Source organism: Caproiciproducens sp. (genome assembly GCF_053840905.1).
On sequence record NZ_JBNLXQ010000002.1, the window covers coordinates 215,871 to 273,541 of the forward strand.

49 protein-coding genes and 1 tRNA gene (2 of these 50 cut by a window edge) are annotated in these 57,671 nt (G+C 54.3%); 24 read left to right on the plus strand and 26 right to left on the minus strand.

All coding sequences use genetic code 11. The features are described 5' to 3' along the window. Positions 1-348 carry the 5' end (the start) of an ABC transporter permease gene (locus tag ACQGQ5_RS02780; RefSeq protein WP_444659612.1) on the minus strand. Its footprint begins 570 nt before the window's first position, so the window shows 348 of its 918 coding nt (coding positions 1-348); the start codon lies at positions 346-348; its stop codon lies off the left edge, out of view. Positions 349-961: 613 nt separating this feature from the next. Between ACQGQ5_RS02780 and ACQGQ5_RS02785 the strand changes: the two genes are divergently transcribed. Both ACQGQ5_RS02785 and ACQGQ5_RS02790 read left to right on the plus strand, forming a co-directional pair. Further along, positions 962-1,339 carry an ArsR/SmtB family transcription factor gene (locus tag ACQGQ5_RS02785; RefSeq protein WP_455735145.1) on the plus strand — a complete coding sequence of 126 codons (378 nt, stop codon included), beginning with the start codon at positions 962-964 and terminating at the stop codon, positions 1,337-1,339. Beyond that, positions 1,332-3,353: a heavy metal translocating P-type ATPase gene (locus ACQGQ5_RS02790; protein ID WP_455735064.1), complete on the plus strand. Its 2,022-nt coding sequence runs from the start codon at positions 1,332-1,334 to the stop codon at positions 3,351-3,353. The genes ACQGQ5_RS02785 and ACQGQ5_RS02790 overlap by 8 nt, the downstream gene beginning before the upstream one ends. 78 nt (positions 3,354-3,431) lie before the next feature. On the opposite strand, the gene ptsP is transcribed toward ACQGQ5_RS02790, so the two are convergent. The 12 genes from ptsP to ACQGQ5_RS02850 all read right to left on the minus strand — a co-directional run bounded on the left by ptsP (position 3,432) and on the right by ACQGQ5_RS02850 (position 18,650). Next, positions 3,432-5,060, minus strand: a complete 1,629-nt coding sequence (gene ptsP / locus ACQGQ5_RS02795; protein ID WP_455735065.1) for a phosphoenolpyruvate--protein phosphotransferase — start codon at positions 5,058-5,060, stop codon at positions 3,432-3,434. 13 nt (positions 5,061-5,073) lie between these two features. Continuing rightward, positions 5,074-5,331: an HPr family phosphocarrier protein gene (locus ACQGQ5_RS02800; RefSeq protein WP_455735146.1), complete on the minus strand. Its 258-nt coding sequence runs from the start codon at positions 5,329-5,331 to the stop codon at positions 5,074-5,076. A gap of 117 nt (positions 5,332-5,448) precedes the next feature. Beyond that, positions 5,449-6,642: a DHHW family protein gene (locus ACQGQ5_RS02805; RefSeq protein WP_455735066.1), complete on the minus strand. Its 1,194-nt coding sequence runs from the start codon at positions 6,640-6,642 to the stop codon at positions 5,449-5,451. A 12-nt stretch (positions 6,643-6,654) separates the two neighbouring features. Beyond that, entirely contained in the window at positions 6,655-8,046 is a 1,392-nt protein-coding gene (locus ACQGQ5_RS02810; protein WP_455735067.1) for an MBOAT family O-acyltransferase, read from the minus strand. Between the two features lie 247 nt (positions 8,047-8,293). Further along, positions 8,294-11,371 carry a beta strand repeat-containing protein gene (locus ACQGQ5_RS02815; protein WP_455735068.1) on the minus strand — a complete coding sequence of 1,026 codons (3,078 nt, stop codon included), beginning with the start codon at positions 11,369-11,371 and terminating at the stop codon, positions 8,294-8,296. A gap of 81 nt (positions 11,372-11,452) precedes the next feature. Next, on the minus strand, positions 11,453-11,722 hold the full coding sequence (locus ACQGQ5_RS02820; protein WP_455735069.1) for a hypothetical protein: 270 nt from the start codon (positions 11,720-11,722) through the stop codon (positions 11,453-11,455). A 32-nt stretch (positions 11,723-11,754) separates the two neighbouring features. Next, entirely contained in the window at positions 11,755-12,996 is a 1,242-nt protein-coding gene (locus ACQGQ5_RS02825; protein WP_455735070.1) for an MBL fold metallo-hydrolase, read from the minus strand. 35 nt (positions 12,997-13,031) lie between these two features. After that, a complete protein-coding gene (locus ACQGQ5_RS02830) occupies positions 13,032-14,396 on the minus strand; it encodes a hypothetical protein (RefSeq protein WP_455735071.1) in 1,365 nt (454 codons plus the stop codon). Between the two features lie 92 nt (positions 14,397-14,488). Continuing rightward, on the minus strand, positions 14,489-15,844 hold the full coding sequence (locus ACQGQ5_RS02835; RefSeq protein ID WP_455735072.1) for a hypothetical protein: 1,356 nt from the start codon (positions 15,842-15,844) through the stop codon (positions 14,489-14,491). Positions 15,845-15,989: 145 nt separating this feature from the next. Continuing rightward, a complete protein-coding gene (locus ACQGQ5_RS02840) occupies positions 15,990-16,499 on the minus strand; it encodes a hypothetical protein (RefSeq protein WP_455735073.1) in 510 nt (169 codons plus the stop codon). Then, a complete protein-coding gene (locus ACQGQ5_RS02845) occupies positions 16,496-16,945 on the minus strand; it encodes a type IV pilus modification PilV family protein (protein WP_455735074.1) in 450 nt (149 codons plus the stop codon). The genes ACQGQ5_RS02840 and ACQGQ5_RS02845 overlap by 4 nt, the downstream gene beginning before the upstream one ends. Further along, positions 16,935-18,650: a hypothetical protein gene (locus ACQGQ5_RS02850; protein WP_455735075.1), complete on the minus strand. Its 1,716-nt coding sequence runs from the start codon at positions 18,648-18,650 to the stop codon at positions 16,935-16,937. Before ACQGQ5_RS02850 ends, ACQGQ5_RS02845 begins: the two co-directional genes overlap by 11 nt. 226 nt (positions 18,651-18,876) lie before the next feature. On the opposite strand from ACQGQ5_RS02850, the gene ACQGQ5_RS02855 reads away from it, so the two are divergent. From ACQGQ5_RS02855 to ACQGQ5_RS02885, 7 genes are all read left to right on the plus strand, one after another. Beyond that, positions 18,877-19,290 carry a type II secretion system protein gene (locus ACQGQ5_RS02855; protein ID WP_455735076.1) on the plus strand — a complete coding sequence of 138 codons (414 nt, stop codon included), beginning with the start codon at positions 18,877-18,879 and terminating at the stop codon, positions 19,288-19,290. A gap of 146 nt (positions 19,291-19,436) precedes the next feature. Further along, positions 19,437-21,029 carry a hypothetical protein gene (locus ACQGQ5_RS02860; protein ID WP_455735077.1) on the plus strand — a complete coding sequence of 531 codons (1,593 nt, stop codon included), beginning with the start codon at positions 19,437-19,439 and terminating at the stop codon, positions 21,027-21,029. Next, positions 21,026-21,592 (plus strand): GspMb/PilO family protein, encoded by a 567-nt coding sequence (locus ACQGQ5_RS02865; protein ID WP_455735078.1) that lies wholly within the window; start codon positions 21,026-21,028, stop codon positions 21,590-21,592. Before ACQGQ5_RS02860 ends, ACQGQ5_RS02865 begins: the two co-directional genes overlap by 4 nt. After that, the gene (locus ACQGQ5_RS02870) at positions 21,589-22,365 is read left to right on the plus strand and encodes a prepilin peptidase (RefSeq protein WP_455735079.1); all 777 of its coding nucleotides are present in this window, start codon (positions 21,589-21,591) and stop codon (positions 22,363-22,365) included. The genes ACQGQ5_RS02865 and ACQGQ5_RS02870 overlap by 4 nt, the downstream gene beginning before the upstream one ends. 11 nt (positions 22,366-22,376) lie before the next feature. Beyond that, positions 22,377-24,053, plus strand: a complete 1,677-nt coding sequence (locus tag ACQGQ5_RS02875) for a GspE/PulE family protein (protein WP_455735080.1) — start codon at positions 22,377-22,379, stop codon at positions 24,051-24,053. A gap of 11 nt (positions 24,054-24,064) precedes the next feature. Next, positions 24,065-25,108, plus strand: a complete 1,044-nt coding sequence (locus ACQGQ5_RS02880) for a type IV pilus twitching motility protein PilT (protein ID WP_455735081.1) — start codon at positions 24,065-24,067, stop codon at positions 25,106-25,108. A gap of 17 nt (positions 25,109-25,125) precedes the next feature. Next, positions 25,126-26,370, plus strand: a complete 1,245-nt coding sequence (locus tag ACQGQ5_RS02885) for a type II secretion system F family protein (protein WP_455735082.1) — start codon at positions 25,126-25,128, stop codon at positions 26,368-26,370. A gap of 78 nt (positions 26,371-26,448) precedes the next feature. Here ACQGQ5_RS02885 and ACQGQ5_RS02890 read toward each other — a convergent pair whose 3' ends face one another. Beyond that, a complete protein-coding gene (locus tag ACQGQ5_RS02890; protein WP_455735083.1) occupies positions 26,449-26,631 on the minus strand; it encodes a hypothetical protein in 183 nt (60 codons plus the stop codon). 115 nt (positions 26,632-26,746) lie between these two features. On the opposite strand from ACQGQ5_RS02890, the gene ACQGQ5_RS02895 reads away from it, so the two are divergent. From ACQGQ5_RS02895 to ACQGQ5_RS02915, 5 genes are all read left to right on the plus strand, one after another. Beyond that, entirely contained in the window at positions 26,747-27,247 is a 501-nt protein-coding gene (locus tag ACQGQ5_RS02895) for a tRNA (cytidine(34)-2'-O)-methyltransferase (RefSeq protein WP_455735084.1), read from the plus strand. 130 nt (positions 27,248-27,377) lie between these two features. Beyond that, complete coding sequence (locus tag ACQGQ5_RS02900; RefSeq protein ID WP_455735085.1) at positions 27,378-28,571, plus strand: phosphoglycerate kinase; 1,194 nt, start codon at positions 27,378-27,380, stop codon at positions 28,569-28,571. A 96-nt stretch (positions 28,572-28,667) separates the two neighbouring features. Further along, positions 28,668-29,435: a triose-phosphate isomerase gene (gene tpiA / locus ACQGQ5_RS02905; RefSeq protein WP_455735086.1), complete on the plus strand. Its 768-nt coding sequence runs from the start codon at positions 28,668-28,670 to the stop codon at positions 29,433-29,435. A 29-nt stretch (positions 29,436-29,464) separates the two neighbouring features. Beyond that, complete coding sequence (gene gpmI / locus ACQGQ5_RS02910; RefSeq protein WP_455735087.1) at positions 29,465-30,976, plus strand: 2,3-bisphosphoglycerate-independent phosphoglycerate mutase; 1,512 nt, start codon at positions 29,465-29,467, stop codon at positions 30,974-30,976. 234 nt (positions 30,977-31,210) lie between these two features. After that, entirely contained in the window at positions 31,211-32,830 is a 1,620-nt protein-coding gene (locus tag ACQGQ5_RS02915; RefSeq protein ID WP_455735088.1) for a peptide ABC transporter substrate-binding protein, read from the plus strand. A gap of 309 nt (positions 32,831-33,139) precedes the next feature. Here ACQGQ5_RS02915 and ACQGQ5_RS02920 read toward each other — a convergent pair whose 3' ends face one another. Beyond that, positions 33,140-33,493: a helix-turn-helix domain-containing protein gene (locus ACQGQ5_RS02920; protein WP_455735089.1), complete on the minus strand. Its 354-nt coding sequence runs from the start codon at positions 33,491-33,493 to the stop codon at positions 33,140-33,142. Positions 33,494-33,684: 191 nt separating this feature from the next. Between ACQGQ5_RS02920 and ACQGQ5_RS02925 the strand changes: the two genes are divergently transcribed. The 4 genes from ACQGQ5_RS02925 to ACQGQ5_RS02940 all read left to right on the plus strand — a co-directional run bounded on the left by ACQGQ5_RS02925 (position 33,685) and on the right by ACQGQ5_RS02940 (position 38,160). Beyond that, positions 33,685-33,939, plus strand: a complete 255-nt coding sequence (locus ACQGQ5_RS02925; RefSeq protein ID WP_455735090.1) for a hypothetical protein — start codon at positions 33,685-33,687, stop codon at positions 33,937-33,939. 151 nt (positions 33,940-34,090) lie between these two features. Then, positions 34,091-35,236: an LCP family protein gene (locus tag ACQGQ5_RS02930; protein WP_455735091.1), complete on the plus strand. Its 1,146-nt coding sequence runs from the start codon at positions 34,091-34,093 to the stop codon at positions 35,234-35,236. 201 nt (positions 35,237-35,437) lie between these two features. Then, positions 35,438-37,381, plus strand: a complete 1,944-nt coding sequence (gene metG, locus ACQGQ5_RS02935) for a methionine--tRNA ligase (RefSeq protein ID WP_455735092.1) — start codon at positions 35,438-35,440, stop codon at positions 37,379-37,381. An 8-nt stretch (positions 37,382-37,389) separates the two neighbouring features. Next, complete coding sequence (locus ACQGQ5_RS02940) at positions 37,390-38,160, plus strand: TatD family hydrolase (protein ID WP_455735147.1); 771 nt, start codon at positions 37,390-37,392, stop codon at positions 38,158-38,160. 55 nt (positions 38,161-38,215) lie between these two features. Here the strand turns inward: ACQGQ5_RS02940 and ACQGQ5_RS02945 are convergent, their stop codons facing one another. Next, positions 38,216-38,887, minus strand: a complete 672-nt coding sequence (locus ACQGQ5_RS02945) for a YjgB family protein (RefSeq protein ID WP_455735093.1) — start codon at positions 38,885-38,887, stop codon at positions 38,216-38,218. 412 nt (positions 38,888-39,299) lie between these two features. Here ACQGQ5_RS02945 and ACQGQ5_RS02950 point away from each other — a divergent pair, with 412 nt between their 5' ends. Further along, the gene (locus ACQGQ5_RS02950) at positions 39,300-39,503 is read left to right on the plus strand and encodes a ribbon-helix-helix domain-containing protein (protein ID WP_038323073.1); all 204 of its coding nucleotides are present in this window, start codon (positions 39,300-39,302) and stop codon (positions 39,501-39,503) included. Positions 39,504-39,559: 56 nt separating this feature from the next. Here ACQGQ5_RS02950 and ACQGQ5_RS02955 read toward each other — a convergent pair whose 3' ends face one another. Next, entirely contained in the window at positions 39,560-41,884 is a 2,325-nt protein-coding gene (locus tag ACQGQ5_RS02955) for a SpoIIE family protein phosphatase (RefSeq protein WP_455735094.1), read from the minus strand. A 288-nt stretch (positions 41,885-42,172) separates the two neighbouring features. On the opposite strand from ACQGQ5_RS02955, the gene ACQGQ5_RS02960 reads away from it, so the two are divergent. The 3 genes from ACQGQ5_RS02960 to ACQGQ5_RS02970 all read left to right on the plus strand — a co-directional run bounded on the left by ACQGQ5_RS02960 (position 42,173) and on the right by ACQGQ5_RS02970 (position 46,208). After that, positions 42,173-43,366, plus strand: coding sequence for an aminotransferase-like domain-containing protein (locus ACQGQ5_RS02960; RefSeq protein ID WP_455735095.1), 1,194 nt, complete (start codon positions 42,173-42,175; stop codon positions 43,364-43,366). 17 nt (positions 43,367-43,383) lie between these two features. After that, a complete protein-coding gene (gene trpS / locus ACQGQ5_RS02965) occupies positions 43,384-44,400 on the plus strand; it encodes a tryptophan--tRNA ligase (protein WP_455735096.1) in 1,017 nt (338 codons plus the stop codon). A gap of 275 nt (positions 44,401-44,675) precedes the next feature. Continuing rightward, entirely contained in the window at positions 44,676-46,208 is a 1,533-nt protein-coding gene (locus ACQGQ5_RS02970; RefSeq protein WP_455735097.1) for a lipopolysaccharide biosynthesis protein, read from the plus strand. A 24-nt stretch (positions 46,209-46,232) separates the two neighbouring features. Here ACQGQ5_RS02970 and ACQGQ5_RS02975 read toward each other — a convergent pair whose 3' ends face one another. Further along, complete coding sequence (locus tag ACQGQ5_RS02975) at positions 46,233-46,481, minus strand: helix-turn-helix domain-containing protein (RefSeq protein ID WP_038323065.1); 249 nt, start codon at positions 46,479-46,481, stop codon at positions 46,233-46,235. 128 nt (positions 46,482-46,609) lie between these two features. On the opposite strand from ACQGQ5_RS02975, the gene ACQGQ5_RS02980 reads away from it, so the two are divergent. Further along, complete coding sequence (locus ACQGQ5_RS02980) at positions 46,610-46,870, plus strand: helix-turn-helix domain-containing protein (protein WP_455735098.1); 261 nt, start codon at positions 46,610-46,612, stop codon at positions 46,868-46,870. A 34-nt stretch (positions 46,871-46,904) separates the two neighbouring features. Here ACQGQ5_RS02980 and alr read toward each other — a convergent pair whose 3' ends face one another. The 7 genes from alr to ACQGQ5_RS03015 form a co-directional block, all read right to left on the minus strand. Then, positions 46,905-48,092: an alanine racemase gene (gene alr / locus ACQGQ5_RS02985; protein WP_455735099.1), complete on the minus strand. Its 1,188-nt coding sequence runs from the start codon at positions 48,090-48,092 to the stop codon at positions 46,905-46,907. A gap of 18 nt (positions 48,093-48,110) precedes the next feature. Beyond that, positions 48,111-51,875: a phosphoribosylformylglycinamidine synthase gene (locus ACQGQ5_RS02990; RefSeq protein WP_455735100.1), complete on the minus strand. Its 3,765-nt coding sequence runs from the start codon at positions 51,873-51,875 to the stop codon at positions 48,111-48,113. Positions 51,876-52,048: 173 nt separating this feature from the next. Further along, complete coding sequence (locus tag ACQGQ5_RS02995; protein WP_455735101.1) at positions 52,049-53,275, minus strand: DUF1015 domain-containing protein; 1,227 nt, start codon at positions 53,273-53,275, stop codon at positions 52,049-52,051. 91 nt (positions 53,276-53,366) lie between these two features. Then, positions 53,367-54,212, minus strand: coding sequence for a metal ABC transporter permease (locus ACQGQ5_RS03000; protein ID WP_455735102.1), 846 nt, complete (start codon positions 54,210-54,212; stop codon positions 53,367-53,369). Next, a complete protein-coding gene (locus ACQGQ5_RS03005) occupies positions 54,209-54,952 on the minus strand; it encodes a metal ABC transporter ATP-binding protein (protein WP_455735103.1) in 744 nt (247 codons plus the stop codon). The genes ACQGQ5_RS03000 and ACQGQ5_RS03005 overlap by 4 nt, the downstream gene beginning before the upstream one ends. A 12-nt stretch (positions 54,953-54,964) precedes the next feature. Beyond that, the gene (locus ACQGQ5_RS03010; protein WP_455735104.1) at positions 54,965-55,846 is read right to left on the minus strand and encodes a metal ABC transporter substrate-binding protein; all 882 of its coding nucleotides are present in this window, start codon (positions 55,844-55,846) and stop codon (positions 54,965-54,967) included. A gap of 109 nt (positions 55,847-55,955) precedes the next feature. Next, positions 55,956-56,810: a patatin-like phospholipase family protein gene (locus tag ACQGQ5_RS03015; RefSeq protein WP_455735105.1), complete on the minus strand. Its 855-nt coding sequence runs from the start codon at positions 56,808-56,810 to the stop codon at positions 55,956-55,958. Between the two features lie 149 nt (positions 56,811-56,959). Here ACQGQ5_RS03015 and ACQGQ5_RS03020 point away from each other — a divergent pair. After that, positions 56,960-57,035: transfer RNA gene (locus ACQGQ5_RS03020), tRNA-Val, on the plus strand. A 335-nt stretch (positions 57,036-57,370) separates the two neighbouring features. Here the strand turns inward: ACQGQ5_RS03020 and ACQGQ5_RS03025 are convergent. Next, positions 57,371-57,671: the end of a TetR/AcrR family transcriptional regulator gene (locus ACQGQ5_RS03025; RefSeq protein ID WP_455735106.1), read on the minus strand. It continues 404 nt past the right edge of the window; only the last 301 of its 705 coding nucleotides appear in the window; the start codon falls outside the window, past its right edge; it ends in the stop codon at positions 57,371-57,373.

The window sequence follows — 57,671 nt, forward strand, 5'->3', positions numbered from 1 at the left end:
CCCCATCGTCACACCCAGAATCAGCGCCAGTAAAATCGAAATCCCGGCAAGCCTGGCCGAAACGGGAAACGTCGAAAAAATAATATCGTTGGCGGTCCTGCCCGTCTGTTTGATGGACAGACCGAAATCACCGTGCAGCAGATTGTTCATATAATTCAAGTACTGCACATACTTCGGTTTATCCAGTCCGTATTTTACTGTCAAAGCCTGGGTCGTCGCCGGCGAAACCGCTTTCTCGCTTAAAAACGGGCCTCCGGGTATCATGTTCATCAGCGCAAAGGTGATCACGGAAATCAGAAAAATCGTCAAAAGCGCATAGCCGATACGCTTGATCACATAGTTTGTCACTACAGCCACTCCTTAAAATTCCTGTTTGCACAAGGCAATGTCATATTTCACGCATCAAATAAATATGACCGGGTATCCTAAAAAGGAATACAATACGGAATTATATCACAAATATGCCCTTAATTCAACACAGTCTATTATTTACCTTCATACGCCTGTGTAGGACACACCCTTGTCCGGATGTGTCCTACATACCATATCTTATTTTGTTATTATATCAATTTCTGATTCAGAATACAAGTTAATTATGTGGAATACTCTTAAATATTCTGCTTTTTTGCATATTTTTTCCCCAAATATTCAAAAAAAGAGACCGAGAAACCGGACCGTCCCGTTGCGGCACCGCTTTTGTTCTCCCATAATTTGGAATTCTGTTTTGTACATAGATTTCCCGGGACATAGAAAACCGCGTTTGTAAAAATCGTTTGGAACGCGGGCCGCTGCCCACCGAAGGAAAATAAGACGGCAAAAGTCGGAAATTCCGGAAAATCCGGCGGGTATTTTCAACTATTTTTTATTTTTAAAAATCTATTTTAAAAATCTATTGCATAAATTTTGGAATCGGAATATAATAGAACCAATAAATGAATACATGTTCATATGAACAGGAGTGATTATAGTGGAAGAAATAACCGACTTATGCGAAGAAAAATGCGTCCATCCCAGTCTTGTTGAAAAAACACTCCACAGCATGCCCGATCTGGATATGCTGTTCGCCCTTGCGGAATTGTTCAAAGTCTTTGGCGATACCACCAGAGTCCGCATCATCTGCGCGCTGTTTGAAAACGAGCTGTGTGTCTGCGATATCGCGGAAGTATTGGGCATGGGCCAGTCCGCCATTTCCCATCAGCTCCGCCTTCTGCGCAGCGCCCACCTTGTGCGGGTAAGGCGCGAAGGAAAATCCTCTTTCTATTCCCTTGACGACGACCATGTCCGTCTGCTGTTTGAACAGGGCTTAAACCACGTAAAGGAGGAAAACCCGCATGCATGAATACGAGAATGAACAGCGGGAACCCCTCTGCTCCTGCTGCGCGCACGATCATCACGAGCACCATGAACACGAGGAGTGTTCCGAACAGGAGCACGGCCACGACAGCCACGGCGATCAGCAGGTCCATTCAGCCTCCTGCGGATGCGGATGCAGCCACTGTGCAAGAGAAGAAAACGAAGAAGAGGAAAACCCGGACCGATTGAAAATAGAAATCCTATCCTCTCTGCTGTTCTTTGCGGCGGGCTTTCTTTCGGAACACATTTTCCAGGCTCCGCCGCTGATCCCGGGAATCCTGTTCGGCCTGTCGGTTGTTTTATCCGGCTGGCGCATATTCAGAAGCGGCTGGCGTTCCCTTTTGAAACTCAGGATGGATGAAACCACACTGATGGCGGTTGCGGTGGTCGCGGCTTTCTGCCTGGGGCAGTACCTGGAAGCGGCAATGGTCGCCATTCTGTACCAGCTGGGAGAAATGATTGAAGACAAGGCGATCGATCGTTCCCGCGAAAGTATCGGCAAGCTCGCGGAAATCCGCGCGGATACGGCACGCAGGGTGCGGGACGGAAAGGAAGCGATCGTTCCCGCGCAGGAGGTGCGAGTCGGGGACACCATCGCGGTCTATCCCTTCGAGCGGGTCCCTCTGGACGGCAAAGTCCTTTCGGGGACCTCCACACTGAACGCTTCCGCGCTGACGGGAGAAAGCGTTCCCGTAGACGCCTCCGCCGGTTCCGAGGTCCTGTCGGGTATGATGAACGAACAGGGACCCCTGACGGTTGAAGTAACGCACGATCTTCAGAATTCCGCCGCCTCCCGGATCATTGCCATGGTGGAATCCGCCGCCGCACGGAAGGGCAGTGCGGAAAAGCTGATCACCCGTTTTGCGGAAATCTATACCCCGCTGGTGATGGTGCTGGCCGTCCTGCTGATGGTTCTTCCCCCTCTGCTCGGCCTGGGAGAGTTCCGTGTCTGGCTTTACCGTGCGCTGATCTTTCTGGTAGCCTCCTGCCCGTGCGCACTGGTCATCTCGGTTCCGCTCGGGTTCTACGCCGGGATCGGCGCCGAAAGCAAAAACGGCGTCTTGATCAAAGGCGGCAGGTTTTTAGAAGCCCTTGCACTGGCCGACGCGGTTGTATTCGATAAAACAGGAACCCTGACCAGCGGCGAACTGAAGCTGAGCAAGGTGAACGCTTTGGGCAGCCTGGACGAAGCCGAACTTCTGCGGATCGCGGCCTCCGCCGAGCAGTACAGCTCCCACCCCGCCGCGAAAGCGGTGATAAAAGCCGCCGCCGGAGCGGAGCTTCTGCCCGTCGGGCAGGCTGAAGAGATTCCCGGAAGCGGCGTGATCGCGGTGATGGACGGCAGAAAGGTCATCTGCGGCCGCAGAAATCTTCTGGAAGAGAACGGACTGAATATGGAGAACTTTTCCCCCGCCTCCATTTTTATCGCGGTTGACGGCGTCGTAGAAGGCAGCGCAGAGCTGAGCGACACCGTGAAGCCCGATTCCGCAGAGGGAATCGGGCTGCTGAAAAAAATCGGCCTGAAGCGGATCGTCATGCTGACCGGGGACAACGAAAGCTCCGCGGCCGCGGCCGCGGGGGATTGCGGAATCACGGAGTACCACGCCGGACTGCTTCCGGAAAATAAAGTATCCATTATGGAAAGCATCCGCACAGAGACCGGAAAGACCATCTTCGTCGGCGACGGCATCAACGACGCCCCGGTACTGGCCGCGTCCGACTGCGGGGTCGCCATGGGGCTTGGCACCGACGCGGCGATCGAAGCCTCCGACGTTGTACTTACGCTGGATAAACCGTCCAAACTGGCGCCCGCCATCCGGATCGCGCGCCGCGCGATGGGGGTCATCCGTTTCAATATCGCCTTTGCGCTCGCCTGCAAAGCATTGGTGCTCGTCCTCGCCGCTCTCGGCTACTCCTCCATGTGGATGGCCGTATTCGCGGATGTGGGCGTCTGTATCCTCTCCGTGATCAACGCGACAAGGATCCTGAAATTCCGTTAATCGCTCGCTTTCCCACCGTTAAAATGACAGAACAGCCTTCCGTTCAAGCTGAACGGAAGGCTGTTCTGTTATGTGATCTTATAACTCGACCTGCTGAACCGCCTTGCGCAGCTCGAGCACTGCGGACGGAGTGACAGAAAGCTCGCTGATCCCGATTTTGACGTAGAATTCCGTCAGCGTGGTGTCCGCGGCGGATTCCCCGCAGATACCCACCCAGATGCCGGCGTTCTTCGCGCTCTCCGCCGTCTTCTCAATCATGCGCAGCACTGCGGGATGGCGCGAATCAAACATCTTGGAAATAGTGTGGTTCATGCGGTCGACGGCCAGCGTGTACTGCGTCAGGTCGTTGGTACCGATGCTGAAGAAATCGACCTCCTTCGCAAGCAGATCGCTCAGCATGACCGAAGCGGGCGTTTCGATCATGATCCCCAGCTCAAAATCCGGAGCGAACGCGATCTTCTCCGCGGTCAGATCCTTTTTGACCTTCTCCACAATTTCCTTGATCTGTTTTACCTCGTCAACCGAAATGATCATCGGGAACATAATGGCCAGCTTTCCAAAAGCGGAAGCCCGGATCAGCGCCCTGAGCTGCGTAACGAAAAGCTCCTGGCGATCCAGACAGATACGGATCGCGCGGTAGCCCATCGCGGGGTTTTCCTCGTGCGGGATGTCAAGGTAAGGCACCTGTTTATCCGCGCCCAAATCCAGCGTGCGGATAATCACGCGCTTTCCGCCCATTTTTTCCAGCACCCGTTTGTAGGCCCTGAACTGATCCTCCTCGCTGGGGAAGCTCTTGCTTTCCATATACAGGAATTCACTGCGGAAAAGGCCGATGCCGTCCGCATCGTTTTCCAATACCATGGAGACATCTTCCGGATGGCCGATATTCGCGTTGATTTCAATGACCGTTCCATTCTTTGTAACGGCCTTGGTCCCTTTCAGCAGATTCAACTCACGCTGATAATTTTCAAACTCCTGCTGCTTTTTCCGGTACTCCGCAAGCGTCTGTTCATCCGGGTCGAGGATGACGTCTCCCGCGGCGCCGTCTACAATCACGGAAGCTCCGTTTTCCAGCTCGCCGTATCCGCCCGCAAGCCCGACCACGGCGGGAATTCCCATCGTTCTGGCCAGAATGGCCGAATGGGAGCTTTTGGAGCCTTCGCGCGTGACAAAGGCAAGGACCAGGTCCTTATCCATCTGTACGGTTTCGCTGGGCATCAGGTCGACCGCGCCGACAATCGACCGGTCGGTCAGGCAGTCCAGCCCATTGGCAAGGGACCCGTCAAGGTTGCGGATCAGCCTCTTGGAAATATCGATAACGTCCGACGCGCGGCCGCGCATATACTCGTCGTCCATCTGCGAGAACATCTCGGCAAACTGCCTGCCCGCCTGCCATACGGCGTATTCGGCGTTGACCTTGTCGTTCCGGATCGCATCCTGAATCGCGTTGAAATAGTCCTCGTCCTGAAGCATCATGACATGGATCTGAAAAATCATGGAATTTGCTTCGCCGACGCGCTTGAGCGCTTTCCTGTAGATTTCGTTGAGCGCCTCTACCGCCGCATCTTTGGCAGAGTTAAGCCGGGACAGCTCCGCGGGAACGTCCGTGACGCTCTTTTTTTGAATATGGTCGTCAATATTGACACAAAGGGTCAGTTTTCCAATCGCGTAACCCTTCGACGCGGCAACTCCGTGTATTTTTTTCATCTTACCACCAGCCTTACAGATTTTGTTCACAGAATTCTTTGATTTTCAGGCAGTCCGCCTCTTCATTTTCACCCTCGACCGTGACGGTGATCTCATCGTCCTTCTTTACGCAAAGGCCCATGACGGCAAATAATTTCTTTGCGCTTACCGTTTTGGAATGAAACGCGACGCCGATGTCCGACGAACAGGAAGACGCCAGTTTCACAAGGAGGCCCGCCGGCCTTGCGTGAAGCCCCGCCTCATCCTTTACAATATGCTGGAACGCCCGCACACTAACCAAACCTTTCTTAAAATTTATAGTTTCATATCCCTAATAGTCGGATTTTCTATTTTGCAAATATGATTAAAAACATTGTATCAATTTTTCATGATTTGTCAATCATTGTTTTTACCGCGGACTCAACTTATTCGCCACCAATACGTCAGAAAGCTGCTTAATACTGTAGACCGCGGCCGTATCGGTGATTGCATTTTGTTGAATATAGGCGTAAATATCCTGATTGTAATATCTTGGATCGATAATATGGATTTCCTGAAAATTTGTCGTTAAAAAAGGCACCATGCTGTTTGCGTAGGAGTCCTTAATGATCAGCAGCTTCCTGCCGCTGCTTACCGTGGAGCTCTTTACGACGTCAACACTGTGGTTTCCGCCGAGAAACACGGAGTATTTATCTTTCTTTTCCAGATATTCTTTCCAGTAAAGGCTGTCCCTTTGCTGTTTTCCGGTCTGCTGCGTCAGCACCGCCGTCTTTTTATACAACGGCAAATACAGCACGTCGGGCGCCTGCGTGGTCAAAACCGCTTTGGAATACAGCGTTCCCAGAAAGGAGTCCGAAACCGCTTCAAAATCAAAATCCTCCCGCGGAGTCGGCCGGAGCCCCATGGCCTTTACAAGCGCCGCGTAGCCCTGATAAGCGCCGAAGGTGTTCCAATGGTGATCCGTCTTGTAATAGTAATCGTTCCCCGTCCGGTCGCTGAGCGTATCAAACAGATCGATCACCTTTGTGTTTTCCCCCGCGCCGGCCTGAATGGCATTGAATTCCTCGCGCTGGTCGTGGCTCGGCGCGGAAAAAGGAAGCCTGTCCTGCTGCTCCTGCGCGCCGGAGGGTACGGGCATGAAATAGAACGGGAGGGACGTCTTTTCCGCGAAAAGCCGGATCGCCGCCACATTGCGCGCGAAGGTATCGGTATGGTTCGGCAAAAGCACCTCGTAAAGATGGCCGTCCTTTCCGAAATACACGCCGCCCTCCGCAGGGGTCCGGCTGTAGTCGGAACCCAGATCCCGCTTCCCCATCATCAGCTGGAACCGGGTATTGAGCGCGATCGACTCCTTGCGAAACATAAAATGGTCGCCGACGTAGCTCTCTATGGAATCCATAAAGGAACCGTTCGCAAGGGAAGCCAGCGTCACCTTCGGGGCCGACTCCAGCACCCGGTTTTCGTCCTCTGAAAAGTCTTGCTTCGGCGCAAAGACCAGGTACGCGGCGCCGATCAGGATCACCGCCAGCAGAACCACCGTGACGGCGGCGGCTTCCGGCTCGCATTTTTTCATATTTTCTTTTATATTCCGAAATAATTTCATATTACATCCTCATTAAAAGCGGAAATACAGGAACGGATTATAGGAATTGTCGATCAGGAAGGTCATCGACATCACGAAAAGGCAGAGAAAGCCGAGGGTCCAGACGATTTTCCCCGGCGTTCCGCTTTTGCGGAGCTTTTCCGTCCAGTCAGCGACCAAAGTGGAGCTGCAGAGCGCCGCAACGATCAGCAGGGGCGCGCAGGTGAGCAAAGAATAGACGCCCAGCCTGTCCGCGCCGGGCGCGAACCCAAACATCGCCCCAAGCACGCCGAACGCTTTCCGGATATCGAGATACGAGAAGAACACCCAGCCGACCACCGCGGCCAAAAAGGTGTACAGCCACTGGAAGAACGCCGGAATCCGGTCGAGCCATTTTTGAAGGAACAGCTTTTCACAGATGATCAGGACCGCGTAATAAGCGCCCCACATCGCAAAATTCCAGCTTGCGCCGTGCCAGATGCCGGTGAGCACCCAGACGATCGCAAGGTTGCGGACGTTTTTCAGCGTGGAGCAGCGGTTGCCGCCCAGCGGAATGTAAACATATTCGCGGAACCAGGTTCCCAGCGTGATATGCCAGCGGCGCCAAAATTCAGAAACGCTGCGGGAAATATACGGATACCGGAAGTTTTCGGGAATCTGAAAGCCAAACATCCCGGCAAGGCCGATCGCCATGTCGGAATAACCGGAAAAATCAAGATAGATCTGGAAGGTGAAGGCCAGCGCGCCGAGCCACGCGGTCAGGGTGCTGGGGCTGCCCAAATACTGCACCTTGTCGGCAAGCATCGCGAGGTTGTTGGCCAGCAGCACCTTTTTAAAGAGTCCGACCAGAAACCGTCTGCCGCCGGAAGTAAACTTCTCCAGCGTTTCCTGACGGTTCTGCAGCTGCTCCGCCAAATCCTCATAGCGCACGATCGGCCCGGCGACCAGATGCGGGAAAAACGAAATATACGCGCCGAAATCAACGATATTGCGCTGCGCGGGCGCTTCCCCGCGGTAAATATCGATGGAGTAGGAAAGCGACTCAAACGTATAGAAGGAAATGCCGATCGGCAGGGCGACCGCGGGCAGCGGGACGGAAAGACCGGAAACCGAGTTGAAGGTTTCCACCAGCAGCCCGGAGTATTTGAAAAAGCCGAGCAGGCCCAGATTGACACAAATGCTGACGATCAGAAAAACGCGGGCCTTTCGCTTTTCATCCCGGTATTTGCTGATAAAATACCCGGCGACATAATCAAAGGCCGTGGTAAAGAGCATCAGGAAAACGTAGACGGGTTCCCCCCACGCGTAAAAAACCAGGCTGAAAAGAAACAGGCACAGGTTTTTAAATTTGCGCGGCACCAGAAAATAGACGATCAGAACCGCCGGTAAGAAAACAAAAATAAAAAATAAGCTGCTGAATATCATGTTACCGTTCCCCTGCGTTTTTATAATATCTCTATTTTACGTTATCCCGTCCGTTTTTTCAAGTGACAGTTCAGAAACAATCCTGACAAAGTACCGGAACCCCGCAACCCGGCCCTTACTTTTTTAAAAAGCGGCACAAAGCGGCGGCCTGGGCTTTCGCCCAAACCGCCGCTACGCAAATACAACTATACTTATTTTGTTGAGATAGTAATAATTAGATTAAAAGAGTCTGTGCAATTAAGGTTCCTTAGCCAACAGTAGCAACAAAGGTCTTGACGCCGTTTACATAGACGCCAGTCTTCGCGCCAGCTTTGCCGACAGAAGTGATCTTGTACAGATAATCGTTACCGGTCTTGGAAACGAAAGCTGCGTTGAACACGCCCGGGGTACCGAGAGCAAAGGTCGGTGTCGCAGTGGCAGTAACCTTAATCGTGTAGGCACCCTTCACGGTCATGTCCTTAGTCGTGTCAGTTGTGAAAGCAGGAGCTTTTACAGTAGCGACAAGGAGCTTATTGCCGTTGAGGTAGATACCTGTTGCAGCGCCAACGTTGCCGATCGCGGTGATCTTGTAGTAGTAGTCGTTGCCGTTAACGGAAGCGAGCGCTACGGAGAAGACACCGGCGGTACCGGTTGTGAAGGTCGGAGCAGTTGCGGAAGTGATCTTGAACTGATAGGTGGAACCCTTCGCAACGGAGAAGTCATTGTTCGTGTCGGAAACGGCTGCAGGTACTGCTGTTGCAGTGATCTTGCAGGTAGCCGCGTCATAATCGTCCATCTCATAACCGTCTTCGTCGTACAGGGTTGCTGTCAGGGTCGTGGTGTTCTCAGAAGCAAAGTCAGCGTCAATGCTCACAACGTCAACCTTGGCAGTGTTGCCGGAGGTGGTCAGCGTAAAGACATCGTCGCTGCCGCCGTCGAGTTCCCACTTAATCGTTGCGCCAGCCGGGAGAGCCGTGCCGCCCGGATAAGCAGCAGCAGTAAAGGTCTCGGAATAGCCCTTCGCAATGGAAGAGGAAGTCTTGTTGATCGCAAGTCCGGCGAAAGCCAGAGTCTTGATCTTGAAGGTATCGACATCGTTGCCGGTAGATACGTCGAGCGTAAAGCCAAAGGTATCAAAGTCGTCCGCGTCAACAGTATCGGAATCTGCCTTGAAGACAGTCGTGCCGGGAGCCAGAGTCGTGTCGGAAAGCTTCAGAACTGTGTTGGAAACGCTGCCGGTTACATAAAGCTTGCCGGCCGCAATCTTCATCGCGCCGTCGCCGTCGACGGTGTCAACGGTTACGTTGCTGTCAAAGGTAATCTGAGAGTCGGAACCAACAGAGATAGAATCCAGAGCGATCGTACCGCTGACGGTAACATCGGTGTCTTCGTTTTCTGTGTTGAATTTCGCGTTCTTTGCGTTTGCGGGATTCGTCAGGGTGCCGACGAACTCATCGTCGTCATCGCCGAAGTTAACCGTTACATCACGGTAATCAAAATCGACAGTGCTCAGAGTCAGATCGGTGCCCTTGAAGTAAAAGGTGCCGTCATCGCTGGCCTTGATACCGTTGATGGAAACTTTCGCGTCCTCCGCAAAAGCCTCAATGGAAGAAGCTGTGATTTTGCCAGTGGAAATTGCTTCGTCCTCCTCTGTGGAATCAATCGTAACAGAGTCGTCAGAAGTAATGGTTCCGACCGTACCGGCATTCACAAGAACCACACCGTTACCGGCATCTGCATCGGTTGTATCGATGTTACCGGCTTTACCGCTGCTGATAGTTACATTTCCGGCAGCACCGGAAGTTGTAATGTCGCCAGCTTTACCGCCGTCAACGGTAACATTACCGCTGTCGATATCCACGGTGCCGACCGTTGCGTCGTCGTTAATTCTTAATTCTCCGACATTACCGGAGATCTTCTTGATGGAACCTTCGTCCACCGTTACGCTTGTTGTGCCAGTTGGGAATACAATCTCGGTATCCTTTACATTGGTACCAGTGTGTCCATTGATAACAATTCTACCGGATTCTTTGGAGATCGTATAAGCCGTAGAAGTGTCTGCCACCGGTTTCTGATTTGCAAGTAACTGCGCGGCGTCCACTTTCTTTTCGATCTTGGTCTTTAAAGTGTACTTATCGTCGGAATCCGTAGAAACAGTTTTCTTATCCGTGTCAATCTTTTTCACGGTAATTGTGAGATTCGTTACGGCAGCATCATTGGTCAGATCGCCGGCCTTATCTCTTTTTCCGGAAATCAGAGTAATCGGATCAGCTGAACCAGAAGTACTCTTAAGATCTGCTGTCTCGTCAATTATTACATTGTCCGTGCTGGACAGTTCGAGATAAGCAGCCGCTGAAAGATCAACTTTGTCAGCGCCATCCGCTAAGTTAGTAGCAGAAACAGTTTTAAGCGCTGTAGCGCTTTCGCCAGCTTTTACAGTTGTTGTGACTAAAGCTTTGGAGTCAGTATCAGCATTAATTGCTGTTGCTACAGCTCCAGCTGTTAATGCAGTTGCCTTGCCTTTAACTACAATGTCCTTATCACTTGCAGTAGCTGTGACAGACTCTGCGCTTTCGTCTGCAGTAATTGCAACTGTGATGTCATTTCCTTCTGTGCCGGCAGTTTTAGCTGTTACAGTCAATACATCTTTTGCATCGGTTGCGTCTTTCAAGGTAAGAGAAGCTTTAACAGCCGCTGTCGCTCCTGAAGCGGTCGTAACTGCTACCGGAGTATAAACTGCCGCCGCATTGCCGCTTTTACCTACCGAATAAACATTGATCTGCCGCTTGCTGCCCTGAGTTTGCGCCAAGGTAGCAGGAGCTTTCAACTCTTTGCCGTCACGAGCAGCCAAAGCAGTCGAATCAGCATAGGTTTTGCCAACAATCAGGGAACCCTCGTCCAGAACATAAACCGTGAGGTCTTTTCTCGCCTTTACGGTAACGGTGTCGCCGTCATCGTTGTTGTAGGTGTCTTCATACAGAATGGAAAGGACTTCTTTGCCGGTCTTTGTATCGGACTTTACAGTCAGTTTCGCGTCGCCCGTGTCATCATCAAGAGTCCACTTGACCAGCGTATCGCCGGAAGAGTGGGTGATCGCGGAAATTTCAATACTGCCATCCATTTCCTGATGATCTTTTGTGTCAACCTTCGGATCAGTCAAGCCAAGAAGGCCATCATAATCCTTATCGGTTTTGCCATTCACCAAATAAAGTGTGTCTTCACCGTCTAACTTAACGGTGCCGCTGACGCTCTTGGAAGAAGCGAAAGCGAAGTTTGCCGAAAAGCTGGTTACTACAAGTGCCAAAGCAAGCACAAGAGAAACAACTTTTCCTGTGATTTTTTTCATCCTTTTTGTCCTCCTTAAAATAGTTCGTTTTGCGTATTTGCGTGTGCTATGAGAATTTAACATACATGTTCGCCATGGGTGTTAAGATTTTCTCCCCTGACTCGCAGCAAATTTGCGGTACACTCTGCCAATGATGCGTTTGACATAGCCGCAGCCGCAACTACCGCTCATATGTTTAATTGGATTATAAGATATTTGGTAATCAATGTCAAGTAGATAATGGACATATTTTTGAATAAAATTTGCACAATCCATTAGGATTTTCCAGTATTCAAGCCATCTTTCCCCAAAGAGATGGAAAACATTGGAACAACAGGAAAATGATGTACCGGAATTTTCCAGATTGTTCACAATTTGACTCCTTCCGCCGGGCCGGGGGAGTATCAGTTAATATTTGCCGGTTTGCCGTCGCACAGGCACGAGGGCGCGCGGGCGGGGGAAATCACCGAAATCCCGCACGGCCTGTCTATTTCCGGGTCCCGGCAAGAGGGGCATTTGATCGTCAGCCCCGGGGGGGACAATTCGTAGCAGCAGCTCAGCCGGTTGCAGCAGCAGCCGCTGCTCTGCATCCACGGGCAGCCGGCACAGTCCGTACAGTGGCGGATGGCGGGCAGGTCGACGTATTCGCCCGCTATGGGTTCCTTCCCATGAGTAATCAAAATATGGGAGGCGCTGATTTCCCCGAAAATATGGCTCCACGCGCGGGAAACGCCGTGCTGGGGCGCTTTCAGGATATAGTAGCCGTCGTAAAGCCGGGGGGACACCGCGTCCATGCTTTCGGGCTCCGCCGCGCCGGTCATCAGGATATCGTCGGTGCTGGCCTCGCTTTTGCGCCGGTTGTGGAAGATCACGCCCGACGCGCGGCATTCAAACGCGTACGCGGTCCGCGTGGTCGGCCGGCCGAGGATCTCCGCGATATCCTGCGCGGGGGGCAGCTCCCGCAGCCGCGGGGCGAGCTGCCCGATCCTGCCGTACAGTTCCGCCATACGGTCGATATCTGCCTGTTCCATCGGCGAAACGCGGCAGCAGTCCGCGTACGCGGCGCAAAACCGCTCTTTCAGCCGCAAAAATTCCCGCGCCGCCTCGGGCAGGAACGGCGAGGACAGGCAGACGTTCATATTTTCCACCGCGGAAGAAAACAGGTCTGTAAACGGGAACGCCTGTGCGGCGGGCCACAGCACGTCGTAATCCACTTTGTCAAAGCAAAAGCTGCCGTCCGCCTGTAAAGGGAACAGCCTGTCCGCCCCCGTTTTCGCCGCGAGAACCGGCAAAAGCGTCAGTACGGCGGTGCTCAGGTCGAAAATTCCTTCCTCCTGTTTTTGGAACACATGGGAAAACAGCGCGAATTCCAGCAGCAGCGGCTTTCCCTTTTTATCGCGGGGAGAAACCGGAAGATAGATCCGGTGAAAATAGTTCGGGTTGACCCGGAGGATCCGGTCCAGCGCCCGCAGCCCGTCGCCGTGCCAGTGGGTCAGCAGGAAGCCGCGGGAACGTATGCCCGCGTACCGCTTCATCAGTCCGGAAACGCCGCCGAAAGCCGTTTCCCCGCAGTCCACCATCAGAATGTTTTTGTCCGCCCCGCGCAGCACGACGCATTCGCCGCGGTTCATTTGATGCAATTCCACACTCCGCATTTCCACACCCTCATTCAGCAATCGCCCTAAATATGCTTATATCCCGAATAATACCGGTCCTCACGGAATTCACCCGTAAAGACGATTTCCCCGTCCTTGTTGTACTCCGTGCCGTGTCCGTGGCGCAGGCCGTCTTTCCACTCCCCGGTGTAGATCAGCCGTCCCTGCGCGTCGAAAGCCGCCCCGCTGCCGGTGGGGATGTTGTCCTTCCACCGCCCCACGAAAACAGAGCCGTCCCGGGAGCTGTAGGATACCCCCACCCCGTCGCGCCTGTTGGCTTTCCAGCCGCCCACATAACAGATCTTTCCGGATTTATAGTAATACGCGCCGAAGCCGTCGCGCTTGTCGTCAAGGTAATCGCCTTCATAGGCGGTGCGGCCGCTCTGCATCTGGGTACGCCCCCGGCCCTGGCGAAGCCCGTCGATCACCCTGCCGAAATAGGTATAGCTTTCCTCCGCGCTGATGACGATGCGTTTCGTACCGCGCTCCACGCGCAGGGGAAGATCATCGCTGACCCGCGGCCCCCCGTTCAGCCCCTTCCCCGCGACCGTGTAACGGGCGGGCGGCGCTGGCGTCACGGATGACGCGGGCGCTGCGGGCGGCTCCTCCGTGCTGTAAAGCTCATGGTCCGCGGCATAATCCGGTTCCTCCGGAACCGGCGCGGCCGGAAGCGGTTCCGCCGCGGGCCGCTCCGGTTTTTCCGGTTCGGGGCGGTCGTTTTCAATATAGATAAAAGGAACCGGCTCTTCTCTCTTATCTTGATCGGGGCCGGGCCATTGGGGAACCGCGCTTTCCTTTCCCGCGCTCAGGTCCTTCATCACCGCCGCGCGGCGCTCCGTTTCCTTTAACGGGCAGTAGAAAAAGCCGCCCGTGTCGGTTTCCGCGTAGATTTCCGGTTCTCCGGCTATGGCGTTCACCAGGCTCTGCCGGGCGGTCACGCCGCAGCTTTCGCTTGGGAAAAGCTCCGTGCGCGCGTATCTTCCCGTCTCCGGAACAAGGCGGAGCAAAACGAGGCCGTTTCCCTCCTTCGGCTTTAAAACCGCCTCCGGGCGGTCCGTATTTCCCGAGTAATAGGCGGTCTGCAGCCAGGCGTGGTCCCTGCCGAACCGGGCTTTGCCGGTAATTTCCCCCGCGCCGCCGCGCGTCAGCAGGAAATAGCCGTATTCCCGGCGATACGCCTTCTGGAGAACCGTCTTTCCGCTTGCCATTCTCCACGAAAACCTTCCGGGGCCGATTTTATAGCGGACGGTAACTTCCGTTCCGGCCAGACAGCCGCTGGTTTTGCCCGATTTGCTTTTATGGGTCGTCAGATAGCCGCGCCGTACTTCCGTAAGAACCGCACTGTTTTGGACACTGCCGTCATACCGTCTGTAACAGACCGTATAAAACATCCGAAAGCCTCCCTCTCATGCAGTTGTTTCTATTATATATGATCCCGTACGGCGCATGCAATAGGTATCGGGCAATTGGCCACGGTTGTTTTTCACTCTTTGCCGCCGGCATATTTCAGCTCGTAAAGATTGCGGAAATAGCCGGTCCCGGGCAGGGCCCAGTCATAGAAAGTGATTCGTTTCAGGTCACTGGTCCCCCCGCTCCGGGCGGTGAGCTCCTCCGAGCATTCAGAGGTGCAGGCGCTGGTCGTCATAGGGGTAAAGAGCTTTACCTGAACACCCCATTTTTTCTTTGTTTTCGCGTCAAGGGCAAATTCATGCTCCAGAAATTTGCAGGGATAAAACAAAGAGAAGCTGTAATTGCAGGAAATATTGTCAATCAGCGGCGTAAGAAAATAATATTCGTAAGAAATGTTCACGGCTTCCCCCGCCACGCCCGGGTAAAGGCGGAGCCGGAAATCCACATCGGTACCGGCGCCCCCGCCGATCGGATCGCGCGTCTGCCGGACGGTCAAAAGCTGCTCCAGGCTCGTATAATGCGCGTTTTCATGCAGATTGAGGTACTGCACGACAGGAATATGGTTTACGGTACAGGCAAATTTCCGGAAGCTGCTTCCGATCAGCTCTTCATCGGGCATATCCACGTAATGATTGAACGACTGGCGCAGAACGATTTCCTGCGATTTCAGCGTCTGAAGCACGATCTGCTGGCGCCCTTTGATCCTGCGCACCATCCGCGCGGCGTCCTCGGAGATGGAAATCACTTCCGTACGGTGAACATAATTGTAAAACGGCTCACCCGCCTGATTCCGCACAAACCTGTCGACCAGATCCATTCCGGACCTTCCGTCGACGACGGTATTGATCTGGCGGCGGATATTCGCCGCGTACACCACATTCAAAAGCTGCCTGAGCCTCGCGTCGTCAAAGGTGTCGCGGTCAACGACGTCGCATATCTTCTGATAAAGGATGTCGGACTGCACCGGGCACCGGGCGACCACGCAGCCGGAAAAATCCGTTTCCGAGTTGGCGTAGGCCTCTTCGTAACAGCAGCGGATAAACCGGGGGATTTCAGCCGCGCACAGCTCTTTCGCGGCATCGTCGTCCGCCGCCCCGGCTCCGGCCAGGGCCGCCGCCGCGTTTTCCAGCTTTTCGGAAATCAGATAGCTGTCGCAGATCATCCGCGCGTACGCCGAAAAGCGCCTTGCGGTGCTGCCGGAGGGCGCGAACGACCGTACCACTCCCTGGGCAAAGCCGGCGCCGACGACATCGGGGTTCATTGCGGAGGGCATCCTGTTCAGCTTTGCGTGCCTCAGCTTGGAAACGGTGGATTCCGAAACGTGAAAAATACCCGCCAGGTTCTTATACTTTATTTCAAGCGGTTCCCCTGAAAGCGATGTCAGAAAATCATTAAACAGCAATGCTTTTTTCATGCTTTTCGCATTCATATTTCTGCTCCCAACCTGCGATGATGCCAGGAATTTCCTTTTAAAACATCATTTTTTGGTATTATTTACCATATTATACCATATTCGCCCCGGCAGGGAAAGAGAAATTGTTCGATCATTTACCGAAATTGCGCAATTTCCGGAATCAGCCCGGGGACTCCGGAGCGGTAAGGTCCATAAAAAGGCATTCCTCCCCGTCCCCGGTCAGGTCAGCCGCATCGCCGCCGGTACAGTTGTTCAGGACCGTTCCGCCCGCCAGCCGGCAGGTCCCGTCCTTCGACACGATCGTATAGGAAAGGAGGGTCCCTTCCACCCGGAATTCCACCCGCCCGATCCCGTCGATGGAGGCAAGCTCCTCCGCGCCGTCAGCCGACTGCTTCGTGACGCGCAGCACGTTGTCGGAAAGCGTAAACACAACGCCCGCGTCCGATCCCTTTGACGAAGAAATCTGAAAAGCCGTGGACGCGTACCGCTGAATGTAGGTCTCCGCAAGGGCCGTCTTCTGCTGGTTGGAGGCGCTTACCGTACCGCTTTTAAAAAAATCGCCGCCGAGGAACAGCACGGCGCACGCGGCCGCGATCACGATCGCCGTAAAGGCCACCGCGATAATCAGCTCCACCAGCGTCATGCCTTTTTTACCGCGCAGTTTTCTCATGACGCGCCACCGTCCTTTGCCGAAAACGCGGTCATCTGCACGCATTTTCTGCCGCCGCCGTCCGTAAAATAGACGGCGGCTTTGATTCGATAGCCCTCGATGCCGTCCGCGTCTTTCTCCACGGGAATAAAGGTGAACTGCTTATCGTCCGGGGAGGACGGGTCCGGAAAATCCGCGTTTTCCACATATTTTGCCCCGAGAACCCCGGCGGTTTTCAGTGAATCCACGTCCGCGCCGTGCAGCTCCATAATAAGCGTGTCCGCGATTTCCTGCGCCTGGGCCGCCGCGCCGCTTTCCGTGCTTTTGGAAAGGATCGTCCGCTGGGAAAAGCCGATCGTCGAAAGCACCGCCGTGACGACCAGCGCCAGGATCACGACCGCGGCGAGGACCTCCACCATGGTCGTCCCTTTTCTGCTCCTGAAATTCAAAAACATCCTATTCCCCATCGGTATAAACACCTCCGGTAATTTCCGTTCCTCCGCCGCCGGAGCCCGAGCCGCCGGACGGGCCGTCGCCCGGTTCGGTATCGTTGAAAAAGTCCTTCGCGCTGTCGCTGAACAGATTCAGCTGCCGTACTTCATACCACCCGGCTTTGATCTGATATTTGCGGACAATTCCGTTCTGATCTTTATATTCAACCTGTAGGGTGTTCGGAACATGCAGCTGCACATCATCGCCGGGGTCCTGCGCTTCCAAAATAAACCGGGCGCTGCTTCCGGAATGCGAAATTTTCGGCTGGCTGTCCCCGCCGCCTGCTTCCGTGTCACTGTGTCTGGTATTGAGCGTAATGCTGTCAGCCTGAAAGACCACTGTTTTATATTCCGGAATTTCAAAATTTGTGCTGGCGTTGACATAAAGGAAATTGATTTCTCTCCCCAGATAAACATTAGAAACATTTGTATAATATTCGTTGCTGTTTTGGTCATTATTTCCCAAAAGAGCGTTTCCCCATTCGCTGACATCGTTCAGATACCAATAGATAATCTTATTTTCATAGTTGTTAATTCCTGAATTGGTATTTACAATAATGGGCTGTCCTTTATTAGTCCATGTTGAATTAGAAATCTCCTTTTTATAAATGACGTATCGCGGCGTATTCCCATTTCCCTTGTTTGGAGGAGAAAGAGTTCCGATGATTTTTCCGTAACGGCTCCAATCCGCTCCGTGACCGCTTTCCGCTGTATTTTGCGCATCACCGCTCAAAACCTCTTCGGGATTTTCGAGTATGCTTTCACTGATCGCGGCATAACCCGGAGTCTCATCCAAAGGAGTCAGCAATTTGTATTTATAATTAGAAGACGACTCGTCGTCCGTCAGTTTAAACAGATCGACCCCGCTCTGAAAAGAATAACAGCCTTCCTCGATAACAATATCGTTCGGCCCGTAAATTCTGCAGTCTTTTCCAAACACGATCACCCCGCGGCCCGGTGTAATATTCTTTATAACCAGGCGAGGCGCACCGTTGACATCTCCCGAACTAGGGTGATCTCCCAAAATGTCTTTATTAAAATAGATCGCGTCACTTGTAAGCTCCGCACGGGAAGCATTGTCACACATAATGCTATGGTCTGCATTCAAACCAAAAAGCATGATACGGGGTGCTTTTAAAAAATGTTCTCCTGACAATACCTGAAGACGGTTGCTTATAAAAACAGGGTAATCAGACTCCCTTTGAGGATACATGGACGGAGCCCACCAATTAGAAAAAGCAACATTACTCCCATAGTTTGTACCTACCAGCAAAAACTCATCTTCCCCACTGGCCGGATCCCCATTCTCCTCCGTCGTAAACTGGTAGCCCAGCTTTCTGACGCGGTCGGAGGAACGGTACTTTGCGCTGGCCTTAATCAGCTTACGGGTGCTGTCGTACTCGGCTACCGCGTTTTCCCCGGAACCGATGGTGAAGCCCGAATTTTCGGAGGTTTTCAGGACGGTAAAGCTGCCGGCGTCGGGATTCTGCAGCACATACGCGCGGCCGTACTCAATGGCGGATTTTGCGTCAAGGTAGGCCTGACGGCCTTCCAGACTGTTCGCGGCGAAATCCAGGTTGAATTTGGCGCTGAAAACCAAAGCGGCCGCCAAAACCATCAGAGCCGCCGAAACCACGATGACATATGCAAGGGCAGCACCCCGTTTGGAGCCCGTTTTCATTCGCCCGCACCTCACTTTCAGAATTATCTTGATTATAGCCTGATTACGGGAGGAGCGCAAGAATTTTCAGCGAATGGCGAATTTTGATATTTTATGAAGAAAATGGCTGCGTAAAAAACATTTTTTTGTAAATTGAAAGAGTTTATTGACAGAAAAAACAATCGGCTTTATAATCGAACTTAAGAATACAGGAATCGAAAATTAAATAAAAAGAGGTAGGACGAATATGGTAAAAACCCTGAGAAAAACAAACAAAAAAGGCTTTACCCTTGTGGAACTCGTCATTGTCATCGTCATTCTTGCCATTTTAGCGGCCATCGCAGTCCCGACCGTCAGCAACGTTGTCAATACTGCAAAGAAAAATGTTGATGCGGCTAATGCACAGACCGTGGAATTGACCTTGAAAACTGCAGATGCGGAAATAGCAGCAGGAACCGTTAGTGGCATTAGTAAAACAAGTGCTGTCACGGATATACTGGTGAAATACGGTGTTTCCGGAATTGATGTAACAAAAGAAGGGCAGTCAAAAGCGCACTACAGATATAAAGACAAAGCCGTGATTTGCGATCCCAATAGGGATAAAGATTCAGATGGTACAGCGATTACAGACAAAACAACCTTAGAGGATATTCTCCCCTAATCTTAAAAACAGTCGATCTTTTCCACAAGCCTCGGGAAACCGGGGCTTGTTCTGTACACATAAAAAAACGGATTGTCGCAAATAACAGGATATTGTATAATACAAGGGTATCGAAATTGAAACAGTAAAGTGTGGTGTCAGCCGCTTTGAACGTGATTCTGCTGCAAACGACCCGCAGGGCGCTTTACCTGACGGGGGTAAAACATACGCGAAAACCGGTTTTCGGGCTTCCGCAGTGCTTTGAGCTGCCCGAAAGCATGCGCGACGGCAAAACAGCCGGCGATCTTCCCGCTTTCGCGAAATATGTGCGGGAGTGCGCGAACTCTGCGAACATGGGAACCAATCAAGTTGTTTTCTGTCTGGAAGACGATGCTGTCGTCAGCAAAGAGTACCAGCACCTTCCGTGCAAAAAGAAAGACCTGCTTTCCCTGGCCGGACTGGAAGCCGAAACCGTGCTTCAGGACGGCGTGGACAGCTATATGATCCAGAACTATGAATATAACCGCGTGAACCCGCTCACCGGCAAGCTGACGAGCTCCCTTTTCGCGGTAAAAACCAGGCTGCTCGGGGATGTCCGGAAGGCCTTTTCCAAATACGGCCTTCACGTCGTCAAGATCGTTCCGCCCATCAGCGGATTATTGCACGCGGGCAAATTGATTCCGGCTGAACGGGATCAGACGATCGCCCTGCTCGATTTTGACTACGCAAAAACACGCCTTGTCCTTTTCCAGAACGGGATGCCCGTTTTTCAGAGAACCTTTGAAACGGTTTTCGACGACATTGCCGAAATCATCATGCGAAACCGCTCGGTGTCCTTTGCCGACGCGGTCAGGAGCGTGACCGCCTATGGGTTCACCGTGGAAAACGACGAAGCCGCGGCGCGGCAGATTTCCGATTTGCTGGACGCCTGCGTCAGCGAGGCTATCCGCAATATCCGCATGGTCCTTTCCAGCGAGCGTCTGGATCTGAACCGGCTGATTCTGTGCGGGGGCCTTTCCATTGTACCCGGATTCGACGAATTCTGCGCCAGGCTGGAGCTGGATATTCCGATTGAAAATATCGCCTCCTTCTCCGTCCCCCTGCCCGGCGTCAACGCGGCCGCAAAAAGGGCCGGGTTCCAGCCCGCCGCCTTCTTTACCGCCGCGGGGATTCTGGCCGCCAAAAAAGCCGAGGATATCGATTTTCTGCTTCTGGTAAAATCCATATCGGGTACGCGCGCGGCAAACGTGGCCGTGCTTGCCGTCATCACGCTGCTCGCCGTCGGGGTCATGGCGCTGGAGCCGGTCGTTTACCTGTCCGCGCTGAAACAGCAGGCGCAGGACAAGGTCGCTCTGAACGACCGGAAATACACGGAGGTAAAAGCCCTTTTACAGGAGCAAAGCAAACTGGAACAGCAGCTTTCCGAACGGAAAAGCGACCGTAAGCTGCTTCCCTCCGGCAAGAGCAACGCGAAGGAAATCACGGACCGGCTGATCAGCCAGATCATCTCGAAAGCAAAATCGGTGGACAGCTGTGATCTGGACAATATGACCGGCACCGTCTCCCTCACCTTTACGACCGCCAATTACAACGATTATCTGGCCGTCAAGCGTCAGGTGGAGTCCAACGGTTATTTTACAATCGCCGTGCCGTTCCGGGCCGAAGCCGGTGCCGGCGGCCCGTGCACCTGCAGCGTTTCCCTCAGCGTAAAGGACTTCACTCCCCTGGAGTCCGGCAGTAAGGACGGTGGACGGCAATGAAAAGTATAAAAGTATCCGGCGTCCTGCTCTACCTGTTCGGTTTTTCCCTGGTGCTTCTGCTTTATGTAAACTATATCTTTCTTCCCCTGAACCAGAAGGTCGCCGACCTGAACGGAGAGCACTTAAACAATCTGGAACAGCTGCAGACCTATGAGCTGCAGTCGGCCCGGTCCAGCGACCTGCGGCAGAAAACAGACGGCCTGAAAACACAGCTGAACGAAGAGAAGGCCGATCCGGCCGTAACAGGAAAAAACGTGGCCGAGGATATCGGAAAAATCGTGGGTTCCTCCGGAGTCGCGCTGAAAAGCATCAATGTCGGCCCGGAACAGGCCGAAAAGGGCAAAACCGCCGCAAGCGGAAAACAGCTTTCCACGGTATCCGTCGAACTGAACGTCCTGTGTACCCAAACGCAGCTGCCCGCGCTGATCGGTTCTTTTGAAAACGGGTCCGAAGGGGTCTATTTCGTCAACCGCGTAAAATACGAGGGGCCGGACGATGCCGGAAAAGTGGACGCGGTGCTCACCATGACCCTGTATTATTTTTCCGGGGGCGCCAAACAATGATCTCACTGAACGGGGCGGAAGCCGGGCGCGTTTACGACGCCGTTGTGTGTCTGTTCTGCATCCCTGCCGCAGCGGTGCTGGCAAACCTCAGCGTAGGGCTGTTCAACGCGCTGCCCGCGAGATGGTTCTGTGACTACGACGAGCAGCCGGGCGAGGACCTTTATCGCAAAAGGCTCTTTTTCAAACCGCACGGCATCTGGATGACGGTCTCCCTTTCCCTGTCGTTCATCCTGATTTATCTACAATATAAAGGCGATCTTTTTTTCTTTTTCGCCTTCTGCGCCGCGGCTGTCGTCCTCCCGATGATCGCGGCGGCGGACAGTAAATATTTGATTATTCCCGATCAGTTTACGCTGGTGCTGGCTGTGATCTTTACCGCCGTGTCCGGCTACGATCTTCTGAGCGGGACCCGCCTGTTCCATACGGGCTGGCTTTCCCCGCTTTACGGAGCGGCCGCCGGGCTGATCCTGATGCTTCTGTTTGCCGTCGTGGGAAGAATTGCATACAGAAAAGAGGCGATGGGCTTCGGCGACGTCAAGCTTTTCGCCGCCGCGGGAATACTGACGGGGTTCCCTTCTTTCTTCCTCGTATTTTTTATGACCGTTTTCCTTGCGTTTTTCTACATTGTTTCTTTGCTGCTGCGCAGGCGGCCGGTCAGGAACCTCTATCTTCCGCTCGGGCCGTATCTGTGCCTCAGCCTGCTTTTGTTTCTGGCGTTTCACCGCCAGATTCAGTCCTTCGCCGTCTGGTACATGTCTTTGCTGAATATGTAAAGGAGCCTATCATGAAAATTACGAATTTGAAGCTCGGACAGATTCTGATCAACTCCGGGGTGCTCACCGAGGAACAGCTCCAGCAGGCTTTGGAGCGGCAAAAGGGTACCAATGTGCGCCTGGGAAAGATTCTGATCGACAACCGCTTCCTGACGGAAATGCAGATCATCCGTTCGCTGGAAAAGCAGCTCTCCATTCCCTACCTCGACCTGTCCTCCGTCAGCTTGGACCCTTCCCTTTCGTCGCTGGTGCCGGAGGAGCTGGCGCGCTCCAATCTGATCGTCCCCATCAGCCGTTCGGGCAGCATTCTGACCGTGGCGGTCGCGGACCCGCTGGATTACAACGGAATCAACGATATCGGGATCTACACCAAATTAAAGGTGAATCCCGTCATTGCGGAGCGCGAGAAGCTGGAAACGAAAATCCGCGAGCTGTACACCACTCAGAAAGCGTTCGCCGCCGCGCGGGAGCTTTCCACCGCCCAGCCGGACATCCCGCCGGACCAGCTTGAGGGCCAGACCGGGACGGACCAGCCGATCATCCGCTTTGTCAACAATATGATCGAGCAGGCCGTCCTGCTCAAGGCGAGCGATATCCACATCGAGCCGGAGGAGAAGTCCATGCGCATCCGCTTCCGGGTGGACGGGCGGCTCAGCCTTTACATGGAAACCAGCGCCGAGCTGATCCCCTCGGTGGTTTCCCGCATCAAGTTTATCGGCGGCATGAACATCGCCGAAAAGCGCATCCCACAGGACGGCCGTATCAATTACCGGATCGGCGGCAAGGATATTGACATGAGAATTTCCGTCCTGCCCTGTGTATTCGGCGAAAAAGTGGTCATCCGTATCACGACCGCGCTCAGCTTCTCCCTTGTGAAGGAGGAGATCGGTTTTCTGCCGGAGAATCTTGAAAAATTCAACTCCCTGCTGAAAAACAACCACGGCATCCTCCTGCTGACCGGTCCGACCGGAAGCGGGAAATCCACCACCCTTTACACCGCGCTGAAAGAGATCATGCGCGAGGATATCAACATCGTCACCGTCGAAAACCCCGTGGAAATGATCATCCCGAACATCACGCAGGTGGACGTCAACGCAAAGGCGGGCCTGACCTTTTCCGCCGTGCTGCGCTCGATTCTGCGCCAGGACCCCGACGTCGTCATGATCGGCGAAATCCGCGACACGGAGACCGCGGAAATCGCCAGCAGCGTCGCCATCACCGGGCATCTGGTGCTCTCCACGCTGCACACCTACGACGCCCCGAGCTCCATTATCCGCCTGATCGACATGGGCGTGGAGCCCTACATGGTGTCCTCCTCCGTGCTGGGCGTCATCGCGCAGCGGCTGGTGCGCACCCTCTGCCCCCACTGTAAAGAGGAATACCTTGCGGAGGAAAACGAGCTGGAGCTTCTGGGGCTGCCCAAGGATACCCGGCTGAAGCTGTACCGGGCAAAGGGCTGCAGCTTCTGCAGCGGCAAGGGCTACCGGGGCAGGACCGCCATTCATGAGATCATGCCGGTGTCCGCCGGAATCAAAGACTGCGTCAACAACGGAAAAAGCACGGACCAGATCCGGGAAACCGCCGTTCGGGAGGGCATGATCACGCTCGACGAAAATATCAGGAGAATCGTAATAGAGGGAAAAACCTCCGTACAGGAAATGCTGGAAGTTTACTCCCTGCAAATGTGAGGCTTGCTAGTATGGATTTTTTACAAATCGTTTCGGACGGCGTCGCAAATCACGCCTCGGACATTCACCTGTCCGCCAATAACCGTCCCGCTTACCGCATCAACGGCAGAATGCGTTTTCTCGACATTCCCGCGCTGACGCCGGAAGGGGTGGACGGCATGATCCGCCAGTGCCTTTCCCATGAAAAATACGAAGAGTTCCGGAAAACAGGCGACATGGACGCCTCCGCGGAAATCGGCGGGTACGGGCGGTTCCGTATCAACGCGTTTCGTCAGATCCGCGGCGAAACGCTGGTCATGCGCATTATCAGCGCCGCGACGCCGGAGATTTCCGGGCTGGGCCTTCCGGCCTCCATCAGCCGGGTTCTGGAGCTGCAGGACGGCCTTGTGCTGGTGACCGGCCCGACCGGAAGCGGGAAATCGACCACGCTGGCGGCCGTCATCAACGAATTCAACAAAAACCGGCACTGCCATATTATCACGATCGAGGACCCGATCGAATATCTGCATACCCCGAAAAACAGCATCGTCGACCAGAGGGAGGTCGGCGCGGACAGCGTTTCGTACGCGCGGGCGCTGAAAGCCGCCCTGCGCGAGGACCCGGACATCATTCTGGTCGGCGAGATGCGCGACCTTGAATCGATCTCCATCGCCGTGACCGCGGCGGAAACCGGGCATCTGGTGCTCTCCACACTGCACACGATCGGGGCCGCCAAAACCATCGACCGTCTGATCGACGTGTTTCCTCCCCAGCAGCAGCAGCAGATCCGCGCACAGCTTTCCCTGGTGCTGAAAAGCGTCGTTTCCCAGCGCCTGCTGCCCACTGCCGACGGCAGGGGCCGCGTCGGCGCCTTTGAAATGATGTTCATCAACTCCGCGATCAGCAACCTGATCCGCGAGGGCAGAACGGCCAACATCTCCCAGTCCATCCAGACCGGGATCAGCCAGGGAATGATTCCGCTGGAACGCAGCGTCGACGACCTGCTGCGGCGGGGAATCATCACGAGCGGCACCGCCGGGGAATTCGGCTTTGACGCCGCCGCGCGAAATTCATGACGTAAGAGGGGATTTTATTGCGGTATCAATATACGGCGGTTGACCATAGAAATAAAAAATCCCGCGGCTTTCTCAACGCGGACAGCAAGGCCGACGCGATCGCCCGGCTGCAGGACGAAGGCCTGACCGCGCTTTCCCTGACGGGCGGCGGGGAAAAAACGGAAGCGGAACCTGCCTCTGTCTGGGAGATGGAAATCAACGGTTCCGACATTCATAAGGCGAAAATCAAAAAGAAAAAGCTTCTCACCATCATGAACCAGATGGGGATTATGATGAAGGCCGGCGTGTCCCTTTCCATGGCCATGGAGGTGCTGATCAGCGGGGAAAAGGATAAAAAGGTCAAACGGATTCTGGAGGAAATGAACCGGGACCTGTACACCGGTATTCCGATTTCCGAAACCATGACGAAATTCAGGGCCTTCCCGAAAATCATCACCAACATCATCCAATCCGGCGAAACGGACGGGCGGCTGGACACCGCGTTTGAACGCTGCGCAAAAATTCTGGAAAAGGAAATCGAACTGACCGCCAAGCTCAAGGGCGCGACCGGATACCCGATTTTCCTTCTGTGCCTGACCCTGCTGCTGATGATTGTGATGAACCTGTTCGTGCTTCCGAATTTCGCGAATATCTTTCAGGAATTCAATACCGACCTGCCGGCCATTACGAGATTCGTCATGTCCCTTTCCTCGTTTATAATGGAAAGATGGTATCTGATCCTGCTGGCGGCCTTTGTCCTTGTTTTTTCCTTTATGATATTGAAAAAGAAATCCGCCCCGTTTTCCACCGCGGTGGACCGGCTGATCCTGCGTATTCCGGCGGTCGGGCCGCTGCTGCGCCAGTCGTATATCGCCCGGCTGTGCCGCATCATGTCTTCCCTGGTGGAATCCGGGGTGGACATCGTAAAGTCGCTTGAAATTTCGCGCGACGTGATTCCGAACCGCTTTATGAAGGAGCAGCTGACACAGGTCGTTTCCGAGGTGAAATTCGGCTCCGCCATCAACGCCTCCATGGCGAAATTCCCGATTTTCGACGCGCTTCTCGTCTCCATGATCAAGGTGGGCGAGGAATCCGGCATGCTGTTTGAAACGCTGGACAAAATGGCGTCCATGTACGAACAGCAGACGGACGAGTCCACCAAACGGCTGACCAGCGCGCTGGAACCGGCGATGACGATCATCATCGCCGTCATCGTCGGCACCGTGGTGATTTCCATCGTGATCCCCATGTTCAGTATGTACAGCGTCATCTCCGGCGGATAAAGCCGGTCAAACGACTGTCGGCGGGGTATTCCCCGCCGATGTCTTTGGAAATTTGCCGTTTTGTAAAAATACCGCCGTTCACTGCCTGAACATGCCCTGTACGTCGTCAAACATGCCGTTTACCGCGTGCATGGCTTTATTGGCGTTGCGTCTGAGCTTGCGGTTGTTTTTCATCATTTTGCTGCCCATGGAGGCAACCGCGATGCCGGCGACCATACCGGTGCCGACGCCCCTTACAAATCCCATCGTCTCTTTGTACATAACGTACAACCTCCCGACTGAAAATATAGAACCTGAACCTTTCAATATCATCCCCTCTTTCCTGCCGTTTATATTTGAAAATTAATGCCAAATTTTTTGAATAAAGGAGCCTCCCATGCCAACACTGAACATTGTTATGGTCGAACCGGAAATCCCGCAAAACACCGGCAACGTCGCCCGCACCTGCGCCGCGACCGGAGCAAGGCTGCATCTTGTCGGGCCGATGGGCTTTCAGATCGACGACAGAAAGCTGAAACGCGCCGGGCTGGATTACTGGCATCTGCTGGATATCACCTGTTACAATAGCCTTTCCGATTTTTTCAGTAAAAATGCGGGTGATTTTTACTTCTTTTCAACGAAGGCCCAACACATCCACTCGGACATCCGGTACCCCGACGGCTGCTACCTCTTTTTCGGCAAAGAGACGGCCGGGCTGCCCGAAAAGCTGCTGTATGAAAACCCCGGCCGCTGCGTGCGCATCCCGATGATCGACAACGCCGACGCGCGCAGCCTGAACCTGTCCAATTCCGTGGCGGTGGGCGTTTACGAGGTGCTCCGGCAATGGGGGTATCCGGAACTTTTGTGCAAAGGGCAATTAAGGGAATATCAGTGGTGATACTTTTTTAACAAAGTTTCCGGAAAAGGCCGATTCGGCCCGCAATATGCTTGAATTTACCAACGGATTATTGTATAATAGCGGAGGTAAATCGTATTTTCTGTTATCATAATATAAAGGAGTGCTAGGCATGAATTATCTCAACAAGAAAACCGTGGAGGACATTGACGTTTCCGGAAAACGGGTACTGGTCCGCTGCGATTTCAACGTCCCGTTCGACGCGGAAGGCAATATCACCGATCCGAAGCGTATTGACGAGGCACTGAAGACCATTCGGTATTTAATCGGTCATAAGGCAAAGATAATCCTCTGCTCCCATTTGGGCCGCCCGAAGGGCGAATTCAACATGAAATACTCCCTCGCGCCTGTTGCCAGATACCTGTCCAAGGCCCTTGGCCAGGAAGTAAAGATGGCTTCCGACGTCATCGGCGACAGCGCAAAAAGCATAGCCGCCTCCCTGAAAGACGGAGAAGTGGAGCTGATCGAAAACGTCCGCTTCCATAAAGAAGAAGAAAAGAACGATCCTGAATTTTCAAAGCAGCTCGCCTCCCTGGCGGAAATCTACGTCAACGACGCGTTCGGCACCGCGCACAGGGCACACGCTTCCACGGCGGGCGTAGCGGCGTATCTCCCCGCGGTCTGCGGATATCTGATTCAGAAGGAAATCACCATCATGGGCGGCGCGCTCAGCAACCCGAAGCGCCCGTTCGTCGCCATTCTGGGCGGCGCGAAGGTTTCCGACAAAATCGGCGTGATCACGAACCTGCTGGAAAAGGTCGACACCCTCATCATCGGCGGCGGCATGGCCTACACCTTCATGAACGCGCTGGGCTACGCCATCGGCACTTCCATCTGCGAGAACGACAAGGTCGAGCTCGCGAAGGACATGATGGCGAAGGCAAAAGAGAAGGGCGTTAAATTCCTGATCCCGATCGACAACGTGGTCGCCACGGAATACAAACCCGACGCCGAGCATAAGATCGTCGATTCCGACCAGATTCCGGAAGGCTGGATGGGCCTTGACATCGGGCCGAAAACCTCCGCGCTGTTCTCCGAGGCCATTCAGGGCTCCGGCACCGTCGTGTGGAACGGACCGATGGGCGTTTCCGAATGGGACAACTTCGCCGCCGGCACGATCGCGGTCGCGAAGGCGGTCGCAACCAGCGGCGCGATTTCCATTATCGGCGGCGGCGATTCCGCAGCTGCGGTCGAAAAGTTGGGCTTCGCCGATAAGATGACCCATATTTCCACCGGCGGCGGCGCTTCCCTTGAGTTCCTGGAAGGCCTCGAGCTGCCCGGCATCGCCTGCCTGAACGACAAATAAAAAAGCAAGCATTTGCTTGTACGTGAAAATGCGGCAGCCTGTCTGCCGCATTTATAACAAAATCGGAAAATTAAATTTTTAAAGGAGAGATGCTTTATGAACAAAAAGCTGAGAAAAGCAGTCATCGCCGGCAACTGGAAAATGAATAAAACCCCCGCCGAGGCAACCGAACTGATCAATGCGATCAAGCCCCTGGTAAAAGGCGCGGACTGCGGCGTTGTCGCGTGCGTGCCCTATATCGACCTTGCCGCCGCGCTGGAGGCCGCGAAGGGCTCCGACATCGGCGTCGGCGCCCAGAACTGCCACTGGGAAAAGAGCGGCGCCTTCACCGGGGAAATTTCCGCGGACATGCTGGTTTCCACGGGCGCGCAGTACGTGATCGTCGGCCACAGCGAGCGCAGGACCTATTTCGGTGAAACGGACGTCACCGTAAACAAGCGCGTCCGCGCGGCGCTGGACAGCGGGCTTTCCGTCATCCTCTGCGTGGGCGAATACCTGGAGCAGCGCGAACAGGGCATCACCGACGAGCTGGTCGCCATGCAGACCAAAATCGCTCTCGGCGGCGTCAGCGGGGACGAGCTGAAAAAGATCATTATCGCCTATGAGCCGATCTGGGCTATCGGTACCGGCAAAACGGCGACCGCGCAGCAGGCCAACGAAGCCTGTGCCGCCATCCGCGCAGCCGTCGCGAAGCTGTACGGCACGGCGAGCGCCGACGCGATCACCATTCAGTACGGCGGCTCCATGAATGCCAAAAACGCGGCGGAACTGCTCGACCAGCCCGACGTGGACGGCGGCCTGATCGGCGGCGCTTCCTTAAAGCCGGCCGACTTTGCGGAGATCGTAAAGGCTGCAAGCAGGTAAAAACACTCCGAAAGGCAGGTTGGTCAAACATGAAAAAACCTTTAATACTGATGATACTCGACGGTTTTGGGATCGCCGGAGAGAGCGGAAACGCGATCAAGGCGGCGCACAAACCAAACATAGACCGTCTCTTTGCAAATAACCCCGTCACGCAGATCGGCGCCTCCGGCCTTGACGTCGGCCTTCCGGACGGCCAGATGGGAAACTCCGAGGTCGGCCATACCAACATCGGAGCGGGCCGTATCGTTTATCAGGAACTGACAAGGATTACAAAATCCATTCAGGACGGCGATTTTTTTGAAAATCCCGCCTTTCTTGCCGCCGCGGACAACGCGGCGAAAAACGGCGGCGCCCTGCACCTGATCGGCCTGCTTTCCGCGGGCGGCGTGCACAGTCACAACCGGCACCTTTACGCGCTGGTCGAGCTGGCCAAAAGACGCGGCTGCAAAAAGGTCTACGTTCATGCCCTGCTGGACGGCCGCGACGTTCCCCCGGATTCCGGAAAGGGCTATGTCGCCGAATGTGCCGAAAAGCTCAGGGAGATCGGCGTGGGTGAAATCGCCACCGTGATGGGCCGCTACTACGCGATGGACCGCGACAACCGCTGGGAGCGCGTGGAAAAGGCATACGCCGCCATGGCGTACGGAGAGGGAATCCAGTGCGGCGACCCGGTTCAGGCTGTTGAGGATTCCTACCGGAAAAAAGTAACCGACGAATTCGTCGTTCCCACCGTCTGCGCAAAGGACGCCGCCGTCAAAGCGAACGATTCCGTTATTTTCTTCAATTTCCGGCCCGACCGTGCCCGCGAAATCACGCGTACCTTCGTTGATCCGGACTTTCAGGGCTTTGAGCGCAGAAACGGGTTCTTCCCCCTCACCTACGTCTGCATGACGCAGTACGACGCTACCATGCCCAACGTTCTGGTGGCCTTCAAGCCCCAGTCGCTGAAAAACACCTTCGGCGAATATATTTCCGACAAGGGCCTGACCCAGCTGCGGATTGCCGAAACGGAAAAATACGCCCACGTCACCTTCTTTTTCAACGGCGGTGTGGAAAAACAGTATCCGGGCGAAGACCGCGTCCTGATCCATTCCCCCAAGGTCGCGACCTATGACCTGCAGCCCGAAATGAGCGCATATGAGGTCACGGACGCTTTGGTGGAACGCATCAAAAGCGGAAAATACGACGTCATCATCCTGAACTTTGCCAACTGCGACATGGTGGGCCACACCGGTATTTTCAGCGCGGCCAAGGCCGCCGTGGAAGCGGTGGACGCCTGCGTGGGCAGGGTGGTTCACGCCATTTCCGAGGCGGGCGGCGTCGCTCTGATTACGGCCGACCACGGCAACGCCGATAAAATGTACGAAGAAGACGGTTCGCCCTTCACCGCGCACACGACAAATCCCGTTCCGTTCTGTGTGGTCGGCTATCCGTGCAGGCTCCGCTCCGGCGGAAGGCTGGCGGACATTGCCCCGACCATGCTCAAAATTCTGGATCTTCCCCAGCCGCCGGAAATGGACGGCGTCAGCATCATCGAATGATTTTTCACCGGCAAAACTTTAAATGGATCTAAAAAAACTGCCGAAAATCGCGCAGGCGCGGCCTTGTCGGCAGCCCGAGCTCTTTCCCTTATGGGAAGGAGCTTTTTTGTGCTTATCCGACCGTATGAATCCCCTCCGCGCAGAAAAAGATAACAATTATGTTAACCTCGTTGCAATAGCACAGAAAAAATGATAAAATAATGGAATCCCGCAAACCAAGGGGTGACTGAACGATTGCTGAAAAGAATGACGGCAGCCCTGCTCTGCCTTACAATATTATTTTCTTTTTCCGGATGCGGAAAAAACGAACCAAAAAACGCGAATAAAAAATTCAACTACTATCTTGCCTCCGAACCGAAAACGCTGGATCCTCAGATCGCATCGGACAGTGCCGCCGCAGTGGCGGTCGAAGCACTGTTTGAGGGATTGACGCGCCTTGGCGCGGACAATCGCCCCTACCCGGGCGTTGCGGAAAAATGGGTCGGCAGCGAGAACGATACGGTATTTACCTTCACCCTGCGCGGCAGCGCCAAATGGTCGGACAAGGAAAGGACGCCCGTCACCGCGAACGATTTTGTCTATGCGTTTCGGCGCGCGCTTTCTCCGCAGACCGGATCGCCGACCTGTTCCCGCATGTTCTGCATTCAAAACGCCAGGGAAGTGAACGCCGGAACGGTGCCCGCCGACCAGCTCGGGGTAACCGCCCCGGATACCCATACGCTGGTGGTGCGGCTCAACTATTCCTATCCGGACTTCCCCGCCATCACCGCGGCGCCCGTCTTTATGCCCTGCAACCAGAAGTTTTTTGAAAGCACTTCGGGGCGTTACGGCCTGGAAATAAATTACCTGATTGGAAACGGCCCCTTTGAAATAGACGGAAAGTACGGATGGTCCCACGGCCAGTACCTCAACCTTGTCCGCTCCGACACCTATTCCGGAAAACAAAAGCCGCTGCCGTCCAAGCTGAAATTCACCGTGCAAAACGAGGATAACGCGATTACCGACCCGGTCGACGCGCTCAAAAGCGGCACGGTGGACGCGATCGCCGTTTCCGGCAGTCAGGCCGCCGCCGCACAGTCGCAGGGCTGCACCATCACCTCCTTTGAGGATACGACTTGGGGCCTCTGCTTTAATACGCAGTCCGAACTGATGAAAAGCAAAAATATCCGGCGGGCCTTCCTCCAGGCCTTTGACCGGGCAAAGGTGCTGCAGCACCTGCCGAAAAACATGTCCGCCGCAAACGATCTCATTCCCCCGTCCACCACCCTGCTGGGCAAGCCTTACCGCAGCCTTGCCAACGGCGGCTCCTACTTTTTAAAGCAGGACAAAAACGCGGCGGCTCTTCTGGCCGCGGGGCTGAGCGAACTTTCCCTTTCAGAGCTGAAAAGCGTGACCGTCATCTGCCCCGACGACGCCAACGTCAAGCTGATGCTCAATGAAATGATCGCTTCCTGGAACGTTCAGTTCCACAATTACTTCAATATGGAGCCGCTTCCCGAAGACCAGCTCGTATCCCGTATCCAATCGGGAGACTATCAGATCGCGCTGTGCCCCGTCCAGCCGGCCAGCGACGGCCCGCTTTCCGTTCTGTCCCTGTTTAAAAGCAGCGAGAAGAACAATCCCGCCAAATGGAAGGATTCCGCTTTCGACGCCCTGCTGGACAGCGCGGAAAAAAACGGCGGAGCGGATTCCGCCGCGATTTTCGCAAACGCGGAAAAGTATCTGAATGAACAGGGCGTGTTCTATCCCCTGTACTACGAAAAGCATTACTACGCCTCCTCAAAGGGCGTGACCGGGGTCGTTTTCCACCCTTACGGCGCGGGCGTGGATTTCATCCAGGCCGGAAAAGAATAGTATCACACAGCAAAAAGGCTTCCACCCACGGGCGGAAGCCTTTCCTATGAAGCTGTTATCCGAAAGCAGCAAGAAACACGGAGGCAATCATCACCGCCGCGCAAAGGATGGCCACCGCCCGAACCAGCAGCTTACGCATGTCGATACGGTGTCCCGGCGTTTTACGGGTCTGCATTCCGATCTCCTCCTTTTTCTGCCGGTTTATCGATTTATTATAGCAAATTATTATGGCAAAATAACAAAAAGAGCCGTGAACATTCTGTGAATTTTCATAGCGGACCTCTTATCGTTCCTTTTATTTGAGCAGTATCATATGACCGTCCCGGAAAAATCTCTCCTTTTGATTCCTCTCTGATACTCTACTTTGGCCATTCCCATGACGTTTTCCCGTCCCCGCTGGTCCATGGCGCGGTAATACTCAAGAAGCAGCTTTTCCTCACTCCCGATCGGCCCGGTCAAATCCGGCCCATCGGACCGCCCGAACAGATAATCCAGCGTCACATGATAATAATCGGCAAGAATACAAAGGGATTCGTAGTTTAATTGTCTTTTCTGATTTTCGTACATACAATATGCTTCCCGTGATATATTTAAAAGGGCTGCTATGTCATTTTGAGTGAGTTTATGTTCCGTGCGAAGCTCCTTTAATCTTCGAGCAACCACTTTATCATCCCCTTACGGAAATTATACAGTTTAGGAAATTTACAAGCAATTTATGTAACAAACAGTTACTAAATTTGCCGAAACTTGTGTAAATATGTTGACTAAGTAACGAAACGTTACTATAATGATATGTAGTAATTCTATTGCAGGATTTTTGTTACCGGCTTGTAAGTAGGAAAGGCGGTGTGTGAATGAGTGAGAAGATGGTAGAGTATATAGCTGAATCATGCAAACTGTATATTTCCAATATTCGGCTGCCGGAAAACAGCGCCGTCATTCTGCCCGTGGTAGAAAGCATGGAGCCCAGCCTCTTTTCCGCCGAGGATTGGAGCACCAGTCTTTCTTACATTTTCATGAAACCCCTGAGCTTTCAAACACCGGCCGCCGCCAAGGACTACTATTTAAAAGAGCTTCGAAGAAAATCCCCCGACGGCAGCCTTACGTAATCTGCCTGTTCAAAATTCTGATCCATCTGAAAACAGCGTACTGAAAGCAGGAACCTCCGCTTTCTTTTTTTAGTTTACATAACTATTGACATGCGAGCGGAATTGCAATAGAATAAGACTGCTTTGTGTATTACGTTTTTTGAGGTGAAATATGAACAGACAAAACCGCGACAGCCGGTCTCAGCGCAAAGGTGTTGGTTCCGGGCCGCGAAACGCGGGCAGAAGAACAAATTTTGACACCGGTGAAATCGACCGATACCATTATGTGGACCGCGATATTTACAGCAGCGGCAGCCAGCCCGTACGGCGGGGAGGCAAAAAATACGGCAGGAAAAAAAGCGGCCTGAAGAAATTTCTCACGGGCCTCCTGTGCCTGATCCTGATTGTATGCGCAGGCGTTTTCGTATATGGAAAATATCTGATGTCGCGCTTGGACCGGTCGGAGGAAATCAACACTTCGAAATATATTGAGCAGCCCAGCGCCGCACCCGCGTGGGGTGTTATTTCGGACAACCAGATCACCAATATTCTGCTGATCGGCACCGACAAGGGAGACGACGGGAACAGCAGCCGAAGCGATACCACCATGCTGATTTCCATCGACACAAAAAACAAGACGCTCCGTCTGGTTTCCTTTCTGAGGGATTTGTACGTCGAAATCCCCACAATGAAGAAGCAGAAGCTGAACGCGGCCTACACAAAAGGCGGCGCGGCGCTTACCATGCAGACCCTGGAGAACAATTTCAGAATCAATATAGACAAGTATATTTCCGTTGACTTTGAGAATTTTGCCACCATTATCGATAAAATGGGCGGCCTTGACATTCAGATGGATCAAAAGCTCTGCGACGCGGAAAACCGCAATATGGGCTGCAGCCTGAAGCCGGGGGTCAATCATCTGGACGGCCGGCTGGCGGTGTATTACGCCCGGATCCGCGAGACGGACAGCGACTTTGGCCGTACCGGCAGGCAGCGCGAGGTCATGGAGCTGATGATTAAAAAGCTGGAAGGCATGAGCCCGGTTAAAATCAACAGCATGATGAATGAATTTTTGCCGCTGGTCAAGACGAACCTCACCGATTCGGAGCTGATGTACCTTGCTTCCATCGCGGGCTCCGTTGCCAACTATCCCATGAAAACCATGCATGTTCCAAACCTGAACACCTATACCGAACCCACCATCAAGGGAATCGGAGAAGTGCTCGATCCGGATCTGCCGGAAAACTGCCGGCTTTTAAGGGCTTTTCTCTACGGTGAAAATGCCGGAGCCGGCGAATCCGGCACGGCTCCAAATTAATCATATCATAAATCTGCCGTCTCATTGTACCGCTTCGGGATTGATGTCAATTTCGGAGCGGTATTTTTCGACAAAATTTGTGATTCCGACGGGTAAGTCCGCCATGTTTCTTTATTTTATATTCCCTATTGATGAAAATAATGGTATAATATTAGAATTAATCACTTTATTTGAGAATACTATTCTCTTGGAGGCTGAAAAATGGACAAAAAAACTTTTTACATCACAACGCCTATCTATTACCCCTCGGGTAAGGCGCATATCGGGCACAGCTACTGCACCGTTGCCAGCGACGCAATCGCGCGCTACAAGCGAATGCAGGGCTACGACGTGATGTTTCTGACCGGTACGGACGAGCACGGCCAGAAAATTGAGATCAACGCCGAAAAAGAGGGTGTGACCCCCAAGGAATATGTCGATAAAATTGTCGCGGGCTTTCAGGATTTGTGGAAGCTTCTGAATATTTCCAACGACCGGTTTATCCGCACCACCGACGATTATCATGTCCGGGCGGTACAGAAAATCTTCAAAACCCTCCATGATAAAGGGGAAATTTACAAAGGAAAATACGAGGGCTGGTACTGCACCCCGTGCGAATCCTTCTGGACGGAGACCCAGCTGAAGGACGGCAAATGCCCCGACTGCGGCAGAGAAGTCAAAAGGGCCAACGAAGAGGCCTATTTTTTCCGTCTGTCCAAATACGCGGACAGGCTGTTGAAGCTTTATGAGGATCAGCCGAATTTCATCCAGCCGGAGAGCCGCAAAAACGAAATGATCAATTTCATCAAGCAGGGACTGGAGGACCTGTGTGTCTCCCGCACCAGCTTTACGTGGGGAATCCCCGTCGATTTCGACCCGAAGCACGTCGTATATGTGTGGCTGGACGCTCTGACCAACTACATCACCGCGATGGGCTACGGTTCGGACGATGATTCCGATTACCAGAAATACTGGCCCGCCGACGTGCATTTTGTCGGCAAGGAGATCGTGCGTTTCCACACCATCATCTGGCCCGCCATGCTGATGGCGCTCGGCCTTCCCCTGCCCAAACAGGTCTACGGCCACGGCTGGCTTCTGTTCGGCGACGGCAGCAAGATGAGCAAATCGAAGGGCAACGTGGTCGACCCGGTCGTCCTGTGCGACCGCTACGGCGTGGACGCCATCCGTTACTTCCTCCTGCGGGAAATCCCGTTCGGCGCGGACGGCGTATTCACCAACGAAGCGTTGATCGGCCGCATCAATTCCGACCTTGCGAACGATCTGGGGAACCTTCTCTCCCGCTCCACCGCCATGGCGGAGAAATACTTCGGCGGCAAAATTCCCACCGAACGGGAAAGCGCCCCCCTTGACGACGAGCTGATTCAGACCGCGCTCGGGCTGCGTCAGAAATGCGACGACGCGATTGCCGGCTATCAGTTCAGCAACGCGCTGACCGAAATCTGGAAGCTGATCGCCCGCACCAACAAATATATCGATGAAACCATGCCCTGGGCTTTGGGAAAGGACGAAACAAAGCGCGCGCGCCTGGCCGCGGTTATTTACAACCTCTGCGAGAGCCTGCGCATCGTCTCGATTCTGATTACGCCCTTCATTCCGGAAACGGCGCCGAAAATTCAGGCACAGCTCGGCGCGAAGGCGGACGTGCTGACCTATGACGCTGCGGCGAAATGGGGACTTCTGCCCGCCGACGCGGTGATTTCCAAAGGGGAAACGCTGTTCCCGCGCATCGACGTGGACAAGGAAATCGAGGAGCTGAACAAGCTGATCCCGAATCCCGCCGAGGAAAAGAAGGAAGCCCCCGCGGAAAAGGAAATCGAAGGCATTGCGCAGATCGGCATCGACGATTTCGGAAAGGTCGAGCTGCGCGTCGGTAAAATCATCGCGTGCGAGCCGATCAAGCGCGCAAAGAAGCTGCTGAAGCTGACGATCGACGACGGAGAAGGCCAGAGGACGGTCGCTTCGGGCATTGCGAAATGGTATCAGCCGGAGGACCTGACCGGGCACAGCATCATTCTGGTCGCAAACCTGAAGCCCGCCGTGCTGTGCGGCGTGGAAAGTCAGGGCATGATTCTGGCGGCGGATGCCGGAGAAGACGTAAAAGTGATTTTCGTGGACGGAATTCCCGCCGGGAGCAAAGTCCGCTGATGATGGATATGCTGAAGCCTATTTTCGATTCCCACGCGCATTACGACGACGAAGCTTTTGACGACGACCGCAGCGCGGTTCTGGCCGGGCTGCCCGGCCGCGGGATCTGCAACGTGATCAACTGCGGGGCGGATCTGGACTCCTCCCGCGCTTCCGTCCGGCTGGCGGCGGATTATCCGTATCTTTACGCCGCCGTGGGCATCCACCCGGAGTGTGTCAGGGACGCGCCGGAAAACTATCCGGAGCAGCTGGAAGAGCTGCTTCATCGGGACAAGGTCGTCGCGGTCGGAGAGATCGGACTGGACTATCATTTTGAAGACAATGCGCCGAGGGACGTACAGAAGGCGGCGTTTGAAAACCAGATTCTGCTGGCGGAAAAGCACCGCCTGCCGATCATCGTGCATGACCGCGACGCGCACGGGGACACGATGGAGATTCTCCGCAAACACAAGCCGTCCGGCGTGGTGCACTGCTTTTCCGGCAGTGTGGAAATGGCGATGGAGTGTGTCCGGCTCGGCATGTATATCGGTCTGGGCGGAGCGGTCACATTCAAGAACGCGCGCGTACCCGTGGAGGTGGCGGCCGCCGTTCCGCTGGAACGGATGCTGATGGAAACGGACTGCCCGTATATGGCTCCGGTCCCGTTCCGCGGAAAGCGCAACGATTCCACCCTGATCGCCTATACCGCCGCGCGGATCGCTGAAATCCGGGGAATTACCGTGGAAGAGCTTTTAACGGTTACACGCGGAAACGCGGAAACACTGTTTCATATCGGATAACAAAAAAGGAAGCGCGTTTTTGAAACGGCTTCCTTTTTTATGATCCTTTTTTCCGTTACCACTGGCGGCCCGGGTCGTCGGCCATCATGTTAACCGTACCGGCAGGATAAAACACAGAGTAATGGTCGAGCACGGCGTTCGCGCCGTTCGCCTTGGAATCCGGGAACACCATCAGCATTTTATAGTCCTTGCTGACAACGTATCCGATGATCCTGTCGCTGCCCGAGGTTACATCGTAATCCGGCTCGCCGAAAACCTCTTCCGTTTTGGAAAGAGTGATTTCTTTCAGCCGGCTGTCAAACGACCTGACTTCAAAAAGCTGAGAGCCCTTGTTGAAGCCGAACACGAAGCCCTTCTTGGAATAGGTCGCGTAGGTTCCCTTGGCGGCGGCAATGTATTCGGATTTGTCTTCCTTGCCCCACTTTTCCTCTACATCCTCAATTACATTGGATTGAACCGCGAAATCGCAGTTCATCACTTTTCCTTTTACCGCTGTCTCTTTCATCAGCTTGAGAAGATCCGCCTGAGCGTCGGCCGGCTGGGAAGATTCCGGCGCCGAGCTGACCTCGGAGGCGACGGAGGAGGAAACAGCTTCCGAAGAGACCGGTGCGGAGGAGGCGATCTGGGAGCTTCCGGAAGAGTTGAAATTGGAGCAGCCCGCCATTGCCGCGAGCGTACACGCCGCACAGACGCAGGCTGTCAGTGTTCTTTTCACATTCAATGTCATAATCGTACTCCTTCATTTTCATAGTATGGTTACGCTTTACCGGCGGACTTTTGCGAGCCCCGCCTTGAACAACATACTACCCCTCCATGGAAAAAATATCAAGTACTATGTGGAAGTATGCAGAAAGCTATTTTGTAAATTTTTTCTAAAATTACTTGTCACCTTTATTTTTTACCCCGATTTGCATTTTTACAAAAGTTTCGTCTGATTTTATATACATCTCCTCCGTTCTTTGCTGTACCAGCTTTAACTGCTCGATTGTGTTTGTTATCTGGTTGAAAAGCGTCGTATACATTCTCTGGTAATCCGGCAAAGGAACCGCCTCCACTATAGAATTTATTTTATAACATAAATTATAACATATATTCAATAGAATTTCAAACATATAATATGTTTGGAAGCAGGTGACCGCATGGAAAACCGAAAAATAATTATAAAGGCCAAGGCGCCGAAGGGCGAGGATGGGTACAAAACCTTTTCCATACGCATCAGGGAGGAAACGGCTGCGGCCATTGACGAACTCTCTTCAAAAAGCGGAAGAAGCCGGAATGAACTGATCGGCATTTTTCTGGAATATGCTGTTGAGAACTGCGAAATTGTACCGGAAGAGAAGTAAAAAAAGTAAAATCAGGGCGGGAGGTAATGCCTCCCGCCCTCTTCCGGTCACCGTCCTTATTCGTTTTCTCTTACTTTTATGACCAAAGCAGTGATATCGTCGTCGTGTCCGTCGGTGCGTCGGGCAATCGCCTGTGTTACGATTTCCTCTGCAAGCTCCTGCGGGATCTGGCCGTCCCATTTCTCCACCGCTTCACAGATCCAGTCGTCCCCCGCGGCGAGCGCCCCGTCGGAAAGCATGATCAGCAGATCGTCCTTTTCCAGGCTGTCCGAGGATTTGGTAAAATTGATTTCGTTCAGGATGCCGATCGGCAGGCCGGGAGCGTCGATCACCGCGGCCCGCCCCGATTTGCGCAGCACGCTGATGGGCGCGCCGGCCTTCATAAATTCAAGGTTCCCGTTGAAAAGGTCAAGCGCGGCCAAATCAACGGTCGCGAGCGATTCGTCGCCCGATTTCACCATCAGTGCCGAATTTACGATTTTGAGCGAAGCGTCGAACCCGATGCCGGCCTTAACCAGACGGGACAGAATCCCGCAGGCCATCGCGCCGTCCACCGCCGCGCGGCCGCCCGTCCCCATTCCGTCGCTGATGATCGCGATCTGTCGGCCGTTGCCGTCGGGGAAGGCGTCCCAGCTGTCGCCGCAGAGCTGCCTGTTTCCGCAGGAGTGCTGGGCGCATCCGGTCTGTACGCGGTAGAGGGGACGCTCCGAAATCTGCAGCCTGCACTTCCCCTTTACCGTGCTGATGCAGGGCTGCTGGAAGCTCCGGCCGCACGCGCGTGAAATTTCGTCCGTAAGCTCGGCTTTGTTCAGGCGGACGCCGTCCAGCTGGGCGGTGATGATTTCGATCGACATGCGGTCGAAACGGTCCGTGCGGCAGCTGATGTCAATGGGCAGGATGCCCGCCCCGCGCAGGACTTCCCCGACCTTCTGCGCCGCGGCAAAATCAAACTGCTCGTAAAGCTCAAGCTCCGCCGCCATATCCTCCAGCATGTTGCTGGTGGTGGTAAACTGGTCGGAAACCATGCTGCGCACCTGCTGCGCGCGGCTGTCCGCCGCGTCCCTGATCACGAATTCATTATAATTGGCGTTGACGCTGTCCATAACCACCGGCAGCCTGCTGCAGTGCGCGGCAAACTGCGCGCTAAAATCAGAGCGCTCGGCCTTCCCTTTCGCCCTGAGCTTCTCCGTCAGGTCGTTGAACACGTTCATGCTCTCGCTGTAGTTGCGCTCCCAGCAATAGACCTTTAACCCGCAGCTGCAGCAGACGTCGTCTATCGTTTTCTTGTACACGCCGTTGATGTCCGGCGCGCACGCAGTATAAAGCTTTTTGGAGACTTCCTCCACCGATTCGGAGACGCTGCCGAGGGCCTTCGCGGCGTAATCAAGCTTCATGATAACCGAGCGGCGAAGGCCGTCGGAACGGGAGGTATCGTCGGCGTGGGAAAACAGGCCGATCAGCGGCGCTCCGACCTTCTGCGGCAGCAGCATATAAAAGACGGTCGCCGCCATCACTTCGTAAAGCCCCCCGACGACGGCTTCCTGATTGCCCACCTGAAGCGAGGCGACCGCGTTGGAAAAAATGAAGGCGACTACGGACGCGAGCTGCCCGACCGGGGAAAATACGCCCGCCATCATGCCGCCGAGCGCGTAGGCGCCGGAAAGATAGTTCAGGCCCGAGGTGGAAAGGCTAAACACAATGCCCGCCGAAATGCCCGCCACGCTGCCGCCGGCAACACCGCCGTAGCGCGCGGCAAACAGGATCGCCACCACCGCCAGCACGCGCCCGAGCGAGACCGGGCCGATGCTCAGGTTGGAAAGCGACAGCAGGACCACGCCCGCCGACAGCGCCGCACAGGCGATTTCCTGCGGGTTCATGGTGCCGACGCCCCTGCCGGAAGCGATCACCTTGGACGTACGCGCAAAGAAGTACGCCATCCCGCCGGCAAGGAGCGCTTCCGCCACATACATCGCCACGGTCGTCGAAGCGGAGCCGTTGACAAAGACGATGGCCATGCCCGTACAGAACACCGGGAGAAACGCCGTCGCGGGGGCAAAGCCCGGATGCATTTTGAGCTTGATAAGGTCATTCAACGTCCAGCGGATCGCCGCGGCAGCCAGAACCGCCGCTATATAATGTACCGGCACAGCCGCCGGAGAAGGCAGCAGATACCCCGCCGTGCTCCCGAGCACAACGCTCCAGATCCCCGAGTACGGAAATGCCGCGACCGCCGCAACGCCGAACGGCGCGTATTTTCCGAATACCAATCCCCGTGAACAGAGCAGCGCCACCGTGAAATAAACCACCTGCTTTGCAACAGCCTTTGTAGGGTCCAAAGCAGCCGCCGTAAAGCTGACGCGCCCCGCCTTCGCTTTTAACATTCCTATCACCGCCATACATTATTTGGAAACTTGTCCATTTTTTGCTAAAAATAATTATACTATATGTATATGGTTGCCATTGTCATAACGCGCCGTAAAAATTTGACGTTTCCAATCGCTTTATAAGTATTTTTATAAATTGTACGGTTTTTTATAGTCTTTCCCCTGTTTCTGTGGTAAAATAATCGCAAGCGATGATTTTACCCGCTTCGCCAATTTATAAAGATACCGCAACGGCGCGGTACGCCTGTGGTATCATAAAATCAACAGTAATGAGAGGGTGACAATATGGAATACCAATTTTCCGACCGCGTTTTATCGCTGAAACCGTCGGCAATCAGGGAAATCTTCAAGTATGCCTCCGATCCAAGCGTGATATCACTCTCTGCGGGCAATCCCGCGCCCGAGGCCTTCCCGGTGAAGGAAGTCAGTGAGATTTCCGCGCGGATTCTGTCGGAGCGGCCCATCGACGCGCTGCAGTACAGCATCACCGAAGGCTACGCGCCCCTGCGCGAGCACCTCTCCTGCTATATGAAAAGCATACACGGCGTAGGCCGTGATTTTGACAATATTCTGATTACGAGCGGAGCCCAGCAGGTCATGGACCTGGCGACGAAATCGCTCTGCAACGAGGGCGACGTGGTGATCTGCGAGGCGCCGAGCTTTATCGGCTCGCTGAACACCTTCCGCTCCTACAACTGCCGCCTGCGCGGGATCCCGATGGAGAGCGACGGCATGGACATGGCCGAGCTGGAACGCGCGCTGCAGGAGGAAACAAACGTCAGGTTCATTTACACCATCCCCAATTTCCAGAATCCGTCCGGCATCACCATGAGCTGGGAAAAACGGCGGCGCCTTTACACCCTGGCCAAAAAATACGGCGTCCTGATTCTGGAGGACAACCCCTACGGCGACCTGCGTTTCTACGGGGAGCACATCGAGGCGGTCAAGTCGCTGGACGAAGAGGGGCTCGTCATTTACGCCGGCACCTTTTCAAAGGTGATCTCCCCCGGCATGCGCGTGGGCTATGCGATCGCGCCGCGGGAGATTTTACAGAAAATGATCGTCTGCAAGCAGGGCGAGGACGTACACACCAACATCTGGTCCCAGATCGTCTGCCATGAGCTGATGACAAAATACGACTTCGACGCGCATCTGAAACGGCTGCGCGAGGTCTACCTGAAAAAATCCGCCATTGCGACGGCCGCGCTCGACAAATACCTCGCGCCGGAAGTGACCTACAATCCGATCGAGGGCGGTCTGTTCCTGTGGTGCACTCTGCCGGACGGGATCGATATGACCGATTTCTGCAGTCAGGCGGTCGGGCGCAAGGTCTGCGTCGTGCCGGGCAACGCGTTTCTGACCAATGAAAACGATCCCTGCCAGTCTTTCCGCATCAATTTTTCCACTCCCACCGACATCCAGCTGTTGAAGGGAATTCAAATTCTGGGCGAGCTTGCCCGCGATATCATCAGGAATTAATTTGGAGGCATTCAAAAATGGAAACAGCCGACACCGAGCGCAAAAAGGTCATCTTCAGCGCCATTCAGCCGAGCGGCACGATTACCCTCGGCAACTACCTGGGAGCGCTCAAAAACTGGATCAGCCTGCAGGATGAATACAGCTGTATTTTTGCTCTGGCCGATCTGCACACCATCACCGTCCGTCAGGAGCCCGCGAAATTCCGCCGCAACGTGCTGGAAGCGTACGCGCTGCTGCTGGCCTGCGGCATCGACCCGGAAAAAAGCCCGTTCTTCATCCAGAGCCACGTCTGCACCCACTCCGAGCTTGCGTGGGTCCTGAACTGCTACACGCAGTTCGGCGAGCTGCAGCGGATGACGCAGTTCAAGGACAAATCGGCCAAGCACGCCGACAATGTCAACGCGGGCCTGTTCACCTATCCCAGCCTGATGGCGGCGGACATCCTGCTGTATCAGGCGGACCTTGTCCCCGTGGGAGCCGACCAGAAACAGCATCTGGAGCTCACCCGCAATATTGCGGAGCGTTTTAACGGCATTTACGGCCGGACCTTCACCGTACCGGATGCCTATATTCCCAAGCAGGGCGCGCGCATCATGTCCCTGCAGGAGCCGACCAGAAAAATGAGCAAGTCCGATGAAAACGCCAATGCCTATGTCGCCATTCTGGATAAGCCGGAGGACATCATGCGCAAATGCAGGCGCGCGATTACGGACAGCGAAGCCTGTGTCCGCTGCGGGGAAGGCAAGGACGGCATCAATAACCTGATGGGCATTTACTCCTGCGTGACCGGGCTTTCCAACGAGCAGATCGAGAAAGAGTTCGAGAATAAAGGCTACGGCGATTTCAAGACTACCGTGGGCGAAGCCGTGGTGGAGCATCTGCGCCCCATTCAGGAGCGGTACGCCGACCTGATTAAAAACAGGGATTATCTGGAGCAGTGCTATACCGAAAGCGCACAGAAAGCGCTTTCCATTTCCGTACGCACCCTGAACAAGGTCATGAAAAAGGTCGGTTTTATTCCAAGAGCCTTTTGAGCCACGGCAACAAAGCAAAACAGGGACAGTCCCTATGGATGAAGCGACCCCGAAAAGTTAGACAGTATGGTATACTGACAGCGATTGGGGAGCCCTTCATAAACGGGGGCGTCCCTGTTTTATTGCGTTATTTCAAGGTGTAAATACAAAATTTCTTGCCTGCTGCGGAATTTGTCCGACATATACTGTTAATGGCCCGTCAAAGATAAATTCATAAATAAATGATAGGATAGAATATCCGGCGGAATTCATTTTGGACAGAAAGGCTGTGAACCATGCGCAGTAAGAACTCGATCAGGAATATTATTGTCAATGTCGGCAGCCAGCTGTTCAGCATTCTGCTGAGTTTCCTGTGCAGGACCATTTTCATCAGAACCCTCGGGGAGGCTTATCTGGGGATCAGCGGGCTGTTCAGCAATATCCTGACTCTGCTTTCCCTGGCCGAGCTGGGCGTAGGCACCGCGATCATTTTCAGCATGTACAAACCGCTGGCGCAGAACGATCACAAAAAAATCGGGGCGCTGATGGCCCTGTACAAAAAGGCCTATCACACCATCGGGCTGATCGTCGGCATCGCGGGCCTTGCCTTTACCCCGTTTTACCCGTACTTTATTAAAAATGACCCCGGGATTCCGCACCTGACCGTCATTTATCTGCTGTATATTTTCAGTACGGTCATCACTTATTTTTTCTCCTACAAACAGTCCATTATTGTGGCTGACCAGAAGAATTATGTCTGCACTTTATATCAGTACGGCTTCTGCATTTTGCAGAATATCCTTCAGATTGCCATCCTGTTTCAGACCCACAACTTTATTCTGTACCTCTGCGTGCAGATTCTGTTCAGCTTTTTCACGAACTTCTTCCTTGCGCGCAAGGCGGATCAGATGTACCCATACCTCAGGCAGTACAAAAAAGAAAAGCTCGGCAGGGACGACAGGTCTTCCATTATCAAAAATATCCGCGCGATGTTTATGCACCGGATTGGCTTTACAGTGGTCAACGGAACCGACATCCTGCTGATTTCCCGCTTTTCGGGCATCGTCAGCGTAGGCATCTACTCAAACTACTTCCTGATTACCAGCACCCTGCGCCAGCTGACCTCGCAGATTTTCAGCGGAATCACGGCCAGTGTAGGGAATCTGGGCGCGCTGGAGGACAGAAAAAAATCGTACGATATTTACCTTTCCATCAATTTTGCGTGCTTCTGGATTTTCAGCTTCTGCTCGATCAGCCTTTTCTGCCTTTTCAACCCGTTCATCGTCCTGTGGACAGGGCGGAAGAGCCTTCTGTTCGCCCTTCCCATTGTTTTTGTCATTGCCCTCAATTTCTTCGTCACCGGTATGCGGCAGGCGACGCTGACCTTCCGTGACGCGTTCGGCCTGTTCTGGTACGACCGTTACAAGGCGGTTCTGGAAGCCGCGGTAAACCTGATCTTTTCCATTATCCTGGTACAGCGGTACGGAATCATCGGCGTTTTTGCCGGGACCTTTATCAGCACCATGACGATCGATTTCTGGGTGGAGCCGCTGGTCCTGTTCCGGCACGGCTTCCACCGCCCGGTCGGAACTTATTTTGCGCGGTACGTCTATTACGCCGTGCTGACAGGGCTGACAGGATATTTCACCTATCTGTGCTGCTCCTTCCTGCCCGGCGCCGGGTTTTGGGCTTTCGCCGTGAAATGCGTGATCTGCCTTCTTGTGCCCAACACGGTTTATCTGGTTCTGTTCTGGAACACCCGCGAATTTCAGTATTTGAAAGGCTTTGTAAAATGGCCCGGATCCCGCAAAAGTGAACGGAAAGCGTAAAAATACCGTAAGCCTGAATTGGGCTTACGGTATTTCTTTTATATCATCAAACTGTAAAAGCTTATAGGGCGGAATTTGAAAAGCGTCGGCAAGCGCAAAAAGTGTTGCCAAAGAAATGGGCTGAATAAAGGAAGGAGTCTCTACCTGAGAAAGATACCCGGGGCTGATGCCTATTTTCTCCGCCAATTTTTCCTGCGTCCAATTGTTCAGCTTGCGATAATATGCTATTTTCAGGCCAATCTGCACGTACCTGCTTTTATCTAAATTGTTCATTTTTTCACCCTAATATAGTTTAACCTATTGTTTTTTGTTATATAACATGATAGAATATATAATATTATAGGTTATACATGGAATTACTACAGGCCATTTCAATAGCATAGCAAAGAGGGGTTTGGGAAATGCGGCAAAGTACACTCATTCATTGCAGGGAACCGGAAGTTTTACTGGAAGAACGCCTGAAAAAGTTACGGAAAAGCCGCTGCTTTACACAACAGCGAATTTCTGAACTGCTTGGGATTGATCGTTCAAGCTATTCCTATTACGAAACGGGCAAAACAAGACCGAGTATTAAAATGCTGATAAAGCTGTCCTGCATTTATCAAGTCTCCATCGACTATTTAGTCGGAAACAGGCAGGATAAAAATGACTGCAATGATTAAAAATCATTGCAGTCATTTTTTATTGAGAACAATTTTATTTACAGATATAATTCAGCTCGCCGACTTCTTTTCCGTCCTCGTAGTAGATGCGCGGCACGCGCTTTGAGATCATGCAGACAAGCTCATAATTGATGGTGTTGTTGTAACCGGCAAGCTCCTCCAGCGTAACGCAGGCGTCCCCGTCGCGGCCGAACACGGTCACAATATCGCCCTCTTTTACGTCGGGAATGGAGGTGACGTCCAGCATCAGCTGATCCATGCACACCCGGCCGATGATCTTTGCCTTATGCCCGCGCACGAGCATGCTCGCCTTGATATAGAGGTGCCGCGGGTAGCCGTCCGCATAGCCGATCGGCACGGTCGCGATTTTTACCTGTTTCTTTGCAATATATTTCCTGCCGTAGCTGACGCTGGTCTGCGGTTCAACGGTTTTCACCAGCGACACAACGCTTTTCAGCTCCATCGCAGGCATCAGCTCCACGGCATTTTTCATCCTGTCCGACGGCATCAGGCCGTACAGGATCACGCCGGGGCGCACCATGTCAAGCTGCATATCCGGGTAATCGAAGATCGCGGCGGAATTCGCGCAGTGGCGGATTTTGAAGGCGATGCCGCGCTGTCCCAGCAGGGCAATCGCTTTCATCAGGTTGTCAAACTGCATGATGGTATAGCCGCGGCCGCCGTTGCCCTCATCGGCGACGGCGAAATGAGTAAAAATGCCTTCCGGGTCAAGCGACGGCAGCTTGCAGACGGTTTCGATCTCATCGATCACGCCGCCGTCCCTGGCGGGGTTCTGGTACAGAAAGCCGATGCGGCTCATGCCCGTATCCAGCTTGATATGAACGCGCACCGTAACGCCCGCTTTGACCGCTTCGGCGGAAAGCGCCTCGCCGTACCCGGCGGAGAACACGGTCTGCGCAATGTTCAGTTCGCACAGCTGCGCGGCCATACAGGGCGGTGTGTAGCCCAAAATCAGAATCGGCAGGCGGATTCCGGCGCTGCGGATCTGCATTGCCTCCTCCAGATTGGAAACGGCGAACCAGTCCGCGCCCAGCTTTTCATATTCCTTCGCGAGGGCCTCCGCCCCATGGCCGTAAGCGTCCGCCTTGATGACACAGCAGACCAGCGTTTCCGGCCTGAGCTGTTCACGGATCGTTTCAAAATTGTGGTCAATTGCGTCAAGGCTGACCTCGGCCCAGGTTCTTCTGAAAAATTCACTCATTCTATTCTTTCACCCGTATTACTTGAAGTATTTGACACCTGATTCAAAAATCATCTGGTCCTTCGCTCCGGGAACATTTGCGTACAGGTCTTTTCCTCTGCGCTCGGAATGGGCCATCTTGCCGAGAATGCGCCCGTCCGGGCTGGTGATGCCCTCCACCGCGCAGACCGAGCCGTTCGGGTTCCATTCGATACGGCCGCTGGGGACCCCGTCCGGGGTTCCATACTGGGTCGCGATCTGGCCCCCGGCAATCAGGCGGTCCATGACCGCGCCGCTTGCGACAAAGCGCCCCTCCCCGTGCGAAACCGGCACCGCGAACACATCGCCCGCGTTTACGCCCGCGAACCACGGGGATTTGACGGAGGTCACGCGGGTATACACCATGCGGGAAACGTGGCGGCCAAGAGTGTTGAACGTCAGGGTAGGAGCGTCCTCGCCCGGCTTCGTAATCTCGCCGTACGGCACAAGGCCCAGCTTGATCAGCGCCTGGAACCCGTTGCAGATACCGAGCATCAGACCGTCGCGGTTTTTCAGCAGGTCGCCCACCGCTTCGGCAATCTTCGGATTGCGGAAGGTGGTGGCAATAAACTTTCCGGAGCCGTCCGGCTCGTCGCCGCCGGAAAACCCGCCCGGCAGCATGATGATCTGAGACTGGCGGATCGCCTTTTCCATCCGTTCAATTGTAGCTTCAATATCCGCAGAAGTCAAATTCCGCACAACCAGAATTTCCGGCTGCGCTCCCGCGCGCTCAAAAGCGCGGGCGGTGTCGTACTCGCAGTTGGTTCCCGGGAACACCGGGATAAAAACCCGGGGCTTCGCGGCCCTGATCGCGGGCGCTTTTGCAAAACGCTCCGTAAAGAGCGGAATCTCCTTCGTAATCGGCTGCTCCGGCGCTTTGTTCGGGAAAATCTTTTCCAGCGTGCCGCACCATGCGGCAACGAGCTCTTCGATCCGGAGCGTTTCGCCGCCCAGAACAATCCGCGGCTCTTCGCTGATTGTTCCCAGAAGAAGCGGATGGAATCTCCCGTCGACCCGGCAATTTTTCGCAAGCTCCACAATCAGCGCGCCGGAAGCGGGAGCAAACAGCGTCTTTTCATCGATCGCCCCTTCACGGAACACAAAGCCCAGCCGATTGCCGAAGCACATCTTCGCGACCGCCGCGGCTGCGCCGCCTTCCTTGACAACGGAAGCGGATACCACCGCGCCGCGATGAATCATATTGTAAATTTCCGCGTAATATTCCTTCAGCTTTTCCCAGTCCGGAAGCAGGGTTTCCGAATTTTCGGGAACCGGGAGCAGGACAACGGAAGCGCCCGGATTTTGAAACGCGGCGGAAACGGTCCCGCTCGCCTTGGTCATGGCGACGGCAAAGCTGACCAGCGTGGGCGGAACGTCCAGCTGCTCAAAGCTGCCGCTCATGCTGTCCTTGCCGCCGATCGCGGGCAACCCCATGCCGAGCTGCGCGCTCAGCGCGCCGAGCAGCGCGGCGGCCGGTTTGCCCCAGCGCTTCGGGTCGGTGTTCAGCCTTTCAAAATATTCCTGAAAGGTCAGCCGGGCTCTCAGCGGGTCCGCACCGACAGCGGCGAGCTTGGACAGGCTCTCCGTGACCGCCCAGGCCGCTCCGTGGAACGGGCTGAACCGCGCGATGCCCGGAAGATACCCGTAGGACATCGCGGTGGCGTCGTCCGTTTCTCCGTGCATGACCGGGACTTTCGCCACCATCGCCTCCTCCGGGGTCAGCTGATATTTTCCGGCAAACGGCATCAGGACGGTCGCTGCGCCGATGCTCGCGTCGAACCGTTCGGCAAGGCCCTTCTGGCTGCAGACCTCAAGCCGGGAAAGGTTCTCTTCAAACGCTCCGGCAAACGGTTTGTTTTTCAGGCATTCCGGCACTAAGCTTCTGTAATACCGCGCCGGGTCCACCGCTTCAATGGTCACGCCGTTTTTCTGGGTCACGCCGTTGGTGTCCAAGAACGCGCGGCTGATGTCCACGATCGTGTCGCCGCGCCACGTCATACGCAGGCGCGGCTCCTTCGTCACAACGGCGACCACCTGCGCGTTGAGGTTTTCTTCGTTCGCCGCCGCAATAAACGCGTCCGCGTCCCGCGGGGCGAGCACGACCGCCATTCTCTCCTGCGATTCGGAAATAGCCAGTTCGGTTCCGTCAAGGCCCTCATATTTTTTAGGAACTTTATTCAAATCGATTCTGAGTCCGTCCGCAAGCTCGCCGATGGCGACGCAGACGCCGCCCGCGCCGAAATCGTTGCAGCGTTTGATTTTCCGGGCGACCTCCGGATCTCGGAAAAGGCGCTGGATTTTGCGCTCGGTCGGCGGGTTGCCCTTCTGCACCTCCGCGCCGCAGACCTCGATGGACTGTTCGGTGTGCGCCTTGCTGGAACCGGTGGCGCCGCCGCAGCCGTCGCGCCCCGTACTGCCGCCCAGCAGCACGATGATATCGCCCTCGTCCGGCACGAACCGCACCACGTTCTCTTTCGGCGACGCGCCGATGACCGCGCCGATTTCCATCCGCTTCGCGACATAACCGGCGTCGTACAGCTCGGTGACCTGACCGGTCGCAAGGCCGATCTGGTTGCCGTAGGAGCTGTAGCCCTGCGCCGCGCCCGTCGTAATTTTCCGGGTCGGCAGCTTGCCCGCCAGCGTGTCCTCAAAGGGGACGCGCGGGTCGCCTGAGCCGGTCACGCGCATCGCCTGATAGACATACGCCCTGCCGGAAAGCGGGTCGCGGATCGCGCCGCCGAGGCAGGTGGCCGCTCCGCCGAACGGCTCGATTTCGGTAGGATGGTTATGGGTCTCGTTTTTAAACTGCACCAGCCATTTTTCTTCTTTCCCGTCAATGGTGACCGGCACCTCAATGGAGCAGGCGTTGATTTCCTCGCTCAGGTCAAGGTCAGGAATCTGCTCCCGCTTTCGCAGAAGCTTCATGCCGATAACCGCCATATCCATCAGGGAGACGGGGCGGTCCGTTTCACCGTACACTTCGGATCGCGCCTCGTAATACGCTTTCAGCGCATCCTCAATCGCACCGCTGACCGCCGACCGCTCAATTGTAATATTTTCCAGCCTTGTGGAAAAAGTGGTGTGGCGGCAGTGGTCGCTCCAGTAGGTATCGATGACGCGCAGCTCGGTCACGCTGGGGTCGCGGTTTTCCTTCCGGAAGTAATCGCGGCAGAACGCCAGGTCTTCAAAGCTCATGGCAAAACCCATGGATTCGTAATAGGCCTTCAGTTCGTTTTCATTCCAACTGATAAAGCCCGTCACGCGAGCGACGTCCGGCGGAACATCCGCTTTCACGTCGAGGGTTTCGGGCTTTGCTAACGAGGCAAGACGGCTTTCCACCGGGTTTACCAGATAGCTCTTGATTTGATTCAGTTCCTCTTCGCTTAAATTGCCCTTTACGGCGATCACGCGTGCGGTAGCCACCTGCGGGCGCTCCCCCTGCGTCAGAAGCTGGATGCACTGCGCGGCGGAATCAGCGCGCTGGTCGTACTGCCCGGGAAGATATTCCATGGCGAACACGGTAAAATCCTCCGGAACCGGAGCCGTTTCGTCATAAACGTCGTCCACATTGGGCTCGGAAAAAATAGTTCCCCTTGCGGCGGAAAATTCTTCTTTAGTAAGTCCGGACACGTCGTACCGGTTCAGCAGCCTGAGTTCCTCGATGGAAGCCAGGCCCAGATTGTCCACAAGGTCGGTTTTGATGTGCTGTGCTTCAACATCGAAGCCGGGTTTCTTTTCCACAAATACTCTGATTACGCCAGACATATTTCCCCCGTTCCGCCGCCTGAAAGCGGCCGATTCAACATACTTTATCCTCAATAGTATCACATTTGTTTTTCATAATAAAGAGGAGATCAAAACATTGACATTTTCCATAAAAAATGATGTTCGGAATGCAAAAAAACCGGCAGGGGACCGCCCCGCCGGCACTTTCGGATTCACTTGATTCTGCGGCACTCCATATAGAAGCGTTTGTCGCAGGCATGCCCCATGGAAAAGGTTTTCCGCGGAAGGGCCCCGTCGACGGCGACCGTTTCAAACAGGCTGCTTTTCTCCATTTTGGGAAGAAAGAAAGCCATTGCGTTGCTGTCCCCGGCACAGAGCTTTTCCGCTACCTCGACGCCGTGTATGTAGTCCATTTTCCCGCCCACGCGCGCAAGGCGCGCGTCCAGAAATTTCTGCAGCGTACCGACCTCTAAATTAGACGGCGGATTCTTTACCCAGATATCCTTTTTCCGTCCGTTCAGCAGGCAGGTGATCCGGTGCCCCTCGCAGGGCACGTCGGAAACGTCGTAGAAACGGTACAGCTCCCGCATCAGCTCCTCCGGATTTGTCTGGAACACCACCCGGTGGATCGGTTCAAACTGCAGGGAATCGTCGTACAGGTTCACGACCTCCACAAGCGCCCAGCGCGCGGGATGAGTTTCCGCTTCCTTTTGGGGCAGCGTCTTTTTCAGCTCCTCATAGCAGGCCTTTGCCGTCGCAAGGGAATGGTTGCCGTCGCCCACGGCAAAAAGCAGGTTGTCGCGGACCGGCAGACGGTCCAGCGCGTCTTCCAGCTTTTCGGCGGCCGCGGGACTCAGGCGGAAGCCGCGGATGCTCCCGCTTCTTTGCATCAGCTTTCCCTCGTACTCCGGGGTCAGCTCGGAAGGATCGATCTTCTCAATCACGCTGCGCCCAGGGTCGTCGATCAGAATCATGATATGCGGCAGTTCCAGCGGCGCGCCGCGGCGGATTTTTACGCGGGGCGGAATCCGTTCCAGCACCGTGCCCTCCGTCGCGCGGATAGGCGTTTTGCTGCCCGCCTCGTACCGGTACTGCTCCAGGTCGAGCGCCATCATGACCCCGCGGCGGAGCTTTCCGTCCGCCAGGGTGCGCTCTACATAGAGGTAGCTGTTCTTAATTTCACGAAAAACGCCGTCCGAAAGGTAGCGTTCCATGGCGGCGTTGATTCCGGCGGCGTACTGCTCCGCGTCGGTCGTTTCCAGATAACATTCGGGGTACACCATATGGTAGGTGGAGGGAGTATCCCCCGCCGCCTTTTTCGCTTCCCGCCAGTACTCCGGCTGGGAAGTATATTGGTCACAGGCGACCACACACCAGTTTTCCGTCGGTACATCCTTCGGCAGCAGGATATCCGCGGGTTTAAAATAAGGGTGCAGCATTCAGAAATCTCCTGTTCTCTTACGAAATTCGGGACATCGCCCATTCAGTAATTAAATAGTAACACATTTCCGACCGTGTTCGCAACCTGTTTCAGGCTTTCTCCCGTGTCCGATTGAGAAAATAGCTGAAAAAGAAGATCGCCGCCGCGATCAGCACGATGGTGCCGCCCGCCGCCGTACCCGTATAGTAGGAGACGATCAGCCCGCTCACGCCGGAAAACAGCGAGATCAGGACGGCGATCAGGTGATAGGAACGCATCCCCTTCGCAAGATTGCGGGCCGAGGCCGCCGGAAGCACCAGCAGGGAATTGATAATCAGCACGCCCACCCATTTGATGGACACGGTTACGATGGCGGCCACAATGACCACAAACAGCTTTTCAACAAAGCGCGTATGGATTCCTTTGCTCGCGGCCAGATCGGCATTGATGCTGGTCAGCAGCAGTTGATTGAAGAACAGGGACCAGATCACGAGCACCGCCAGCAGGATAAAGGCCAGCATGACGATTTCCTCGGGCTGCACCGTTAAAATATCGCCGATGAGATACCCGGAATATTTCGCGAAGCCGCCGGAAGCCGACAGCAGCACGATGCCGAGCGCCAGCCCGGTGGAAGAGAACACCCCGATAATGGTATCCGCGGAGGAGGTGCCGGAATCCATCACGGCCGAGATGCACAGCGCGAACAAAAGCGCGAAGCCCATCATGGAGATCAGATAATTGTCAACGCCCATCAGCACGCCGACGGCGATTCCGGTCAGCGCGGAATGTCCCAGCGCATCCGAGAAAAAGGACATCTTGTTGTTTACGATCATCGTCCCGACCAGCCCGAACAGCGGAGTGATCAGCAAAACGGCGAGCAGCGCGTTCTTCATGTAGTTGAATTCCGTCCACTCAAACGGCAGAAGCAGATCGATCAAGGAATAGATTGCGTTCATGATTTTACACCTCCGGTCAGCTTCAGGCCAAAGGCTTCCCGTACCTCGGGCGTTCTCATCACTTCCCGGACGCTGCCGCTGACCAGAACGGTACGGTCCAGCAGCACGGCGCGCGTCGCGTATTTCTCCACATGGGAAAGGTCGTGGGACACGAGGATGACCGGCATCTGGTGTTCCACCCGCATCGAGGTGACCAGATCGTAAAAGATCTCTATCCCCTTACGGTCCACCGCGGATACCGGTTCATCCAGAAGCAGAAGGTCCGGCTTCGGGTCCAGGGCAAACGCGAGCAGCACACGCTGCATTTCCCCGCCCGAAAGGCTGCCGATCCGTTTATTTAAGAGCGCGGGGCTGCCCCCGACCGCGGCAAGCGTCTGCCGGACCCGGTTCAGCCTTTCTTTGTTATGGCCCAGCCAGACCGGGAACCCGCTCATGTTGGCGCAGAGCATGTCGCCGACCGTAACGGGCATGGAGCGGTCAAATACCAGATTCTGCGGAACATAGCCGATGCGGGGATTGGAAATCCGCTCCCCTCTGGAATTTTGGAACACAACGGTCCCCGTATAGGGAATACGCCCCAGCAGCGCTTTGAGCAGAGTGGTTTTTCCCGCGCCGTTGCGTCCGATCAGCGCCAGAATTTCTCCGTGATGCACATCGAAGGAGACGTCGTGAAGAATCACTCCGTCGCGCTTTCTCACCGTAAGGCCGCGTATCTGTGTGCTGCATTTGCAAGTATCCATGTCATTCCCCTTTTATTTCAGCGCCACTTCGAGTGTTTTCAGGTTGCTCTCCATCGCGTCAAGATAGGCGTCTTTGCTGTTTTCCCCGGTTACCGCCGGATCAAGCGAATATATCTTCGCGCCGCTTTCGTTCGCTACAATGTTGGCGGCGGACTTCGGATACTGCGGCTCCGCAAAGACCGCTTTTACGCCGCTGCCCCGTATCAGCCGGATGGTTTCCGCCAGCTCGCGCGCGCTCGGCTGGCTGTCGGGCTCGCGGTTGACCACGCTCACGATGTTCAGGTCGAATTCTTCGGCAAAATACGGAAAAGCTTCGTGGAAGGTAATGATATCCCTGTTCGTGATACGGCTCAGCCCGCTGTGCATGTCATCGCGCAGTACGCTCAGCTTCGCCATATAGGCCTGCGCATTCTTCCGGTAAGCTTCGGCGTTCTGCGGATCGGCCTGTGCCAGGCCTTTTCCGATGTTGGAAACCTGCCGGATGCAGTTCGAAATAGAAACCCAGATGTGCGGGTTTTCTTCTCCGCCCTCGTCCGTCAGAAGGGAAATCCCCTCGCTCGAATCGATCACCCGTAAATCGGGGAGCCGGGAAGTTACTTTGTTCATAAAGCTTTCCATCCCCGCGCCGTTCATCACAAACACATCCGCCTGCTCTATATTTTTCATGTCCTTCGACTGCAGCTGATAATCGTGCAGGCAGCCCGCCTGCTGCCCCGCCATATTGTCCACCTGTACGCCGGGCACTCCGTCGGTGATGTTCAGGGCCATAATATATAAAGGATAAAAGGATGTCACCACACGGAACCGGACATTCTGCGTTGTCCTTCCGGCGCACCCCGCGGAAAAAAGCAGAATCACGGCCGCCAAAATGACGGCGGCAGCTCGTTTCAGCATTTTGTACGGCCTCCTTAAATGCAAATCATTAGCAATGTATAATATAAACCGATCACCGGTTCGTGTCAAGTGAAAAGGGACGGATAACCCTCCGTCCCTTCATCTTTATTTATGCGCGCGCCATCATAGCACGGATTTCCGGAAGTTTTCTTTCGCAGTCGTTCATTCCCATCTCGTAGATCCCTTTCAGCACCTCCGGGTTCTTCTCATACCGGCCCGTCACGATCGGCCTGCTGGGACGGACGATGACTGCTTTTTCCTCCGCCTCCTGTCTGCGGCAGACCTCCAGCTCATTGTTGTAAACCTCCGCGCGGACCTGCATGGCGTTTACAAAATTCGGGTACTCCCCATATTTTACGCGAAGCACCGAACGCGGAAATTCCGGGCGCGGGTTTTTCCGGTAGGTGCTGTCGCGGGTAAGCACGACCACATTCAGGTTGTTCCCGTCAAAAATAGAGCGCTCGATCGGAATCGGGGTCGCGCAGCCGCCGTCCAGCAGCTCATGTCCCCGGTAGGAAACGATATTGGAAACAAAGGGCAGCGAGCTGGAGGCTTTGACCGCGGTAAAGTCCTCATCCAGATTCGCTTTGTCGAAAAAGACCGTCTGACCGGTTTTCAGATCGGTAGCGCCGATCTTCAGGTCAACCGGAGAGTTGAAAAAGGATTCATAATCAAACGGAAGAAGCGTATGAAAAAGTTCTCCGAAAATAAAGTCGAAGCCAAACAAAGAACCGGTCCGGTTTAAATTTTCCACGCTGATATATCGCTTATCCCCGATATACTGATAAAAAATATCGTAATTCCTGTTCTTCTGCCCGGAAATATAGCTGAGCGCGTTGCAGGCGCCGGCCGAAATGCCGTAGACATTCGGGAACTCGATCCCATGGTTCAAGAAAACTTCCAGCACGCCGCTCGTATACGCCCCACGCATACCGCCGCCCTCCAGTACAAGGCCTATCGGCATAGCAAACACCTCACATCAAAAATATTATGTTCTATTATAGGCTAATCCCCGGTCGAAAACAAGCGAAGGAAATAAAAATGAGGTTTTTTGAAAATTTATATTGATTTTTAGAGCTATTTAAGTTATAATAATCGAGCACTCAAAAAAACGGACGTTTAGCTCAGCTGGTAGAGCATTCGCTTGACGTGCGAAAGGTCATAGATTCGAGTTCTATAACGTCCACCATAAATGATAACAAGGGCATAAAGGATACTTTATGCCCTTGTTATCATTTAAAATCACCTGGCATCCGGAAGGCGGAAACCTTTCTTTTCACTGTTTGGCGAAAAGCGGGTGCTTCCGCTTTTTTATTTTCGCTTCGTCTTTAAGCGATGAATTCCAAAGCTTCTTTACACGGTCGGCAAATAAAAGGCTCTTTGTCAATAGTTGGGGTAACCTAAAAATGGAACAGGAAGAGGAGTGGTGCTAAGCCGCTCCTCTTTTTGTTCCATGACGAAAGATATGCAGGATGCGATTGCGAAAGCGGCGGAAATAAGACACGTTTTTTATGCGATATTCCGTTATCCCTCGCGATGCTGCGGGCGCGGGTGCCCGCAGCATCGGTCCGCCTGCGGTTTTGCGGCGGCTTCCGAATGGAGCAGATCGACAAAGTCGCGTACGCTTTCCTCCGTCGTGGCCCGATAGGACTCGTCTGCTTCCATCAGCGTTTCCATCAGAAAACGAACGTACGTTTCACAATTGAATTTCCCCTGAAAAACAGTCCATATCATACAGGAGGAAACAACGGTCTGCTGCAGCAGGACGATCAGGGCCTTGGCGTCGGCCTGGTTGCGGAACTGGCCGGACTGCTGTCCCCTCTGG

Excerpts from the sequence above, each read along its gene's own strand:
- ACQGQ5_RS02955 (WP_455735094.1), bottom strand. The coding sequence starts at position 41,884 with ATGTTAAAAGCGAAGGCGGGGCGCGTCAGCTTTACGGCGGCTGCTTTG.
- ACQGQ5_RS02925 (WP_455735090.1), top strand. The coding sequence starts at position 33,685 with ATGAGTGAGAAGATGGTAGAGTATATAGCTGAATCATGCAAACTGTAT.
- gpmI (WP_455735087.1), top strand. The coding sequence starts at position 29,465 with ATGAAAAAACCTTTAATACTGATGATACTCGACGGTTTTGGGATCGCC.
- ACQGQ5_RS02830 (WP_455735071.1), bottom strand. The coding sequence starts at position 14,396 with ATGTTTTATACGGTCTGTTACAGACGGTATGACGGCAGTGTCCAAAAC.
- ACQGQ5_RS02840 (WP_455735073.1), bottom strand. The coding sequence starts at position 16,499 with ATGAGAAAACTGCGCGGTAAAAAAGGCATGACGCTGGTGGAGCTGATT.
- ACQGQ5_RS02850 (WP_455735075.1), bottom strand. The coding sequence starts at position 18,650 with ATGAAAACGGGCTCCAAACGGGGTGCTGCCCTTGCATATGTCATCGTG.
- ACQGQ5_RS02875 (WP_455735080.1), top strand. The coding sequence starts at position 22,377 with ATGAAAATTACGAATTTGAAGCTCGGACAGATTCTGATCAACTCCGGG.
- ACQGQ5_RS02855 (WP_455735076.1), top strand. The coding sequence starts at position 18,877 with ATGGTAAAAACCCTGAGAAAAACAAACAAAAAAGGCTTTACCCTTGTG.
- ACQGQ5_RS02975 (WP_038323065.1), bottom strand. The coding sequence starts at position 46,481 with ATGAACAATTTAGATAAAAGCAGGTACGTGCAGATTGGCCTGAAAATA.
- ACQGQ5_RS02945 (WP_455735093.1), bottom strand. The coding sequence starts at position 38,887 with ATGACATTGAATGTGAAAAGAACACTGACAGCCTGCGTCTGTGCGGCG.
- ACQGQ5_RS02930 (WP_455735091.1), top strand. The coding sequence starts at position 34,091 with ATGAACAGACAAAACCGCGACAGCCGGTCTCAGCGCAAAGGTGTTGGT.
- ACQGQ5_RS02880 (WP_455735081.1), top strand. The coding sequence starts at position 24,065 with ATGGATTTTTTACAAATCGTTTCGGACGGCGTCGCAAATCACGCCTCG.
- ACQGQ5_RS02995 (WP_455735101.1), bottom strand. The coding sequence starts at position 53,275 with ATGCTGCACCCTTATTTTAAACCCGCGGATATCCTGCTGCCGAAGGAT.
- ACQGQ5_RS02980 (WP_455735098.1), top strand. The coding sequence starts at position 46,610 with ATGCGGCAAAGTACACTCATTCATTGCAGGGAACCGGAAGTTTTACTG.
- ACQGQ5_RS02805 (WP_455735066.1), bottom strand. The coding sequence starts at position 6,642 with ATGAAATTATTTCGGAATATAAAAGAAAATATGAAAAAATGCGAGCCG.
- ACQGQ5_RS02790 (WP_455735064.1), top strand. The coding sequence starts at position 1,332 with ATGCATGAATACGAGAATGAACAGCGGGAACCCCTCTGCTCCTGCTGC.
- trpS (WP_455735096.1), top strand. The coding sequence starts at position 43,384 with ATGGAAACAGCCGACACCGAGCGCAAAAAGGTCATCTTCAGCGCCATT.
- ACQGQ5_RS02960 (WP_455735095.1), top strand. The coding sequence starts at position 42,173 with ATGGAATACCAATTTTCCGACCGCGTTTTATCGCTGAAACCGTCGGCA.
- ACQGQ5_RS03010 (WP_455735104.1), bottom strand. The coding sequence starts at position 55,846 with ATGCTGAAACGAGCTGCCGCCGTCATTTTGGCGGCCGTGATTCTGCTT.
- ACQGQ5_RS03005 (WP_455735103.1), bottom strand. The coding sequence starts at position 54,952 with ATGGATACTTGCAAATGCAGCACACAGATACGCGGCCTTACGGTGAGA.
- ACQGQ5_RS02835 (WP_455735072.1), bottom strand. The coding sequence starts at position 15,844 with ATGAATGCGAAAAGCATGAAAAAAGCATTGCTGTTTAATGATTTTCTG.
- ACQGQ5_RS02845 (WP_455735074.1), bottom strand. The coding sequence starts at position 16,945 with ATGGGGAATAGGATGTTTTTGAATTTCAGGAGCAGAAAAGGGACGACC.
- ACQGQ5_RS02815 (WP_455735068.1), bottom strand. The coding sequence starts at position 11,371 with ATGAAAAAAATCACAGGAAAAGTTGTTTCTCTTGTGCTTGCTTTGGCA.
- metG (WP_455735092.1), top strand. The coding sequence starts at position 35,438 with ATGGACAAAAAAACTTTTTACATCACAACGCCTATCTATTACCCCTCG.
- ACQGQ5_RS03015 (WP_455735105.1), bottom strand. The coding sequence starts at position 56,810 with ATGCCGATAGGCCTTGTACTGGAGGGCGGCGGTATGCGTGGGGCGTAT.
- ACQGQ5_RS02890 (WP_455735083.1), bottom strand. The coding sequence starts at position 26,631 with ATGTACAAAGAGACGATGGGATTTGTAAGGGGCGTCGGCACCGGTATG.
- alr (WP_455735099.1), bottom strand. The coding sequence starts at position 48,092 with ATGAGTGAATTTTTCAGAAGAACCTGGGCCGAGGTCAGCCTTGACGCA.
- ACQGQ5_RS02940 (WP_455735147.1), top strand. The coding sequence starts at position 37,390 with ATGCTGAAGCCTATTTTCGATTCCCACGCGCATTACGACGACGAAGCT.
- ACQGQ5_RS02970 (WP_455735097.1), top strand. The coding sequence starts at position 44,676 with ATGCGCAGTAAGAACTCGATCAGGAATATTATTGTCAATGTCGGCAGC.
- ACQGQ5_RS02950 (WP_038323073.1), top strand. The coding sequence starts at position 39,300 with ATGGAAAACCGAAAAATAATTATAAAGGCCAAGGCGCCGAAGGGCGAG.
- tpiA (WP_455735086.1), top strand. The coding sequence starts at position 28,668 with ATGAACAAAAAGCTGAGAAAAGCAGTCATCGCCGGCAACTGGAAAATG.
- ACQGQ5_RS02895 (WP_455735084.1), top strand. The coding sequence starts at position 26,747 with ATGCCAACACTGAACATTGTTATGGTCGAACCGGAAATCCCGCAAAAC.
- ACQGQ5_RS02900 (WP_455735085.1), top strand. The coding sequence starts at position 27,378 with ATGAATTATCTCAACAAGAAAACCGTGGAGGACATTGACGTTTCCGGA.
- ACQGQ5_RS02865 (WP_455735078.1), top strand. The coding sequence starts at position 21,026 with ATGAAAAGTATAAAAGTATCCGGCGTCCTGCTCTACCTGTTCGGTTTT.
- ACQGQ5_RS03000 (WP_455735102.1), bottom strand. The coding sequence starts at position 54,212 with ATGAACGCAATCTATTCCTTGATCGATCTGCTTCTGCCGTTTGAGTGG.
- ACQGQ5_RS02990 (WP_455735100.1), bottom strand. The coding sequence starts at position 51,875 with ATGTCTGGCGTAATCAGAGTATTTGTGGAAAAGAAACCCGGCTTCGAT.
- ACQGQ5_RS02810 (WP_455735067.1), bottom strand. The coding sequence starts at position 8,046 with ATGATATTCAGCAGCTTATTTTTTATTTTTGTTTTCTTACCGGCGGTT.
- ACQGQ5_RS02870 (WP_455735079.1), top strand. The coding sequence starts at position 21,589 with ATGATCTCACTGAACGGGGCGGAAGCCGGGCGCGTTTACGACGCCGTT.
- ptsP (WP_455735065.1), bottom strand. The coding sequence starts at position 5,060 with ATGAAAAAAATACACGGAGTTGCCGCGTCGAAGGGTTACGCGATTGGA.